Consider the following 53,501-nt stretch of genomic DNA (forward strand, 5'->3'; position numbering starts at 1 on the left):
AGTATTTGTTGCTAAAGCGTGGGCGCAGGTGCAGAGCTCTGTCGGAAGCCGCAGAACAAGGTGAACGCTCGAAGCCAGCCCGGGCGGCACCTCGTGTGCCATGCCAAAGGACTGCCCGCAACCTGCAGCGCGAAAACACCGCTTAGCCGGAATCTGCGCCTTAGCCGCACACAAACACCGCTTAGCCGGAATCTTCGCCTTAGCCGCACACAAACACCCCTAAGCCGGAATCTTCGCCTTAGCAACCACTGCTAACCGGAGTATTTGTTGCTAAAGCGTGGGCGCAGGTATGGAGGTCCTCCGGAAAGGGGTGGGCTTGGCACCAGATGCTGAGGTGCCTGAGGGCAGGGCACCGAAATAGGGCAGCGTGCCCGGGACAGTTCAATGACGAGGCGGAGGTTCAGGGGCAACGTGGGCGGCACCTCGTGCCTTCTCGGCGGGCTGAGGTTACCCTCGTTTAGTGGACACCCTATTAGTGCGGATCTTGTGTCCGTAGGAGAGGATGTTCATTGTGAGTCAACAGCGCAAGAAGTACACGCCGGAGTATCGGCGTGAAGCCGCGAACCTGGTAATAGAGTCGCGGCGTCCGATTGCTCATGTGGCTAAGGAGATTGGTGTGTCCGCCGGGCTTTTAGGCCGGTGGGTCAAACTCGAGCGTGAGCGCCGAGGAGCATCAGATGGGATGAGCGAGGCTGATCTTCGTGCTGAGAATGCTCGTCTTCGTCGGGAGCTGGCTGAAGCCAAGATGGATAACGAGTTTTTGTCAAAAGCGACAGCCTTCTTCGCTGCGAAGCAACGCGAGCAGAAAAGTTCGAATTGATGCAGCAGGAGAAGGCGAACTACAGCATCAAGCGCATGGCACGGCTTTTAAAAGTGTCTCGGTCTGGATACTACAAATGGGCCCATACGCAGCAGAAGCGACTATCGGGCGAAGATGATCGTGCAGCATTTTACGATGATGTTGACCGCAAGATTCACCGGATTTGGAAAGACTCCGATGAGGTTTATGGTGCGCCGCGGATCACCGCAGAACTTGCCGAGCGCTACCACATTGCGCTTAACCGTAAGACTGTGGCTAAACGGATGTGCATGATGGGGATTGAGGGGATTTCACCGCGGGCCTTTGTCCCGGTGACAACGATTCAAGCTAAGCGTAAGTCCACGCTTCCTACCTGGTCAAGCGCATGTTTGATACTGGTGAGCTCAACCGGGTGTGGATGTCAGATATTACCTACTTGCGCACCGGTGAAGGCTGGTTGTACTTGTGCGCGGTCCGCGATGGCCATTCCCGCCGGGTGCTGGGCTGGGCTATGGATAGCGTTCAAGATACTTCCCTGGTCGAGCGGGCCCTGCGGATGGCGCACACGTTGCGTGGTGACGTTCCTGATGGGCTGGTGTTTCACGCTGACCGCGGAGCTCAATTCACTAGCGAGCAGCTCTGGGAGGTTTGCCGCAGCCTGAGCATTGCTCAGTCCGTGGGGCGTACTGGTGTGTGCTTTGATAACGCGATGGCTGAGTCGTTCTGGTCGACGCTTAAAACCGAGTTCTACGACCGTAAGCGCTGGACGACCCGTGATGCTGCACGCAAGGCAGTTGCCTACTGGATTGAAGTCGTCTACAACCGTCGACGCCGACATTCCGCACTCGGTATGGTCAGCCCCGTCGACTTTGAGAACCAAATTGGTCTAATCACTAGTAGAAAAGAAATAGCTGCCTAACCACTAGGTAGCTCCACTACGTGTCCACGATTTGCGGGTAACCCCAGGGCGGAATGAGCGCCTCGGGTGGGAACTCGGTGGCGCGAAAACACCGCTTAGCCGGAATCCGCGCCTTAGCAACAACTGCTAACGGGAGTATTTATTGCTAAAGCGTGGGCGCAGGTATGGGGGCCGTCGCAAAGGGGTGGGCGGGGCATAACATGACGACGCGGCGAACGGCCGTTGGGCTCAGCGCAGCGTGATGATCAGCGGACCGTGATGGTCAGGGAGTCGACTCGGTCGACGATGATGGGGTGCTCGGCCAGGCGAGCCTGGAAAGCACTGAAATCAGGTTCGCCGTCGAGGGTGAGAACAATTGCCAGTTCGGGCCCGCCCGTGACAATCCTCTGGCTGCCGGGACCTGCGCCTACAGATGCGATCCACGAAAACTGCGCCGCGATGTCGCCGATGGCCTGCGCGACTTCTCTGTCGGCCCACGAAGGCGTCCATTCGTGTCCCTGCACAAAGGCCCACAGAGCGGGCCTGCGTAGCAGAAAGGCGTGTGCGCTGCCCGGGTCGATGATGACCAGCTGCGAGCCTTCATCTACCGCGCCCAAGCCCAGCCGCTCAGCTTCGATCGGCACAGGCCTTGCCTGAGTCCCCCACTGAGTCAGAAGGGGAATCGCAGTGAAGCAGGGCGTGGCCTCGCGGCCGTCTTCCGATGACAGGCGCACCATGGCCATGTCCGAGCTGTTGTCGACCATGAGCCCGTGTTCGCCCACAGATTTGCTGAGAGCCTCGGGAAGAATCGGCGCATAAACACGCGAGTTCTTCAGCGCCTCGACTACCCCGATGTGGGCGGCCGGGTCAAAAGGGTTGGCCGTTGCGGCTTCAAGCGCCGCCGTCACCCGCGGGTCAGCTTCACCGGTATCGCCAGAGAAGGGGTTGGGTTTGAGCTCGCGGCCCTTCCACGCGGTTCCCGCGGAGTCAGTCTGATTTCCGGCCCCGGCAGAGTCGGCCTGGATACCCTCTCCCCCAGAGCCAACCTGACCGTCAGGCGACGCAGAACCGTCTGGGCTCGCAGCGCTGCCGAACATGCCCTTGAGGTGTTCGGGCAGCTGGGGCTGGTCGGGCGTGCCGTTTGTCATGGGCGGCCAGCGACCTCGAGTGCTTCACTCATGGTGAATCGGCCGGCGTAGAGAGCCTTGCCGATGATGGCGGAGTCAACACCAGCGGGTACGAGCTTGCGCAGAGCAGCGAGGTCATCAAGCGACGAGATCCCACCGGAAGCGGTGACCGGTGTGCCGGTGGTGCTTGCAATCTTCTGCAGAAGCTCCGTGTTGGGACCGCTGAGAGTACCGTCGGTGTTGATGTCGGTGACAACGTAGCGCGAGCATCCGGCGGCCTGGAGCTCGTCGATGACATCCCACAGGCTGCGGCCTTCCTTCGTCCAGCCCCGGCCGGCAAGCATTTCGCCGCGAACGTCAAGCCCGACTGCAACGGCGTCACCGTGTTGACGGATGATGTCGGCCGTCCATTCGGGGTTTTCGATAGCTGCCGTACCGATGTTGACGCGAGCTGCACCGATTTCGAGGGCGGCTTCGAGTGCCGCAGTATCGCGAATACCACCGGAGAGTTCGACCTTGAGGTCGACAGAGGCGATGAGATCCTTGATGATGGCCCGGTTGTCACCGCGGCCGAAAGCAGCGTCAAGGTCGACGAGGTGGAGCCATTCCGCTCCGGCTTCTTGGAACTTCAGCGCGTTTTCCAGCGGCTGACCGTAGTCGGTTTCGGTTCCGGCTTCACCTTGGTGTAGGCGAACGGCTTTGCCGTCGACGATGTCGACTGCGGGAAAGAGCACAAGGCGGTCTGCTTCAGTCACTGGTTCTCCTATATGTGGGAAGCGTCGAGGCTGTCAATCCAATTGGCAAGGAGCTTCAGACCTGCCCGACCGGACTTTTCTGGGTGGAACTGCACCGCGCTGAGCGGCCCGTCCTCAACAGCGGCTATGAACTTTTCACCGTGTTCGGCATACGTCGCCTCCCCTGTGCTGGGTGCTGTGTGCGCCGCATAGGAGTGGACGAAGTAGAAGTGCTCGTCGGTGATTCCATTGAACAGCAGCGAACCTGCTGGCGGCTGCACCGTGGTCCACCCCATGTGGGGAACAACGGGGGCTGAAAGCTTGGTGACGGAGCCGTTCCACAGGCCAAGGCCTTCTGCGGTCACTCCGTGTTCGGTACCCTGCTCGAACATGACCTGCAGGCCCACGCAGATGCCCAATACCGGCATTCCGCGTTCGAGCCTGTCGGCAATGATGGCCGGAGCTCCGACTGCGCGCAGTTCGTCCATAACCGACGCAAAAGCGCCAACGCCCGGGACGACGAGGCCGTCTGCCGCCAGCAGGTACTGCGGCTGTGCGGTCAGATGAACCTGCGCGCCGGCGGCTTCAAGCGCCCGAACTGCGGAGCGCACATTGCCCGATCCGGCGTCGAGAACCGCAACGGTGGTCATTTTCTGCGCCCCAGCAGCTTGTTGATGCGGAACAGGCTCACGCCGAAGACACCGGCTGCCAGCGCGGTGGCGATCCACATGTACCAAGGGCCGCTGAGAGCAACAACAGCGCCGATGACCAGTGCGACGAATGCAACTGCGGCGACGATCATCCAGACGATTGCGGTGCGCGCAATTGCGGCACGAGCGCCCGTCATAGTCAGTGCGCTTGCCTGCATCTTGCTGATATCAGCCGTGTGCTGCGCGCCTTCGATGTCAGCGGGATCTGCCTGCCCCAGAAGCAGACGCTCGACGTCTTCGGGGAGGTTCTGCAGGGCCAGACCCGCCGGTACTTCTGACTGGCGCTTGCCCCCGCGGTAGTGGCCGGAGGCGATGGCGTCGTCTTCACGGACGAGCAGAAGAACTTCGTAGCGGCCAGCCATCTTCGACAGCTTCTGGGTGACTTCGGTGGCGTGTTCGCGGCTGGCGTCGTCAAGAACAATGGCCGAAAAGCCGCCGACGGGCACGACAGAACCGCGAATATCGCTCAACACGCAAGCGGCTGCAAGCTGTTTGGGGTCGCCGAAGGGTGTGACTACGAGTGCTGTGTTCACAGGGCCCCCTTGGTGGAGGGAATAGCTCCACCAGTGCGCGGGTCGGCTTCAAGCGCCATGCGCAGAGCGCGAGCAAAGGCCTTGAATTCAGCTTCTGCAATGTGGTGGGGGTCCCGACCGGCAACAAGTGTGAGGTGGACGGTCAGGCCCGCGTTGATGGAAAGAGATTCAAGAGCGTGGCTGACCATGGAGCCCGTGAAGTGTCCGCCGATCATGGCGTACTGGAAGCCTTCGGGTTCGCCGGTGTGAACGAAGTACGGGCGGCCGCTGATGTCGACGACAGCCTGCGCGAGTGCTTCATCCAAAGGAACTGCCGCATCGCCGTAGCGGCGGATGCCCGCTTTGTCTCCGACAGCGTCTTTCAGTGCCCAGCCGATGGTGATGGCGGTGTCTTCGACCGTGTGGTGAACATCGATTTCGATGTCGCCTTCGGCTTTGACCGTCAGATCGCACAGGGAGTGGCGAGCCAGCGCGTCAAGCATGTGGTCGTAGAAAGGGACTCCGGTTGAGATGTCGGATTTCCCTGTTCCGTCGAGATCAATTGTGACGTCGACCTTGGATTCACTGGTGTGACGTGACGCCGTCCCGATCCTCTGGGCCATCAATCCTCGTTTCCATTCGGCTAATGCTGACCGCGCGGCGCGGTCAGGCCAATCCTATCGGGAGGGAACGAGGATGCGCTGGCCAGGGTGAACCGTGGAAGAGTCCAGACCGTTCATGTCGACGATGGCGGTCAGAACGTCACGAACGTCTTCCCCACCAGCGGAGTCACGGGCGATTTCCCACAGTGACTGGCCTTCTTCGACGATGACCATCTGGGTGTCTTCCGCATAGAGCGGTTCCGCATTCGAGGCCGAAGCCTCTGACCGGATGAAGAGGACGGCGCACAGAGCTACCGCAGCGATGACAGCGAGAGCCGCCATGCGCCGCACCCAAAAGATCCGGCCTTCCCTTACCGAACGGTGCGGTGCGCGAGTGAGCGTGTGCATTCTTCCTCCTAACACAGCCAGAGCCTTCGGCCCCGACAATGCGATGTGGCGTACGGCCGCTTGCCCCACGGCCATTCGCATTATTCGAACTGATGTTCTAAGACACACATTAGAACACAATCCAATGTTTGTCGAACATCTATGTGAAAATGGATTCGAACACTGCATCCGATTTCCACTGTTCAGAGCTTCCCACGAGGCACTGACATAACCGGCTCCAAGCTTCTGACCTGCAGTAATGTCAGGGGTTCGGGGCGAGAGGACTGAGTCATGACACAGTCGCGTCGCACTCGCGGCCGCCCACGTGACACCGAAGTGGCCAAGGAGGTCAGCTCGTTCCGCAAGCGCCGTGACAGCGAGTCTCCCCTGCCGGTCGCTTCAGCTGCCGCGGACGACCGTTCGCTGTCGGCCCGCCAGCGTCAGGTGCTCGAGACGATCGAGGCGTCCGTGCACAGCAACGGATATCCCCCGAGCATGCGTGAGATCGGCAAGGCCGTCGGCCTTGCTTCCCTTTCGTCTGTTGCGCACCAGCTCAACCAGCTCGAAAAGCTCGGCTATCTGCGCCGCGACCCCAAACGTCCGCGTGCTATCGAAGTAGTCAATCCGGCTGAGATCGTTGAAACGCCGGCAGCGGACACATCGGCGAACGCTGCCGCCATCCCCGTGGTCGGTCGCATTGCCGCCGGTGGCCCCATCACAGCCGAACAGAATGTGGACGACGTTTTCGTCCTGCCTCGCCAGGTTGTCGGCGCCGGCGACAACCTGTTCCTGCTCAACGTGGTCGGCGATTCGATGATCGATGCGGCCATCTGCCACGGCGACTGGGTGGTTGTGCGCAGTCAGCCGACCGCCGAGAACGGCGAAATCGTCGCAGCCCTCCTGGACGACGAAGCAACGGTCAAAACGCTCAAGCGCAAGGACGGCAAGCAGTGGCTGCTGCCGCAGAACCCGGACTACGAACCCATTGACGGCACCTTTGCCACCATCATGGGCGTCGTAACGGCCGTCATCCGCCGCGTCTAGTCTTCCGGTTTGAGTCTTTCGAGAGCCCCGCGGACCACCGCGGGGCTTTCTGTTGTCCACATGGGCGGCAAGGTCGCCATGAGGAAGTTCGCGTAGCGGGCCGTGCGCAGTCGCGAATCGAGCACCGCAACAACTCCGCGGTCGGAAGTTGAGCGGATAAGCCTCCCGGCCCCCTGCGCCAACTTGAGAGCAGCGTGAGTCGCGGAGACGGCCATGAAGCCGTTGGCACCTCGGCGGGCGGCGGCTTCCGTCCGCGCAGTGGCCAGCGGATCGTCAGGACGGGGAAAGGGAATCCTGTCGATCAGCACAAGGCGGCAGGCGTCCCCGGGGACGTCCACTCCCTGCCACAGGGAGATGGTGCCGAACAGGCTCGACTCGGCGTCAGAGCTGAAAGACCGCACGAGGCTGCCAAGCCCATCTTCGCCCTGCAAGAGGATCGGCAAGTCGGTGTTCTCACGCATGTATTCGGCGGCCTGTTCGGCGGCGGCTTTCGATGAGAACAGCCCGAGCGCTCCCCCGCGAGAGGCTTCAATGAGTTCCCGCAGCTCTTCAAGCTGTTCGACGTTGAGGCCCCCGCGGCCGGGTTTGGGCAGATGGCCGGCAACGTAGAGGATGCCCTGTTTGGGGTAGTCGAAGGGTGAGCCCACGTCGAGGCTGTCATAGCGCGGACTGTCGGGGCCTTCCAAACCAAGAGAGGCGGCAACCGGTTCGAAACGACCGCCCAAGGCCAAAGTTGCTGAGGTTGCGACGACGGTCGCCTCTTCGAACAGGCCGCGGCGCATGGTGCCGGCAACGGACAGCGGAGCGATGACGAGGCTGACGGTTTCCGTGCCCCGGAACGAATTCCGGCTGACCCAGACGACGTCGTTGGCGCTGCCGTCGGTCATGCGCTCCGCGAGGTCGAAGACCTCCTGAATGCGAGCGCGCGCCACTGTCAGGCCGGAGTCTGCCTCTTTGCCGCGTTCTGCGTCACCGCATGCGCTCAGCAGCGTGCGAGCGCTGTCGCGCAGAGCCACGACCGCGTCCTGCAGAGGTTCTGGCCACATCCGCAGCAGACCGGCTTCGGCCTGGTCGAGCGCATCCGCAAACGAGGTGCGCGCGGTATCGAAATCACTCAGCGCCGCCGGTGTTGCACCGGTGTGTTTCCGTGCCGCCGAGTGCGCCGCTGACAGCATCGCGTCGGTCAGGCTGCCGGTAAGGGCAGACGTCACGCGGTCGCGCAGTTCGTGGGCTTCGTCGATGATGACAGCCGAATGGGACGGCAGCACCGAGTTTTCGCCGAAGGCGTCGATCGCCAGCAGGGCGTGGTTGGTGACGACGACGTCCGCACCCGAAGCCTTTGTCCGTGCCAGTTCCGCCCAGCACTCTTCGACCATGGGGCATTTTTGGCCCAGGCAGTCGTAGGCGTTGACGGACACGTGCGACCATGTGCGGTCGGAGACTCCCGGCACCAAGTCGTCGCGGTCGCCCGTGTCAGTGGACTGTTCCCACGATCGGATGCGGGCGATCTCGGATTCCAGGGCGCTCATGGATCCGCCCCGGTGTGCCGCGTCGTCAGCTCCCATGTCGAACAGGAGCCCCGCCTCGTCATCCGGGTATCCCCCGGCGAGTTTGTGTTTGCACAGGTAGTTCCGCCGCCCCTTGAGCACAGCCGCACTCGGCCGGCGGCCTAAGTCTTCACGCAGGGCTTTGGCCAACCGCGGGATGTCGCGGTCGACGATCTGCGCCTGCAGCGCCAGCGTTGCGGTGGAGATGATGACGCGCTCACCAGAGCCGACGGCGTAGCGCACCGCGGGCACGAGGTATCCCAGGGACTTTCCCGTCCCGGTTCCCGCCTGTACCAGCAGGTGCGTTTCGCTTTCCAAAGCCGAGTTCACAGCCTCGGCCATCTGCTGCTGTCCCTCGCGGGGACTGCCGTTCAGTGCGGCGACGGCCTTCTCCAGCAGTCCCGCGACGTCCTTCACTCGCGGTCCCCCGCCGGATCATCACCCGAGGTGGGATCAGGTGAGACACGGTCTGGCGAGGTGGTCTCAGCATCGGGGTCAGGCACCTCGTACGAGGTGGATTCAGGTGAGTCGGGCGCCTGCCCCGGGATGCTGTCCTCGGCTGATCCGGCACCGGCAAACATATCGGGCCTGCGAAAGGGTTCGAGCTGGGCGGCGAGGTCGCCGTTGACGAACGCGTGGACGACGGTGCCGTCGTCAATGTGTTCGATGCGCTCGATTTCGCCGTCTTCGTGCACTGCCGAGAGCAGGTCGCCGCGGTTGTAGGGAATGAGGACGGTGAGTTCGTATTCGGGGTGCGGGAGCGCTTCTGCGATGGCGATGCGCAGAATGTCGAGGCCCTCGCCGGTGTGTGCGGAGACCGCCACGGCGCCGGGGTGGCGGCGCATGAGGCGGGCGACGGCATCGGGTTCGGCGATGTCGGCCTTGTTGATGACGATGAGTTCGGGTACGGAAGGGTCGACGACATCGGCGAGGACGTCGTGGACGGCTGCGATCTGTCCTTCCGGGTCCGGGTGCGAACCGTCGACCACGTGGAGCAGAACATCGGCCTGCCCGGCCTCTTCCAGGCTGGAGCGGAACGCTTCGACCAGCTGGTGCGGCAGATTGCGCACGAAGCCGACCGTGTCGGTCAGGGTGTAGGTGCGGCCGTCTTCGGCCTCAGCGGCGCGGACGGTCGGGTCGAGAGTGGCGAACAGGACGTTCTGCACCATGACCCCGGCGTCCGTCAGCCGGTTGAGCAGGCTCGACTTGCCAGCGTTGGTGTAGCCGACGATCGCGACCGAGGGGATGCGGTTGCGTTTGCGGGAGGAGCGTTTGACCTCGCGGGCCGGCGTCATCTTGGCGATGTCGCGGCGCAGCTTCGCCATGCGCTTGCGGATGCGGCGACGGTCGAGTTCGATCTGGGTTTCACCGGGACCGCGCGAACCGATTCCGGCACCTCCTGCCACCTGACCACCGGCCTGACGCGACATGGATTCACCCCAGCCGCGCAGACGCGGCAGCAGGTACTCCAGCTGTGCGAGTTCGACCTGTGCCTTGCCTTCGCGACTTTTGGCGTGCTGGGCGAAGATGTCGAGGATGAGCGCCACCCGGTCGACGACCTTCACCTTGACGACGTCTTCCAGTGCACGGCGCTGGGACGGTGCGAGTTCGGAGTCGAAGATGACGGTGTCAGCGCCGACGGCATTTACGATTTCGGCGAGTTCGCGTGCCTTGCCGCGGCCTAAGTAGGTGGCCGGATCCGGGGTGTCGCGGCGTTGAATGACACCGTCGAGGACAGTCGAGCCTGCAGTTTCGGCGAGTGCTGCGAGTTCGCGCAGAGAGTCTTCGGCGACTTCGGCCGTGCCTTCCGTGTACACCCCGGCGAGCACCACATTCTCCAGGCGGACGTCGCGGTATTCGACTTCCGTGACGTCTTCGAGTTCCGTCGACAGACCGGCCACACGGCGCAGTGCGGCACGCTCCTGGACGTCGAAGTTGGTGTCGTCGTCAGCGGCGAGTTCCGCTGCTGTGAGCGATGAGTCAGCCCGCGACAGGACGCGGTTGAGGATGTCGTCTTCGCGGGTGGGCTGTGTTTTCGGGGAGCCGGGGGTCTTGCCCGAGGTGCCGGGGGTCGAAAGTTCGTCTTCTTCTCGCATTGCCGCCCATTGTCCCACAGGGCGCAGTTTTCGGTGCCGCGAGCGCGTAGGCTTGGATGCCGTGAGCGAACACTACTTTTCTTCCGCCCCAAACGCACAGTCACGTCCGCGCCCACTCGAGGTGCGCCTGGCCGGTCACGACCTGACGGTCACAACGGACGCCGGCGTGTTCTCCCCCGGCCGCGTGGACAAGGGCACCGCGGTCCTTCTGGACCGCCTGCCCGAGGTGCCCGCCGGCAACCTGCTGGACATGGGGTGCGGTTGGGGGCCGATCGCGCTGCACGCCGGTCTCGCCGCCCGTGACGCCGGGACGGACACCCGCATCTGGGCACTCGATGTCAACGAACGCTCACTCGAACTGACGAAGAAGAACGCCGCCGAGGCGGGGCTCAGCTCGATCCGCCCCGTCACCGCCGAACAGATCCCAGACGATGTCCGCTTCGACGCGATTTGGTCCAACCCGCCGATCCGCGTGGGCAAAGAGGTGCTGCACGAACTTCTTCTGACCTGGCTGCCCCGACTGACGCCCGGCGGGGAAGCACTCCTCGTCGTAGCCAAAAACCTCGGCTCGGACTCGCTGCAGAAGTGGATGCAGGAGAACCTACCCGAGGGCTTTACCATTTCCCGCGCCGCATCATCTAAGGGGTTCCGGATCCTTTCGGCTGTCGCGCCGGAGTGACGACTGCCCACGGCAGCAACTCAGACGCACGGACACCACGTCGGCCTCGCGCTGACAGCTCTCAGAGAAGCGAAGCCTCTGCCGTAAGAACAGCGGGTCCGGACAGGACCGCATAGTCGTCCTCCACCTCGACGAGCACTGTCCCGCCCGGCTGGGTGACAAGCCACTCCCGAGGTGCCGCCTTCCCCGCCCAGTGGCTGGCGGCCAGGGCCGCCGCACACGCCCCGGTGCCGCACGCGCGGGTCTCCCCGACACCTCGTTCGTAGACCCGCATACTCAGGTGCCCCGCCTTCTGCAGGCGAGGATCGGTGAGCTGGGGTTCGGGGCCCTGTTCGATGACGATGAATTCAACGTTCGTGCCGTCCGGCGGCACGGGCTGAACTTCGGGTGGCTTACGCAGGTCGAGTGCTTCGAGTTCGGCTGTTTGGGCCACAGCGACGACGGTGTGCGGGTTCACCATATCGACACTCGCCGCGGGCCTGGGCGGGCGGAGGTTGGCCACAGCAGCAAAGGCGTCATCGGCAATCGGTTTGGGCCCCCGGGGCAGACGAACGCGATACCACGTGGCTGCTTCGGCGTTATGAGCAGAGCCGGCAGCGCTGGCGAAAGGACTTGCGGTCGTTTCGACCGTTACGGGGCCGACAGCTGTTCCGATGGTGAACTTCTCCCCGGTCTGCAGCCCAGTTTCACGTAGGAAATGAGTGAAGACCCGCACCCCGTTGCCGCACATTTCCGCTGGTGAGCCATCCGCATTGCGGTAGTCCATGTACCACTGAGCGCCGGCCTCTTCAGCGACGCGAGCCGCGGGAGTGTCGATCGAGCCGATACTCGCAGCGCGAATGACACCGTCGGCGCCGATGCCGGTTCGGCGGTCGCAGACGGCGGCAATTGCGTGAGGTTCGAGCCTGACGGTGTCGTCGGCGTACAGGAGGAAGTCGTTTTCAGTTCCGTGCCCCTTGGTGAGTTTCATGCGGTCTCCTGCCTGTCGATGATGCTCACTGCCTGTTCAAAAAGCTCTGGACTGTCGGCGTCCAGCCAGTGGATGCGAGGATCGCGTTTGAACCAGGTTTCCTGCCGTTTAGCGAACTGACCAGTGCGGATGATGGTCTGCTGGGTGGCCTCGTCGAGTGTCATGGTGCCGCGCACATAGGCGATCAGCTGCCGGTAGCCGATCGCAGCTGCCGCGGTTGTTGATTCCTCGATTCCCGCGGTGATGAGCGCGCGCACCTCGTCAACCCAGCCGTCGTCGAGCATGCGGTGAACACGTGTGCTGATTCGTTCGCGCAGGTCGGCACGGTTCATACGCAGGCCGATCTGCACCGTCGGCATGGCGTAGGTGTATTCGGGCAGGTGCGATGTGAAGGTTTCGCCGGTCAGCGCTATGACTTCCAGGGCGCGCACGATGCGCCGGGAGTCTTCGATTTTGATCTTCGCCCCGGCTTCCGGGTCGAGTTCCGTCAGCAGTGCGTGCAGATCGCGTGTGCCGTCGAGTTCCGCGATCCGCTCCAAACGCGAGCGCAGGCTGGGATCTGTGCCTGGGAAGTTCATAACGTCGGTTGCCGCTCGCACGTAAAGACCAGACCCGCCCACCAGGATGGGCTGCACGCCGCGGGACCGCATATCTGCAATGAGTTCGCGAGCCTGCTGTTGGAATTCGCTGACGCTGGCATCTTGGGTCACGTCGAGAACATCGAGCAGGTGGTGAGGTACTCCCCTGGTTTCGGCCGGCGTGATTTTGGCGGTGCCGATGTCCATACCGCGGTAGAACTGCATGGCATCGGCGTTGATGATTTCGCCGCCGTAGTGTTCGGCAAGGCGCACCGCGAGGTCGGATTTGCCGGTTGCCGTTGCGCCGACGATGTTGATGACCGGACGGGCTGGCGCAGTCACGGAAACTCCATTCGCAGCACGGCCGTGCGAGTGCCGAGGGTTTCTGCGTCGAAGTCAACGTGGACGTCGGGTTGGCCGTGAGCGCTCAGCAGCCGCTGCAGCGACTCGGTGTTGGACGCGAAGGCGTGGGCTTCCTGTGCTGCTTGCGCCAGGGCCTGGGTTTGGCCGTCCTTAATGGCTTCCATGAGCGTTCGGTCGTGTTCTGCCGCGCCTTCGACGGGGGCCAGGGGCCCATCGGGGGTCGAGGCGGCAGAGAAGTCGAAGGTGATGAGTGCGGCTTGTGCGCGGTCCAGTGGGACAGGGGTTAGCCCCGCCTCGACCGCCAGCAGTGCTGCGGAACCGGCGCGGGCGCAGGCATCTTGGACAGCCTGCCGGGCGGCTTCGTCAGGCAGTTCAGCGACCGCGACCTGCCACGCGTTTCCGGTGAGGAGCTGTCCCGTGCTCATGTCGACACCTCGGTCGATGCCGTAGGGCCCGAGCCCCACAAGCGGGGTGTCAGCGTCAATGCCGATTTCTGTGCTTTCGCCCGCGGCCCATGCGATCGCAGTGAGCATGGCTTGGCGCAGCGTGTCTTCCGCTGGTGTCCGGGTGCGTGTCACGCCGGCCGTGTACACCGGCGCGGCAGGGACAACGGCGGCGCGGAAAGTCATCGTGTGCGGATGGTCGGCATGCCCAGGACAGTGGGACCGGCGGGACCTGCTGAGTTCGAGCCTGCACCGCAGCTGTCTGCCTGCGCGAGGTCCCACGCGTCACCGGCCGGGGATGTGCGCAGCGAGTATGGGGCATCCGCGATGAGGAAGTAGGGCTTGGCCTCCGTCAGGGTGGTGGTGACGAAGTCACCCGGGCGCACAGGAGTGTCCGGGTCGGCTTTGACGTGCACCAGCCGGTTGTCCCGGGCGCGGCCTGAGAACCTGCCGTGTTCCTCATCGGGCAGTCCCGTCACGAGGATTTCGGCTTCCGTGCCGACCAGCGCCTGGTTCTCTTCCAGGGAGATGCGGTCCTGCAGAGCGGTCAGACGTTCGAAGCGCTCCTGGACGACGTCCTTGGGGATCTGGTTGTCCATTTCAGCCGCCGGGGTGCCGGGGCGGATGGAGTACTGGAAGGTGAAGGCCTGGGCGAAGCGAGCCTGTTCGACGATGTCCATCGTGCCCTGGAAGTCCTCTTCGGTTTCGCCGGGGAAGCCGACGATGATGTCGGTGGTGATGGCGGCGTTCGGAATGCGTTCGCGCACTTTGTCGAGGATGCCCATGAACCGTTTGGTGCGGTAGGAGCGGCGCATGTCTTTGAGCACTTTGTCCGATCCGGACTGCAGTGGCATGTGCAGCTGCGGCATGACGGTGGGGGTTTCGGCCATGGCGTCGATGACATCGTCGGAGAATGCTGCCGGGTGCGGGCTGGTGAAGCGCACGCGTTCGATCCCGGGAACCTGGCCGACGGCGCGCAGCAGCTTGGCGAATGCGCCCTTGTCGCGGAATTCGGTGCCGTAGGAGTTGACGTTCTGACCCAGCAGGGTCACTTCGACAACGCCTTCGGCCGCGAGTGCTTCGACTTCGGCGAGGATGTCACCGGGACGGCGGTCTTTTTCTTTGCCGCGCAGCGCCGGGACGATGCAGAAGGTGCACGTGTTGTTGCAGCCGACCGAGATCGACACCCAGCCGGAGTGGGTGGATTCGCGGCGAGTGGGCAGGGTTGAGGGGAAGACGTCGAGGCTTTCTTTGATCTCGACTTGTGCTTCCTGGTTGTGGCGGGCCCGTTCCAGCAGCACCGGCAGGGAGCCCATGTTGTGGGTGCCGAAGACCACGTCGACCCAGGGGGCGCGTTTGATGATGGTGTCGCGGTCTTTCTGCGCCATGCAGCCGCCGACGGCGATCTGCATGCCGGGGCGCTGTTCTTTGACTTCGGCCAGACGGCCGAGGTTTCCGTAGAGCCGGTTGTCTGCGTTTTCGCGTACCGCGCATGTGTTGAAGACGACGATGTCTGCCTGTTCGCCGGCATCCGCTGGGGAGTATCCGGCGTCGTCAAGGAGCCCCGAGAGCCGTTCGGAGTCGTGCACGTTCATTTGGCACCCGTAGGTTTTGACCTCGTAGGTGCGCGGGTGTGCGGTTGCTGTGTCAGTCATCGTTGCCTCAGTCATCAGGCGTCATTCTAGCCGTTGGGCGTGTGGGTCCTGCAGTGTCGTGTGGCCTGTGGCGCTGCCGTCGCTGTGGGATACTGCGCACCATGAGCAGCGAGTGTCCTGACGTTGTTGTCATCGGTTCGGGCCCGAATGGTTTGGCGGCTGCTGTGACGGCGGCCCGCGCCGGCCTGCAGGTTGTGGTGTATGAAGCTCAGCCGACCATCGGCGGTGGGGCGCGCACTGCGGACCTGGGTTTGGCTGATGGTGTTGTGCACGATGTATGTTCGGCTGTTCATCCGCTCGCTGTTGCTTCGCCTTTCTTTGCTGCTTTTGATCTGCCTTCCCGAGGTGTTGATCTGCTTCTGCCGGAAGCCTCCTACGCGCATCCGCTTGAGGATGAGCCTGCCGCGGTTGCGTGGCACAGTCTGGATCGGACGGCTGCCGAACTGGGTGTTGACGGTTCTCGTTGGCGTGATCTGTTCTTGCCCTTGCTTGAAGCCCCCAATGCGGTGGTTGCACTGGGTCTGGGGTCGAAGCGCGGGGTGCCGAGTGAGGTTCTGAACGCCCGAGGTGCCGCTGCAGCCGCGAGCTTTGTTGGTTCGGTGGCCAAGGTCGCACGGACCGGAGGTTCGGGATTGTTTTCTGGTACTCGGGCTCGTGCGCTGTTGGGTGGGGTGGCCGCCCACTCCCCTGGGCGGCTTGGAACGCTTTCATCAGCGGGTGTGGGACTTATGCTCGCGATGACGGGTCACTTGGGCGGTTGGCCAATTCCACAAGGTGGTTCTCAGGCGATTGTGGATGCTCTTGTGGCGGATATTGAGGCCCATGGCGGTTCGTTTGTCACGGGTGCTCATATTTCCGATTCTTCCCAGTTACCGCCGGCGCGGGCCTATCTGTGCGATACGACTGCAGAGGCTGCTGCAGAAATCTTTGCCGAGCATCTGCCTGCTTCGGTGAAGAGGAGCTTGCGGTCTCTTGGGCATGACAGCGGTGTTGCCAAGGTTGACTTCGTGCTGTCGGGCCCTGTTCCGTGGCGTGATCAGAATGTCGGGAGGGCCGGTACGGTGCACCTGGGTGGCACGTGGTCGGAAATCGCTGCATCACAGCACGCGGTCTCCCGAGGTGTGATGCCGCCGTCGCCTCTGGTTCTTGCGAGTGATCCGACGGTTGCCGATCCTTCGCGTGAGGTGGGCAGCCTGCGCCCACTGTGGACCTATGCGCATGTGCCCTTGGGGTGTTCCATTGACGTTACGGAGCACGTGGTCCGACAGGTTGAGCGTTTTGCTCCTGGTTTCCGCGATGTTGTTGTTGCTTCGCGTTGTGTTCCTGCGTCAAGGATGAGTGAGCACAACGCGAATTATGTTGGCGGTGACATTGCGGCTGGCAGTGTTGACGCTTACCGCCTTGTGGCCCGGCCGCGGCTGGCCTGGGATCCCTATTCTTTTGGCATGGTTCGCACTGTCAATGGGATGACGGCACGGGTTGCCCTGTGTTCAGCGGCTGCCGTGCCCGGCCCCGGCGTGCATGGTGTTTGCGGTTATGAGGCAATGCGCACGGTGCTGCGCAAAACCTTCGGCATAAACGAGAGCATCAGCTTGAGTCCGCGGTCTGGCAGCTGACATTTGAGTGGTTAGCCCATGCGCACACCCAGCCGGTGACGTCAGACTTCGTCGAGTGCTCGGCGTGTGACGTCGAGGCAGATGCCCGTGGGGAATCCGCGACGAGCGAGCATGCCGAGGATTCTGCGTTCCCGAACTTCTCGAGGAAGCCCGCGGGTGCTGTGTGCCTTTTTCATGGCGACAGAGAACGCGAGTTCGTGTTCGTCTTCCGCTTGGACGTCATCAAGCGCTTCTGCCACGGCGCCGTCAGGCAGACCCTTTTTGCGCATCTGCAGCCGCAGAGCTTTTTTCGACAGGCTTCGACGCTGTCGTTGGGCGCGCACGTAGCCGTGGGCGTAGGCCCTGTCATCAAGCAGGTTTGCGTTGGTGAGTTTGTCGATCAGGGTGTCGACGACGTCTTCGGGGTGTTCTTTCTTCAGCAGTTTGTCGCGCAGTTCAGCTGAGGAATGGTCGCGGGCACTGAGGATGTTGAGTGCCCGTTTTTTGGCCCGCTTGTACTCAGGGTCGTCTGAGGGGATGCGGTAGTCGTCGCGATTCCCCGCGGCGTGTTCCGCGGAGATCGCGTCGATTTGGTCCTGCAGCTGGCGAACAGTGCCAACTGTGTCAGGCATTGGCCGGAGTCTCCTCCTGGTCTTCCGCAGCTTCTTCGGAACCGACGATGCCCAGCTTGGTCAGGATCTTCAGTTCGATTTCGTCACGCAGGTCTGGGTTGTCCGCAAGGAAGCGGCGCACGTTCTCCTTGCCCTGACCCAGCTGGTCACCGTCATAGGTGAACCAGGAACCGGATTTGCGGATGATTCCGTTGTCGACACCCATGTCGATGATGCTGCCTTCGCGGGAAATTCCCTTGCCGTAGATGATGTCGAATTCGGCCTGCTTGAAAGGCGGAGCAACCTTGTTCTTGACGACCTTCGCGCGGGTCTTGTTGCCGACTGCGTCCGCGCCTTCCTTGAGCGTTTCGATGCGGCGGACGTCAATGCGCACGGAAGCGTAGAACTTCAGGGCCTTACCTCCGGAGGTGACTTCGGGTGAACCGAAGAAGACGCCGACCTTTTCACGCAGCTGGTTGATGAAGATCGCGGTGGTCTTGGAGTTTGCGAGAGCACCGGTGATCTTGCGCAGCGCCTGCGACATGAGGCGGGCCTGCAGACCCACGTGGGAGTCACCCATTTCGCCTTCGATTTCAGCCTTGGGAACAAGAGCTGCAACGGAGTCGATGACGATGATGTCAAGGGCACCGGAGCGGATGAGCATGTCCGCAATTTCGAGTGCCTGTTCACCGGTGTCAGGCTGAGACACAAGAAGGTTGTCGGTGTCGACGCCAAGAGCCTTGGCGTATACCGGGTCGAGCGCGTGTTCAGCGTCGATGAACGCCGCGATGCCGCCGGCCTTCTGGGCGCTTGCCACAGCGTGGAGGGCGACCGTGGTCTTACCGGACGATTCCGGTCCGTAGATTTCGATGACACGGCCGCGCGGGAGACCGCCGACACCGAGCGCTACGTCGAGTGCGAGCGAACCGGTGGGAATCGCTTCGATGGGCGGACGCTGGTCGTCACCCAAACGCATAACTGCGCCCTTGCCGTACTGGCGGTCAATCTGCCCCAGAGCCGAGTCAAGAGCTTTGGCCTTCTGTTCCGCTGCCCGCTCTTCAGCGGTGCGGGATGCTGGCTTTTCTGCCATGGATCCTCCTCATTGGACGTTGTGCTCTGACTGTAGACCGAGGCACTGACATAGAAAATGCCGAACCGAAAGCTGTGGATAACTTTTTTCGACGGCATGACAACAATACATCGACCCGAACACGTGTTCTATATTGCTCTTCGGCGTGTCTGCCCGGCTGACGGCCACAATTATCTGGGGTGCGTCCCACGGAGCACGTCGGCTGCTGAATGAACGGCGCGTCACCGTCTGCACGCAGTGTTTGCGCTACCTGTTGGCTCGGTTTTCATCAAGACAGTTCTGCCGCTTGCAGTGCTCGCCGACCACGTACCTCTCGAAACCGCAGGGCCGTCGCATCACCCAGAATGAAAGCGCATCACTCTGTATCGCATGATGGGCTCTCTTTGTACAGTTCGGAGGCTTTCCAAACGCCGTCTGCCTTTATTAGGTAAAACCCCATCTCAGGATGGTCGTCCACGCCCTCCGGACGATATGGGCCATCGTTGGAAACACGTTCCCAGTTCTGATAGTCAAGGCATGCGGCTAGGAAGACTCCATCTTCGTCGAGACCGAAATCCAACACTCTCGGCGTTTGATATTTCAGATCGTTAATGGCTCTGAATCCAGATGCTTCGAGCTCATCACGGGCATTTTCATTTGCCTCTTTGAGATCGGCAGCGGACATGTCGATGTACTTGTCCCAATACTCACCGCCGTCTTTATAGGCCCGGTTGGCTGTGGCCATGTACTCGGTGAAGAAAATGACTGCTTCGTCAGCCAGCTGAATGTCATCAGCGGAAACCTCAAGCCCCTCGCCAAACGTGTACTCCGGAACCATCGGCGTTGGGCTTTCCGACTCAGCAGACGGTGAGCCAGAAACGAAATCCCTGGGAGGCCGGGCTTCACTGCTTCCACTCGAGCAACCGCTCAGAACTACAAAGCCGACAAGAGCCGCGGCCACAATGCGGCGGACCTTCCGTGCGCACGAATCCCCAACGAAATACCGCATAGGCAGAGAAAGCATCATTGATTCCTGTTCGCCACATCTTCGTGTTCTGCTTTCCAGGCTATTGATTCGACAACCGCCTGACCAGACCCATCACAGATCTGTGGACAACCCTGACTCACGAATCGGCAGTGAAAGCGTCAGCGGTTGGCTCGGTTTTCATCAAGACAGTTCTGCTTCTTGCAGTGCTCGCCGACCACGTACTTTTCGTACCGGTAGATCGTCACATCACGAGGCGGGCTCGTCTTTTCGGCCGTTCCTTCAATGTCGGTCCACGGGCCATTGCCCACGCGGAACCTGCCCTCATACTTCACAGTGACTGTCACTTTCACGTGCTCAGCTTCGCTGTACACGTGATAGAAACCAGCGCGCTCCAAACTCACCGGCTTTCGCCACGGTGAATGCGTCCACTTGACTGTTCCGTCACCAAAATCCCACCGCCACGAAACAGGGACTGCTTCGACTGTCACTTCCTGGCCCAACATGGTCAACGTCTTCGTCTGCGTGGTGTCATCCGTCCAAAACGCTGTGCGCTTGCCGGCAACACCCCAACCATCCGGCCATACATGAACCTCCGCGGCAGACAGAGGGACCGACTGGAAGTCTTTCTGCGTCACAACGGGAACAGCCGGTGCAGCCGGCTCACCCTGCACAGGCGCTCGCCCACCTGATGGCCGGCCAGGCTTAGCCGGCTGCCGCGGCTGCTCATACCGAACCCAACACTGACCACCATCGACACTGATCACACGCCCACCACACCGGTTATGCCACCGCACAGGAGGCGGAGAAGGCTTCCGCGGACCCGACTTCTTCGTGCTGCCCGTTGGCCGCCGGTCTTCAGCCTGAGGCTTTCCCTTAGGTGAACTTCGCGGAGCCTTCGGTTTGTGGCCCTTCGACGTCGATTTGTTGTTGCAATTAAGGCTGTCTGCGTCCAGAGTACAAGTTGCAGCCAATGCCGGGTGGACAGGGGTCAAAACGCTCAAAGCGATTGCGATAGTCATCGCGATCGCTAGTTTCAGTCGCATTGCTGATCCACATTCGTTATTTCAACCACACGCCATTCGTCGCCGGGCCGTTGAATGACGAAACCAGACACTGAATTAACGTCCTGCTTGGCAACACGTTCACCATTGGTACTCGTTGTTTCCCAGTCTTTGTAGTGCATACACGCCGTCAAGAAAACCTCAGGGCCTGAAGCCTCAAAGTTACCGATGGTGAGTTCGCTTGCTTTCAGATCGTTTTTAGCAATACGGCCTTCTTCACTGAATTTCTTTTCGCTTGCCTCCTGAGCCTCTTTCAACTCGCCAGCAGTCATACTGTTGAACCGATCCCAATACACCCCGCCGTCTTTATAGGCCCGGTTCGCGGCAGCCATGTACTCGGTGAAGAAGACAACGGCCTCGTCGGCCAGTTGCTTGTCGTCGTCGGAAAGCTCAAGCCCTTCTTCTACCGTGTACTCCGGAATCTTCGGAGTTGGGTCCTCAGGTTCAGCAAACGGCGAACCCGAAGTGGATTCACCAACGCCTTCAGCCTCGGCACTCCCACTGGAACAGCCAGAAAGGACCAAGCACCCGACACACACCGCGGCCGCCAAACGCCGCACCTTGCGCACATGCGAGTTGCCAACCAGAGACTGCAAAGGCAGAGAAAGCATCATTGATTCCTGTTCGCCACATCTTCGTGTTCTGCTTTCCAGGCTATTGATTCGACAACCGCAAGACCAGACCCATTACAAATCTGTGGACAAAATCCGTCCGGCGCGAAGAAACTGCAGGTCCGCGGCACACCTGACACACAAGGCCAGCGAGCTTGGCCTTCGCAGAAATGCAGAAGCGCCGGGCACACAGCCCGGCGCTCACGGCACATTCACAACGGCGAATAGGTTTCCTGAAGCAAAACCCGCCGATATCAGAACGGCGTCGACAGTGGTTTGTCTTTGCCCAAACGACGCTCAAAAGGGACCCCCGCACTTTCGCAGATGGCTTCCCAGATTTCGCGCGGCTCGTAACCAGCGTCAAAAGCTTCGGCCGGGGTGCGGGAACCAAGCGAACTCAATGCGAGATCAGTGTGCAGCGAACGAGCGCGCATTGAACCGAACTCATCTTCCATGAGCTCCCAGTAAACAGTGTGCTGCATCAGCTGATAATCAGCGCTGCGGCGCCAGGGCATCCCCGCCCAGGTAGCTTTCAGACATTTCAGCCGGCACGGTGTCCGGAATTTCGACGCCTTCGGCCAGAGCGATGCGATCGCTGACTTCGCGCAGAACAACGGACAGCGGAACATCAAGAGCAGAGCAAATGGATGCCAGAAGCTCCGACGATGCTTCTTTCTGACCGCGTTCGATTTCGCTGAGGTAGCCGAGTGAAACGCGCGCACCCGTCGAAACATCGCGCAGAGTGCGGTTCTGACGGCGGCGCGCCGAGCGCAGAGTGTCGCCGATTTCCGTACGGACGAGAGTCATAGGTGGCCTCCCTCTAGGCGACTCGTAAAAATCTGTTCGTTCATCATCTACCACCAACCACGGCCGGTGAAGATTTGTTCCCCAAGCCTACAGGCAGGCCCTGACTCAAGCACTGATGATCCATTCAGGTTTCAGCGCGCTCGTGCCCAAAAGCACCCACAGACCACGCACTGCTCATTTCACGGCCGCGGCCAGAAGTTCCAAACAGGCATCGACAACCTGACTGCGGATCTGCGCTCGGCTGCCCGAAAAGTCGAACCGCTCAACTCGTCCGCGCCCTTCGCCGTCGCCAGCACCAGCATCGCCGGCAGAACCACCGCCGGCTTCCCACAGCCCGATGTACACCCGGCCGACGGGCTTGCCGTCCTGCGGGTCAGGCCCGGCAACCCCAGTACAGGACACCCCGAAGTCAGCACCGCAGACTTCAGCGGCACCTCGTGCCATCTGCAGAGCGACATCCGGATCAACCGCACCCCGCTCGCTCAGGAGATCAGCATCGACCCCGGCCAAGCTGTGCTTAAGTCCGGTCGCGTAGGTCACCAGTCCCCCTCGCAGAACTGCCGAGGCACCCGGCACGTCTGCCAGCGAAGCGGCCAGAAGACCTGCCGTCAGGGATTCGCAGGTGGCAACCGTCAGGCCGCGCTTGGTCGCTGCGGCAATGACTTCGCGGGCAGCCGGCCGCGGCTCACCAGCGGCGCGAACACCACTAGGCCGCGGCTCACCAGCGGCACCAACCGTCTCAACGCCACCAGCCGCATTCACAGCGCTCAGCCTGCCTGTTTCAATGCCCGGCTAACATCAACCACGTACTGCATGCCCGACCACAGGGTCTGGACGATCGCGGCAACGAGGATCACCCATGCCACAACCAGCAGTCCCACGGTCAGTCCGGAAATGCCCAGGTGTCCAACCGGAACCACCAGGAGCAGCAGTCCCACGGCCACAGTCTGCAGAACAGTCTTGATCTTGCCACCCTTCGAAGCCGGCAGCACGATCTTCTTCACCACGATCAGACGCATCACGGTAATGCCGTATTCGCGCACAAGGATGATGACCGGCACCCACCACGGCAGACCGCCGGGCCCGCCGATGATCGCCAGACCGATGAACGCTGCGGACATGAGCGCTTTGTCGGCAATCGGGTCGGCAATTTTGCCGAAGTCGGTGATCAGCCCGTATTTGCGGGCCACCGTGCCGTCAATCCAGTCGGTGATCATCGCCAGGCAGAAGATCCCGAACGCCCACAGTCTCAGGACCGGGTCCTGCCCGCCCTGGGACAGGAGCAGCCACAGGAACAGCGGAACCATGAGGATCCGCAGGACCGTCAAAGCGTTGGGCACATTCCACGAACTGGGTGCCTGTTTCGAAGTTTCCATCATGCTCACTGTATCGCTCAGCGGCCGGTGAGATCCCAAGCGTCCTCGCCGCCGGCTTCCACGACCTCGAGCCCGGTTTCGGCGTCGTAAGTCCGCCCGCTGTCATCCGTGTAGTCGGAATGGCTGAGCGGGTCTGACGAGGCGGAGCTCACCTGGTCCCCTCCTACCCCACCGGGGTTGGTGTCGGCTGGGGCGGCAGGTGCGGTGTCTGCGGGTGCTGATTCTTCTGCAGGCGGAGTTTCGCCCTTGATGTAGGCGAGTGTGGCCGGGAGGTCTTCCGGTTTGACCAGCACGTCGCGAGCCTTTGAACCTTCGGACGGGCCGACGATTCCACGGGACTCCATGAGGTCCATGAGTCGTCCCGCACGGGCGAAGCCCACGCGCAGTTTGCGCTGCAGCATCGAGGTCGAACCGAACTGAGTTGTGACGACGAGTTCGACGGCCTGCAGCAGGTCGTCCATGTCGTCGCCGATCTCTTCGTCGATCTGCTTCTGCGGGGCAGCCTGCTGGACGTCTTCACGGTAGTTCGGCGACAGCTGGCCCTTGACGTGTTCAACGACCTTTTCGATTTCGGATTCGTTGATCCACGCACCCTGCACGCGCATGGGGCGGGAGGCGCCCATCGGCAGGAACAGAGCGTCACCCTGGCCGATGAGCTTTTCAGCACCCGGCTGATCGAGGACCACGCGGGAGTCTGCCAGCGACGAGGTTGCAAACGCCAGGCGGGAGGGCACGTTCGCCTTGATAAGACCGGTGACAACATCAACCGACGGACGCTGGGTGGCAAGCACCAGGTGAATGCCGGCGGCGCGCGCCAGCTGAGTGATGCGCTGAATCGATGCTTCAACATCGCGCGGGGCGACCATCATGAGGTCGGCGAGCTCATCCACAACCACCAGCAGGTACGGGTAGGGCTGAAGCGTGCGCTCCGAACCGGCAGGCGGCGAGATGCGTCCTTCGCGGACGGCCTTGTTGAATTCGCGCACGTGCTTGAAGCCGAAGTGTGCGAGGTCGTCGTAGCGGGCATCCATTTCCTTGACAACCCACTCGAGGGCTTCTGCAGCCTTCTTCGGGTTGGTGATGATGGGGGTGATGAGGTGCGGGATGCCGTCGTAGATCGTCAGCTCCACACGCTTGGGGTCCACAAGGATCATGCGCACGTCATCCGGGGTTGCGCGCATCATGATCGAGGTGATCATGGAGTTGATGAAGCTCGACTTACCGGAACCGGTGGCACCGGCCACGAGCATGTGCGGCATCTTCGACAGATCGGCAACAACGAAGCCGCCTTCGACGTCCTTGCCCACACCGACAACCATCGGGTGTTCCGTCTGGCGGGCCGCACCGGAGCGCAGAACATCGCCGAGCACGACCGTTTCGCGGTCGCTGTTGGGGATCTCGATGCCGATTGCGGACTTGCCTGGGATCGGCGACAGGATCCGCACTTCAGCACTGGCCACCGCGTAGGCGATGTTCTTCGACAGGTTGGTGATCTTCTCAACCTTGGTACCCGGTCCCAGCTCAACTTCGTAGCGGGTAACCGTCGGTCCGCGGCTGAAGCCGGTCACTTCGGCGTTGATCTTGAACTCTGCGAAGACATCGCGCAGTGCTGCGACAACACGGTCGTTGGCTTCCGAACGCTCCTTGGCCGGAGGACCAGCTGAGAGCAGATCAGTGCTCGGCAGCGTGTATGTGACGTCACCATCAAGGGACAGCTGGGTAACGCGTTCGGGGAGTTCGCCGGTCGGCTGCGGGGCCGGTGTGGACACCGCGGGAACAACGTCTGCCTTCTTGGCAGCACTGGCATCCGCTTCCTCTTCAGCGCCATCGTCCATGCCGAGGCTCTTCTTAAGCTCAGCGCGTTCCTTTTCGGCCTTTGTCTGGCGGCGCTGGCCGGGCTTGGGCGCATCGACGTCGAAGACTTCCGTTTCGGCGTCTTCAGCGACAGGTGCGGCATAAGCACTCGATGCGGGCATGACGGTGGTCTGCTGCTGCGAGGGCGGAGTTTCGGACTCTTCGATGACAGCCTTGTCATAGGCCCGCGACTTCTCAGCATCAGCGTCGTCCTGCTTCTTCCGGCCGCGGCGCTTTGCGCCCATCGGTTTCAGCGTGGACGTGCGACGGTCTTCGGCGACCAGGTCAACACTGCCTTCGTCACCATCCTCAGACCGCTGCGAACGTCCGCCGGTCAGACGGTCGTAGGCGCCCATGAGGCGCGAAGGGATCTCCTGCACCGGAGTTGCCGTGATGACGAGCACCGAGAACAGCCCCAGCAGGATCAGCAGCGGAACCGCAACGTATTCGGTGACAGCAGCCACAAGGGGCGTCGCCAAGAGGAAGCCGATGGCGCCTCCCCCGTTGGCCATCGCCTCGTGCGAATTGGCGAACGTGGGCACCCCGACATAGATGTGCGCAAGACCGGCAGCGGCGGCGACGAAGCCGATGAGGCCGAACAGAATGCGGTTGTTGCCGCGGGTGTCAGCACCGCGCATGAACAGGCGCACGGCGTAGCCCACGAAGATGATCGGCAGGGCGAGCGCAACACGACCCGCGGTGCCTTCGACGACAGCGCGCACTGCACCGCCGATGGCTCCGGGAATGTTCCACCATTCGAATGCGGCGACGACGAGGGCTAAGCCGATGAGGAAGAAGCCGGTGCCGTCACGGCGGGTTGGCGATGGGTCGTCGTGGGGTTCTTCTGAGAACACCTTGCGGGTTCGATCGCCTGCCATGCGGGAAACTCCCATCCATGCCCCGGTCACCGGGTTTGCTTTCTTGGGCCCCGCTTCGGGTTCGGCAGATGCACTGCTCGCGCGCCTCTTGCGCTTACCAGCAGCGGGGGAAGTCGTACTGGTCGCCATGGAACCATAGTAGGCCCGCAGGCGGCCCAGGCCGCGTATTCTGTGGTCTGCGGCGTGTAGCACGCCCACCTGTCAACACGAGGAGAACCATGAACCGCATCTGGTCGCTGCACGGCGATGGCAAGTCTGTTTCCCCGGGCGAGGTGGTGCTTCCTCGGGAGCGTCTGACCTGGGGGCGGACGTTCGGGATCGGGGCCCAGCACGTTGTCGCGATGTTCGGTGCGACGTTCCTTGTGCCGCTTCTCACAGGTTTTCCGCCGTCGACGACGCTGTTCTTCACTGCGATCGGCACACTGCTGTTCCTGCTGATCACCCTGGGCAAGATGCCGTCGTATCTCGGTTCGTCTTTTGCGCTGCTGGCACCGATCGGGGCGATCACCGGTTTTGATCCGGAGTCCGGGCTGGGTGTTGATCCCGAGCGGATGGCGCTTGCTCAGGGTGGAATCATCACGACGGGTGTTGCACTACTGGTGATCGGCGTGATCGTGCACTTTGCCGGTGTGCGCTGGATTGAGGTGACGATGCCGCCGGTTGTCACAGGTGCGATTGTGGCGCTCATCGGCTTCAATCTGGCTCCTGCCGCGTGGAACTGGGTGAAGCTCGCACCCGTTACGGCGATGGTGACGATCGGGGCGATTCTGTTCATCACGGTGTTTTTCCGCGGCATCATCGGCAGGCTTTCGATCCTGTTCGGGGTGGCCGCGGGCTACATCACCGCAGTTCTCCGAGGCGAAGTGGACTTCTCCGCCATCGGCGAGGCTTCATGGGTTGGCCTGCCCACATTCCACGCACCGGCTTTTGACGCCTCGCACCTGGGTTTGTTCATTCCTGTGGTGTTTGTTCTGGTGGCGGAGAACATCGGCCACGTGAAGTCCGTGTCGGCTATGACCGGCCAGAACCTCGACCCGATCACGGGACGCGCGCTCATCGCCGATGGCCTTTCAACTGCCCTGGCCGGTTCCGGCGGCGGTTCCGGTACGACGACGTACGCCGAAAACATCGGTGTTATGGCCGCAACCCGCGTGTATTCGACGGCGGCCTACATGTTTGCTGCCCTGTGTGCGCTGGCCCTGTCGATGACGCCGAAGTTCGGTGCGGCCATTGCCACCATCCCGCCGGGCGTTCTCGGCGGTGCCGCGACTGTTCTCTACGGCATGATCGGCATGCTCGGCATCCGCATTTGGGTGCAGAACCGCGTCGACTTTTCCGACCCTGTCAACCTCAACACGGCGGCAGTTGCCATGATCACCGCCATCGCCAACTACACGTGGGCTCCGGCTGGCATGCGCTTTGAGGGCATCGCCATCGGCACCGCGTGCGCTATCGGCATCTACCACCTCATGCGAACCATCGCGAAGATCCGGGGTACGAGCCATGAATCCGCAAGCCCCGCCTCGGCCCCGGCCGGCAAAGAGGCCGGGATCGACGTCCCGCGCACCAAGGGACACCAAGACTGGCCAGACTGACCCGCAGGCAAAACCAGCTAAGAGTCCGCGGCAGCAGGTCGAGGTCATGAGGCTGCTCCTACACTGAAGTACATGGCATTCACCAAACAGCGCGCAGGTACTCCCACTGGCTTCTTCCAAGCTGAAGCTGCCGGTCTGCGATGGCTGGCTGAACCCGGGGTCATTCCGGTGGTTCGGGTCCTCGGCGTGACCGATGACCGGCTCGAGCTTGAACGACTGGAGTCTGCTCCCTCGACTCCCGAGGCGGCGCGCACCTTTGGTGCGCAGCTGGCCTGCCTGCACAGCTCAGGTGCACCGGGGTTCGGTTGGGCACCCCACTCCCCCGCCTACTTCGGCCCCCTGAGCCAGCCGTTCGAGGTGCCGGCGGCACCTCGTGAATCTTTCGGTGAGTTCTGGGCTGAGGACCGTCTGCGCCCGCTTTTGGAGCGCGCTCGCGGGCAGTTGGGAGCCCGCGGTGCGGCTGCGGTTGAAGAAGCAGTCGACCTCATCGCAGAAGGCGCCTACGACGGCATTGCCGCAGGGCCGGCAGAAGAACCAGCACGCGTCCACGGCGACCTGTGGAGCGGAAACGTCATGTGGACGGCCGACGGTGCGGTGCTCATAGACCCGGCCGCCCACGGCGGACACCGCTTGGAGGATTTGGCGATGCTCGCCATGTTCGGCGCTGCCCACCTGAACGAAATCTTCGCCGGCTATGAGTCCGAACACCCCATGCCGAGCGGCTGGCGTGACGATATTCCCGCACACCAGCTGTTCGGCCTTCTGGCCCACGTTCACCTGTTCGGATCGATGTACACGCCAGACACTGTGTCAGCCGCTGAAGAGGTTCTGCGCACCAGGTGACTGCCTTTGGGCGGCTGCTCTGCGACAGCTGCCCACGGACCGCTGCCAAAACGCACTGAGGCCCCCGCGAAGACTTCGCGGGGGCCTCAGTGTTGAGCTTCGGGAGGAGGATCCTTCAGCTCAGGTTTCCATCAGCCCAGCAGCTCGTAAGCCGGCAGGGTGAGGAAGTCGTGGTATTCGTCATCCAGCGCCATTTCGGTGAAGAGCTTGGTTGCCTGCTCGAGGTTGTCACCGGAGAGCTTCGCGGTCTCTTCGTCAATGAGCTTCTGCACGAAGTCCTTCGTGATCTGCTCACCCGAGTCGTCCAGCTTCACGCCTTCCTTGACCCACTGCCACACCTGGCTGCGGGAGATTTCAGCGGTCGCGGCGTCCTCCATCAGACCGTTGATGGCAGCGGCACCGTTGCCGTTGAGCCACGACTGGACGTACTGGATGCCTACCGAAATGTTGGTGCGCAGGCCGCCTTCCGTGATCTGGCCGGGGGTGTCCTTCACACTGAGGATGTCGGCTGCGGTGACGTTGACGTCTTCGCGCTTCTTGTCGATCTGGTTGGGGCGATCACCCAGAACCTTGGTGAAAGCTTCCTTGCAGGTTTCGACCATGCCGGGGTGGGCAACCCACGAACCGTCAAAGCCGTCGCCGGCTTCACGCGACTTGTCGTTCGTGACCTGGTCGTATGCCTTCTTGTTGGCTTCTTCGTCCTTCGAGGGGATGAACGCCGACATACCGCCGATGGCGTGTGCACCGCGCTTGTGGCAAGTGCGCACCAGAAGTTCGGTGTAGGCGCGCATGAACGGAACGGTCATGGTCACCTGAGCGCGGTCCGGGGTGATCCAGTCTTCGCCCTTGTTCCGGTGGGTCTTGATGACCGAGAAGATGTAGTCCCAACGGCCTGCGTTGAGCCCCGAGGAGTGTTCGCGCAGTTCGTAGAGGATCTCTTCCATTTCGAACGCCGCCGGGTAGGTTTCGATGAGGCAGGTGGCGCGGATGGTGCCGCGCGGAACGCCGAGGGCTTCCTGAGCGTCAACGAAGATGTTGTTCCACAGGCGGGCTTCCAGGTGCGATTCCATCTTCGGCAGGTAGAAGTAGGGGCCGCGGCCCTTTTCAATCTGCTTGCGGCCGGCACTTGCGAAGTACAGCACGAAGTCGACGATCGAACCGGAGACAGGAGTGCCGTCAACGAGGATGTGCTTTTCGGTCATGTGCCAGCCGCGGGGGCGCACGATGATTGTGGGCAGCTCTTCGTCGGGACGCAGCTTGTATTCCTTGCCGGTTTCTTCGGCAACGAAGTCGATTTCGCGGTTGGTTGCGTCAAGCAGGTTGATCTGTCCGCCGATGACGGAGTCCCACGCGGGAGTGTTGGCGTCTTCCTGGTCTGCCAGCCACGCCTTGGCGCCGGAGTTAAGCGCGTTGATCGTCATCTTGCGGTACGTGGGGCCGGTGACCTCAACACGGCGGTCTTCCAGGCCGGGGGCAGGAGGCGCCACCTGCCAGGTCTCGTCTTCGCGGATGGCCTTGGTCTCTTCGAGGAAGTCGAGTTCGCCGCCTTCGTCGAGGAACTTCTGGCGTTCGACGCGCGCGGCCAGGCGGTCCTGGCGTTCGCCTTCGTACTTGCGGTGCAGGTCGGCGATGAGCTGCAGGGCCTCAGCGGTGAGGACCTTGGAGTATTCGGGCTTGAGCTCAGCGGTGATTTCCATGCCTTCGGGCAGCTGCAGGTCGGCAGTGGTCATTGTCTGTCTCCTATTCGTGTGATTTCACATTGTGAAATCTTTGATTCACACATTGAAAGATTAGGCGGAAAAGCCGGCTGGAGTCAATAGCTGCCCCAGCCGGCTTCCGCATTGTCATAGTCAGGCGCTGGGCTTAGCGTGCGGGCCCACGACAACCATCGTTCCGGGGTTGAGGATGCCCTGGGGGTCCAAGGCTTTCTTGATGCGCTCGTTGAGTTCGTAGACGTCCTCGCCCAGGTAGTCCTTCAGCCAGGGCTGCTTGAGCTTGCCAACACCGTGCTCGCCGGTGATGGTTCCGCCCAGGTTGATGGCGAGGCTCATGACCTCGCCGTAGGCCTTATTGGCCCGCTCTTCCTCGCCCTCAACGGTGGGGTCGAAGACGACGAGCGGGTGGGTGTTGCCGTCACCGGCGTGAGCCATAACGGGAATGCGCACGCCGTTGCGCTCTGCGATTTCCGCAATGCCCACCACGAGGTCACCCAGCTTGGGAATGGGAACACCGACGTCCTCCAGAAGGATGGAGCCGGTCTTCTCGATGGCGGGAATTGCGTGGCGACGGGCAAAAGCAAACTGCTCGCCCTCATCCGGGTCGGTTGTCGACAGGCATTCGGTAGCACCGGCCGCGTTGCAGATGTCTTCCATCCGCTGCATTTCGGATGCCGCAAACTCTGCCGGTTCGTCCGACTGGATGATGAGCATGGCCGCCGCAGCGCGATCCAGGCCCATGCGCAGGTCGTCTTCAACGGCGTTGATGGTCGGGTTGTCCATGAATTCGAGCATTGAGGGCTGCATGCTGCGAGTGATGTCGAGGACAGCCTTCGAGGAGCACTCGAGGCTCGGGAAGATGGCCACGAGGGTCGATGGGGTGCGCTGCTGCGGCACCAGACGCAGGGTGATCTCGACGACGATGCCGAGCGCACCTTCCGAACCGATGAACAGCTTGGTCAGCGAGAACCCTGCCACATCCTTGACGCGGGGGCCGCCCAGCGTGATGAGCTTGCCGTCAGCCAGCACCACCTTCAGCCCAAGCACGTAGTCCGTTGTGACGCCGTACTTCACGCAGCACAGACCACCGGCATTGGTCGAAATGTTGCCGCCGATCGAGCAGAATTCGCGTGAAGCAGGGTCCGGCGGATACCACAGACCCTCAGCCTGAGCTGCCGCGTTGACTTCACCGTTGTACGCACCGGGCTGCACGACAGCGGTGCGGGTTGCAACGTCGATCGTGATGTCGCGCATTTTGTCCAAAGAAATGACGATCGCGCCGTCCTGCGCAGTGGAGCCGCCCGACAGACCCGAACCGGCGCCCCGGGGAATGACGGGGACATCGTGCTTCGCCGCCCAGCGCACCGCAGTCTGCACGTGCTCAGCGCTGCGCGCACGCACAACGGCCAGCGGCATGCCGGCGTTGGGATCGTTCGCACGGTCGCGACGGTACGCCTCCATCTGGTCGGGATTGACGGTGACAACACCCTCGGGCAGGGAGGAGATCAGTTCTTCGAGCATTTGCCCACCTTTTGCGTATCAACGGCAAGGTACAGAAATGAATTTTCATTTCCATCTAGTGAAATTAGTATACTACGCTAGATGTGTTCTACGTCGCATTGTCACGTGTGTGCAGTCAGGAGGCGAATTGGCACCGACATCGCGAGTTCAATCAGTCGACCGCACCCTCGACGTCCTCGAGGCGCTCGGCTCCATGGGCGGGGCTGCCCGCTCCATCGACATCGCAGAGCAGCTGAGTCTTCCGGCCCCGACGGTCCACCGCATTCTGGCGACCCTGTCCGCCCGCGGCTACGTGGGACAGCTCCCCGACAAACGCTACTCCCTGGGAGCTGCCCTCATCCGCCTGGGCGCGCAGGCAGCCGCGCAGGTCGGCTATGATCTGCAGCCGATCCTCGACGAACTCGCGGGCAAACTCGGCGAAACCGTCAACCTCGCGTTTATGCAGGGCACAACCATGACGTACGTCGCCCAGGCGGCATCCCGCCGATCCATGCGCATGTTCACAGAAGTCGGCGCACGCGTGCCGATGCACAGCTCCGGCGTAGGCAAAGCAACGCTTGCCCACCTGCCCTCCGGTGAGGTCGAAGCGATACTCGCCTCCACCTCGTCAATTGATGCCCCGGCACTGCGAGCCGAACTGGAGCTCAGCCGGGAACGCGGTTTCGCCCTTGATGACGAAGAACAGGAAATCGGCGTGCGGTGCCTGGCAGTGCACGTGCCCGGCGCACCCGTGCCCGCGGCACTCTCAACGTCCTCCCCCACGTCCCGTCTGACGGAAGACGTCTACGACTCCTTCGCCAAAGAACTGCATGCCGCAGCGGCAAAGCTGACCGCGGTGTGGGAGGCGCGCCCCTAAGCCGCACGTCCGCACACGGCGCGCAAACAGACCGCAGACAAAGGCTGGGCGAGGGTTTCCCCTCGCCCAGCCTTTCAAGTTCTCAGAGTCAGCGCCTAAGCAGCTCCGACGCTCAGTCTTCGTCGCCGACAAGAACAACCATCGGCACGATCATCGGACCGCGCCGCAGCTTGGTCGACAGCCACCGGCCGATGGTGCGGCGAATGATCTGCTGCAGGCGGTGCTGATTCTTCACACCGTCATCGAGCGCGTCTTCAACAGCCTTCGTTATCTTCGGCTTAATGGTGTCGAAAACACGGTCGTGCTCAGCAACACCGCGCGTGTGGATTTCCGGCCCGGCAACGATCTCGCGGTTCTTCACATCGATCGTCATGAAGATCGACACGAAGCCCTCGCCGGCCAGCACGCGACGGTCGCGCAGATCGTCTTCCGTGACGTAGCCGACCGACTTGCCGTCGACGAAAACGTATTCGCACGGCACAGCTCCGACTATCGAAGCCTGCCCGTCCTTGAGGTCAACAACCCAGCCGTCGTCGGCGACGACAACCTTTTCCTTGGGCACGCCGGTTTCCATTGCCAGCTTCGCGTTGGCGAGCATGTGGCGCCACTCGCCGTGAACCGGCATAACACCCTTGGGCCCCACAATGTTGTAGGCGTACAGGAGCTCACCGGCCGATGCGTGGCCGGACACGTGCACCGCGGCATTGCCCTTGTGGATCACGGTTGCACCCAGGCGCATGAGACCGTTGATCACGCGGGACACCGAGTTTTCATTGCCCGGGATGAGCGAACTTGCCAGGATGACGGTGTCGCCCTCGGTCAGGTCGATCTGGTGGGTGCCGTTGGCCATACGCGACAGTGCCGCCATGGGCTCGCCCTGCGAACCGGTGCACATGAGCACCACCTGGTCTTCGGGGAGGTCTTCGACCTGTTTGATGTCGATGATCGAACCCGCTGGAGCCTGAAGGTAGCCCAGCTCCTGGGCGATCTTCATGTTCCGGACCATGGACCGGCCGACAAACGCCACCTTGCGTCCGTGGGCGACAGCAGCTTCTAGAACCTGCTGCACACGGTGGACGTGTGATGCGAAGGACGCGACGATCACACGGCGCGAGGCGTGGCTGAACTGCTGTTCAAGCACCCGCCCGATGTTGCGTTCGTGGGCTGTGAAGCCGGGAACTTCCGCGTTGGTGGAGTCCGTCAGGAAGAGGTCGACGCCTTCTTCTCCGACACGGGCGAAAGAGCGCAGGTCCGTAATCCGGCCGTCCAGGGGCAGCTGGTCCATTTTGAAGTCACCCGTGTGCAGGATGGTTCCCGCATTCGTGCGCAGGAAAATGGCCAGAGCATCCGGAATGGAGTGGTTGACGGCAATGAACTCGAGGTCGAACGGACCGAGCTTTTCGCGGTCGCCTTCCGACACGACTTTCGTCTTGGCCCGCACGCGGTGCTCTTTGAGCTTCGGTTCGACAAGAGCCAGGGTCAGGGTTGAACCGAGAACCGGGACGTCGCGGCCCAGTTTGCGCAGCAGGTAGGGCACAGCGCCGATGTGGTCTTCGTGGCCGTGGGTCAGCGCAATGCCGACAACGTCTTTTTCGCGCCCGTCAAGGTACGAAAAGTCCGGCAGGATGAGGTCGACTCCCGGCTGTTCTTCTTCGGGAAAGAGCACACCGGCATCGATGATGAGCAGTTTGCCTTCGGTCTCGAAGACCGTCATGTTGCGCCCGACTTCACCGAGACCGCCAAGAGCGACGATCCGCAGGGCGTTGGGGTCGACCTTCGGGGGTGTTCCGAGGTCGGTTGGCAGTTCAATCACTGAAGAAAACCGTGTCCTTCCAATGTTCGGCGCAGGAAGTCGACCTGGTCCGCCGTGGCCGGCAGAAGAGGCATGCGAACTGCGCGGGAGGGAATCACGCCCATGAGCTCAAGGCAGGCCTTGGCGGCAACCACTCCGGGCATGTGATTCATGATTGCATCGACCGCAGGAGCAAGGTCCAGGGCCAGGCGGCGAGCCGCGGCGATGTCATTCGCAGCGACCAAATCCACCATTTCAGACAGGGGGCGGGCAATGACGTGCGCCGCAACCGAAACCACGCCTACGGCACCGGAGGCCAGCAGCGGCAGGTTAAGGGCGTCTTCGCCCGAGTAGTACACAAGATCAGTGCTGCCCATGACCTCGATCGTCGATGCGAGGTCGCCCTTGGCATCTTTGACCGCGAGGATTGTGGGGCACTCGGCCAGTTCGATGAGCGTTTCTTTTTCAATCGGAACACCCGACCGGCCGGGAATGTCGTAGAGCATGACCGGCAGGTCCGAAGCATCGGCGATTGCCCGCATGTGCTCGGCAATGGCCGCCTGCGACGGTTTGGAGTAGTAGGGCGTGACGGCAAGAAGTCCATCGGCGCCGGCTTCGACGGCCTGTTCGACATTCGCAATCGAGGTGCGCGTGTCGTTTGTGCCGATGCCCGCAACGACGCGGACGTTTTCCGGCACGGCTTCTTTCACGGCGCGCAGAAGGTCGCCCTTTTCCTCAAACGACGTTGTCGGTGATTCACCGGTGGTGCCGGAGACGACGAGCATGTCGTTGCCCGTGGCCACCAGGTGCTTGGCAACAGCCTGCAGCGCATCGAAGTCGACGTCATCACCCTTGAAGGGCGTCACCATCGCCGTACCGACGCGACCGAAAGCTGCAATCGCTTCCGCTGCCTGTGAATCTCCCTGAATAGCCATGCCCCTACTGTACCGTCAGCAGGTGTCGAAGTGGCCCGTGACCACGGTCAAGCCGTGGCAGAATCGAGCCCATGAACTCTGCGAACAGGCTCTTCCCGCCCGGGCGTCTGCAGTGGCTGGATGCGGCGCGCGGCCTGGCCCTCTTCGGGATGATCGTCACCCACTTCTTCAGTCTCAGCACGGACGACCTCGAACCGACCTGGGCCGTTGTGTTCGCGGGCCGTTCCAGCGCCCTGTTCGCAGTTCTTGCTGGTTTTTCTCTGGTTCTGGCTTCACGTTCACGGGCTCTGTCCACCCCGGGCAAAGCCATTGCAGCCGCGGTCATCCGCGGAATCATCATCTTCGCAATCGGCCTCGTGCTCGGCACTGTCAGCACTCGCCTGGCCATCATCCTGACCGTCTACGGCTTCCTGTTCATTGCCGCGTCCGTCTTGCTTCCCCTGCGCGGTCGCACACTTGCAGCACTCGCAGCCGTGTGGCTCGCAGCCTCTCCCCTCGTGTCCCACGCAGTCCGCGCCCACTGGCAGCTGGAACAGGACTTCAACGTCCCGAGCCTCGATTCGCTTTATGATCCGGCGGGCTTGCTGCAGTCAGTTGTGCTCACCGGCTATTACCCCGCGCTGCAGTGGATGAGCTACATCCTCGTGGGCATGGCGCTCGCGCATGTCCCCTGGTCACGGCAGACTGCAATAACGGCGAGCGCTGTCGGTCTGGGAACAGCCATTATGGCCTCAGCCATCTCATCCCTGCTTCTGGTGAGCCGCGGCTGGGAGGTGCTTTCCGCCTCGGCGGCTGAAGAACCGGGCCTTCTTGAACAGGCGACGACCTACGGCAACTGGGGAACCGTCCCCACCGACACCGCGTGGTGGCTGGCAGTGAACGGCCCGCACACCGGCACTCCCCCGGACCTCGTGGGAACAGCGGGAGTCGCGGTGGCGGTCATCGGGGTGTTCTGTCTGCTGTTCACCAGCTTCCCCGCGCTCGCTCCGCGTCTTCTGCTGCCGCTGACCGCCCCCGGCTCAATGGCGCTGACCGCGTATTCCCTGCACGTGGTGCTGCTCGAAATGACTGCCGGCATGGCACCAACACAGGAGTATGTGACGCACGCGCTGGTGCTCATCGGCATCGCCGTGGTGTGGAAGCCCCTCATTTCGCGGCGAGGTCCGTTGGAGACCGCTATCGCCGCGATTGTGCGGCTGGCAGTGCGCGGAAAGCGGACGAGGCGGGGTCAAGTCGACCGAGTCGGTTGAGGAGCGCCGAGGTTCGGCTGGATCAGCTGGATTCGCGGCGAGCGGTTCGCTCCATTGTGATGGCCTTGCGCATGGTGCTGCGGGCGCGCCGGCGGTCGCCGGCTGCGTCGTAGGCCATTGACAGGCGGAACCACGACCGCCAGTCATCCGGCGCTTCCTCGGCTTCGCGAGCGTAGAGCTCAAACTGTTCGTCGGCGGCCTCGCGGACAATCCGCCCGCCCGGTGTGCGCGGGAGATCATCCGCTGGGAGCCCGCCTTCCTCGGCCAGCTGCTTGCCCAAACGCTCAATGCGAGCGCCGAACAGAAGCTCAACGATCAGCGCCCACGCCCCGATGATCGGCAGGACCAGCAGCGCGACCGCCAGCAGCTTCGCAACGATATTCGGTTCGCGCAGCATGATCATGCCGCGCTGCACCATAAAGATGAGGTACAGGAGCAGCAGCACCGAAATGACTGCCGCCCCGATCTTCGCTTTGGACATCAGAGGTACTTTTCCAGCCCCACCGTCAGGCCGGGCTGCTGGTCGACCTTGCCGACAGCGGTGATGATGCCCGACATAAAGGCTTCGGTCGAGTGTGAGTCCGTGCGGATGGTGAGTGCTTCGTGAGCTGAGCCGAAGTGAATTTCCTCGGAAGCATTCATGCCCAGCTGGCGGACGGCGTGCACGTGAATGCCGTCGATCACGGCTCCGCGAGCACCGTGCGGGTCGTCCTCTGTTGCGTCGGGAACATCCGGCAGGCCCGCATCGCGGCGCACTGCGGCAATCCGCTGGGCGGTCGACACGGCTGTGCCGGATGGAGCGTCGAGTTTGCGCGTGTGATGGATTTCGATGACTTCAGCAGAATCGAAATAGGGTGCAGCGAGCTCAGCGAACTGCATGGCGAGAACCGCCCCAATGGAAAAGTTCGGCGCGATGAGAACACCGACGTCCGGGTGCTGCTCGGTCAGCTGTTCCAGGCGCTGCAGACGTTCGTCACTCCACCCCGTTGTGCCCACGACACAGTGGATGCCGTGGCTGACCAGAAAGTGAACATTGTCTTCCGTTGATTTGGGCACAGTGAGCTCAACGGCGACGTCCGCTCCGGCTTCCACCACGGCGGAAAGATCGTCCCCACGGCCGATCGTCGCCACCAGCTCCATGCCGTCGGCTGCTTTCACCGCTTCGACGGCGTGCGAGCCCATGCGTCCTGATGCTCCGATGACTGCGACTTTGACTGCCACGTGATTCCCTTTCTGTCGGTCAGGTCCATTTTGTCATCCCACCGCGGTGTTAATATCAAAGACCATGCAGGCTCCCCTCGGATTCGACAGCGCAGAATACATCCGCCAACAGTCAGCACACATCGCCCAGCGGCGCCGCGACATCGGCGGCAAGCTCTACCTCGAAATGGGCGGCAAGCTCTTCGACGACAATCACGCCTCACGCGTTCTGCCGGGCTTCACCCCGGACAACAAACTGGCAATGCTTGCCGAACTGAAAAACGAACTCGAAATCCTCGTCTGCGTCAGCGCGCGCGATCTCGACCGGCACAAAATCCGGGCCGACCTGGGAATCAGCTATGAGGACGACGTCCTGCGGCTGATCGACGCGTTCCGCGACGAGGGCTTCACCGTCAACAACGTCGTCATGACCCAGCTGGACGACGGCAACCTCAAAGCCCGCGAATTCATCACCAAGCTCGAACGCCTGGGGCTCACGGTCGCCCGACACGTGACCATCCCCGGCTACCCCAGCAACACCTCGCTCATCATGAGCGAAGACGGCTTCGGCAGAAACGACTGGGTCGAAACCACCCGCGACCTCATCGTCGTCACCGGCCCCGGCCCGGGGTCAGGCAAACTCGCCACGTGCCTGTCGCAGCTCTACCTCGACAGCCAGCGCGGCATCACCTCCGGCTACGCAAAGTTTGAGACCTTTCCCATCTGGAACCTCCCCCTGGAACACCCGGTCAACCTGGCCTACGAAGCTGCAACGGCAGACCTTGACGACATCAACGTCATCGATGCCTACCACCTGCGCGCATACGGCCGGGAAGCCACGAGCTACAACCGAGACATCGAAGTGTTCCCGCTGCTGAAGGCCACCCTCGAAGAGCTCTACGGAGAATCGCCCTACCAGTCCCCAACCGACATGGGTGTGAACATGGTGGGCATGTGCATCAGCGACGACGGCGTCGTGCGGCACGCGGCCCAACAGGAAATCATCCGCCGCTACTTCACCGCGCTTGCTGACGAACGCCGAGAAAACGTCGACAACACGGTGTCAGAGCGGATCGCCGTCATCATGCGCAGAGCACAGATCACCCCGGCGGACAGGCCGATCATCGGCATTGCCCAGAACCTTGAAGCATCCACGGGGCAGCCGGCTTCGGCCATGCAGCTGCACGACGGCACCATCATCACCGGCAAAACCTCTGAACTGCTGGGCTGCTCAGCCGCCATGCTGCTCAACGCGCTCAAACACCTGGCGGGCATCGACCCGGACGTGCACCTGCTGCAGCCGGAGAACATCGAACCCATCCAGACACTCAAAACCCAGCACCTGGGAAGCCGCAATCCCCGCCTGCACATGGACGAAGTTCTCATCGCACTATCAGCCTCAGCTACGGCTGACCAGCACGCCGACGCCGCGCTGGCCAAGCTGAAGGACCTGCGCAGCTGCGATGTGCACACCACCACCCTCCTGGGTTCAGTGGACGAAGAGGTGTTCCGCAACCTGCAGATGCGCGTCACCTCGGACCCCAAGTACCAGCGCAAGTCGCTCTACCACAAACGCTGAGTTCAGGCAGGGCGGCCGGCAGCTTTGCCAGGAGCCGCGCTGCCCACAGAATCAGGGCACAGAAAAGGCGGGGAACACCATGTTCCCCGCCTTCTGCGTGTTGGAGCTATCAGCCCAGCAGGAGGCCTTCGCCCTGCTTGCGTGCGCGCTCGAAGCGAGCCTGGACGTCTTCCCAGTTCACAACGTTCCACCAGGCCTTGACGTAGTCAGCCTTGACGTTCTTGTAGTCGAGGTAGAAGGCGTGCTCCCACATGTCCAGCTGCAGCAGCGGGACGTAGCCCATCTGCACGTTGCCCTGCTGGTCGTAGAGCTGCTCGATGGTGAGCGCCTGACCCAGCAGGTCCCAGCCGAGAACAGCCCAGCCGGAGCCCTGGATGCTGGTTGCAACAGCTTCGAAGTGTCCGCGGAACTTGTCGAAGTCGCCGAAGGCGTCGTCGAGAGCGGCAGCGAGTTCGCCGGTCGGCTTGTCGCCGCCGTCCGGGGACATGTTGTTCCAGAAGATCGAGTGGTTGACGTGGCCGCCGAGGTTGAAGGAGAGATCCTTCGAAGCCTTGGCTGCGGCTGCGAAGTCACCCTTGTCGCGTGCTTCAGCCTGCTGTTCAAGAGCAGTGTTCACACCGTTGACGTAGGTCTGGTGGTGCTTGCTGTGGTGCAGTTCCATGATCTGGGCCGAGATGTGCGGCTCCAGAGCTGCGTAGCCGTAGGAAAGGTCGGGAAGATCGTACTTGACGGTCATGTCTTCCTCCTAAGAAGTCAATGAGCGACGTCTGTCGCTATCGCTTTCGAGCCTATCGAAGCTCGTCACCGGCTACAACGGGGGATGCCCAGCCGGTTATTCCAGATGGCAGGGCACCCCGACTGTGCTCATTTGCCGAACTGCGGGTTGTTGACCAGGTAGTCGGCTGTCGGTGAGTGTTCGTCCATGAGGAACAGACGCGGTGCCTGCGCCTTGCGCGCCTCGGCAAGACCGGCTGCCAGCTCGGCTGCATCCGTGACTTTCTGCGCCTCCATGCCAAGCGAGCGCGCCAGCGCGACGAAGTCCGGGCGTCCCAGTGCTACGGCTGTCGGTTCGTCGCCGCGTTCGAGCATTTCACGGGCGATCTCGCCATAGCCGCCGTTGTCCACAATGATGAACGACACGGCCAGCTGGTGCTCTACCGCGGCCATGAGCTCCTGGATGGTGAACATCGATCCACCGTCACCGGCAACCGCGATGACGTCTTCGTCGGGGCGGGCGAACTTCGCGCCGATGCCCGCCGGCAGGCTGTAGCCGAGTGTGCCGCCGCCGGCCGGGTACAGGTAGCGGTCACCCTCACGCAGCTGAACTCCCAGCTGCAGGCCGTAGTAGCAGGACATCGACGAATCACCCACGAGCGTCAGCGGGCCGTCAATCGTCTTCCGGTGTGTGTTGATGGCTTCGGTCAGGGCTTTAAACGGCTTGTGCCATTCAGCGCGTTCAGCTTCGATTTCCTCAGCCAGCGGAGCCGACCACAGTTCACCTTCGGCACGCTGCCCGCCGAGCTTCGCAACCAGTGCTTCAACCGCATCCTCAGCACGGGCCAACAGCGGATGCGACGGCGAGGCGTTTGTGATCATGGCGCGCTGGTCGATATCGATGCGAACAATTGTTTCGGGCAGCCGCATACCGGGGTCCCAGAACTCACTCGGGGCAAGCTCTGTGCCGATTGCGATGAGCGCGTCCGCCTGCCCCAGCAGGGTGTGGAATGCCGCCAGACCGCCGATGGCGCCAACCCGGTTGGGCGATTCGAGAACACCCATTCCAGCGGTCGTTTCGACAATAGGGGCGCCCAGAACCTCCGCGAGCTGCGCTGTGGCCCGACCGGCGCCTCGGGAGCCTCGCCCGGCAATGAGCAGCGGCTTCTTCGCAGAGCGAAGAGCCTGGGCCGCAGATTCCAGAACAGCCTCGTCCAGCGGCAGCCGGACATCTGTGGACACCGGCAGCACCGGTGTGTGCGGGCCCTCCTCTTCGATGACGTCCAGTGGGATTTCCAGGTAGACGGGCTTGTTGCGACCCGTCGTCATCGTCGCGAACGCGTGAGCGACCGCTTGCGGGATCTCGCTTGGCGCAGTCACCCGAACCGACGATTCGACAATGGAGTCAAAAACACCCGACTGTGAGCGGACCTCGTGCAGAAGGCCATTGCCCAGACCCGGGTGACGCACGGGAACACCCGGGCTGATCAGCAGCACCGGCACGGAGTCTGAATGCGCCTGCAGCATGGCTGCGGCCGCATTGAGTGCAGCCGGGCCGGTCGTGGTGACGAGCACGGACGGCTTGCCGGAGACACGCGCAGAACCATCGGCCGCATAGCCTCCGCCCTGTTCGTGCCGGGGTGTGATGACGCGAATCCCCTCGCTGTGCAGACCCGCGAAGATCTCAAGATTGTGCGTGCCGGGAATGCCGTACACCTGCTCGATGCCATGCGCTTTGAGTGCCGCGGCAAGCTGGCGTCCGCCGGTGGTGTTCATCGTGGTCCTTTCGCTCGGTGGCGTCGAGTACACAGAATGCAGTCGATGGGGTGGATCGTCACAAATCCAGGTCGTCACGCGGACCGACCGTGGCCATGGCCCATTCCTGTCCGAACAGGCGTGCGGCAAGCTCCCGCACATCTTCTGGGGTAACGGAGCGGGTCCGTTCGACGATTTCATCAGTCGTCAGAAGCGGCTGGCCGGTCAGTTCGCTGCGGCCCAAACGGTTCATCCGAACCGCGGAGCTCTCCATGGCGAGCACAGCGGAAGCCGCACTCGCAGAGGCAGTGTCTGCCACCTCGGCAGGACTCGGTCCGTTTTCGGCCAGTTCTGCGCACTCCGCACGGATGAGCCGCAGAACCTCCGGCGCATCTTCCGGTGCGCACCCGGCGTAGATTCCGAAGTCGCCGATGTCGCTGAACTGAGAGCCCGCGCAGTGCACCGAATAGGCCAGGCCGCGATCCTCACGGATGCTCTGGAACAGGCGCGAGGACATTCCGCCGCCCAGAAGCATCTGCAGGACTGCAAGCGTGAAGCGGTCCGGGTGCCCCAGGTGCAGGCCTTGGACACCCGTGAGCAGCACCTGCTGTTCGGTCGGTTTGACCAGTCCGCCGCGCGCAGCGTGGAACACGGGAGCCGGTTCGACTGCGGCACTCGAGGTGTCGCCAACCGGGGACGAGGTGCCACCCACCTCATCAGGCAGGTGCTCGGCTGCGCGCCGGCACGCCTGAACAACGGCTTCGTGTTCCGCTCCCCCGGCGGCCGCAATGACGATCCGCGGTCCCGTGTAGGCGTACGCGTAGTGGTCAACGAGTTCGCTGTGGTCCAGCTGCGCGATGCGCTGCTTTGTGGCGCCCACGGGACGGCCCAGGCCGGAACCGCGGTAGATGATCGAATCGTAGTGTTCGTAGAGAACATCAACCGGGTCATCAGCTGCCATCGCGAGTTCGTCGATGATGACTTTGCGTTCGCGTTCGAACTCCACCGGGTCCAGAAGCGAATTGAACACCATGTCGCACAGCACTTCGGCCGCGCGATCGAGGTCGTCGATGAGACAGCGGGCGTAGTAGGCGGTGTACTCCTTTGCGGTCACCGCGTTGGCTTCCCCGCCGAGCCTGTCGAATTCCCGCGCGATGTCCTTCGCGGTGCGCTGCCGGGTTCCCTTGAACAGCATGTGCTCAAGGAAGTGGGTGGAGCCGGCCGTGTCGTCGGTTTCGCTGCGTGAGCCCGAGCCGATCCAGATGCCGAAGGTCTCCGAGCCCAAGCCCGGCATTGTTTCGGTGATGATGCGAATACCAGACGGGAGGACAGTGCGGGCTACCGCACTGTCCTCCCGGTGAAGAGGTTCAGTCAAGGGTGAGGTCAGTCTTCGTCGGACGACTGCTCTTCGTCGACAACCGGAACCAGCGACAGCTTGCCGCGGTCGTCGATCTTCGAGATCTCAACCTGGATGGGCTGACCCACGCCGACAACGTCTTCGACGTCGTCAACGCGCTTGCCGCCGTTGAGCTTGCGCAGCTCGGAGATGTGCAGCAGCCCGTCCTTGCCGGGGCTGAGCGACACGAAGGCGCCGAAGCTCATGAGCTTCACGACGGTGCCCAGGTAGCGTTCGCCGACTTCCGGAACCTGCGGGTTGGCGATCGCGTTGATGGCGTCGCGAGCAGCTTCAGCAGACGGGCCGTCGGTTGAGCCGATCAGAACGGTGCCGTCGTCTTCGACCGAGATCTCCGCGCCGGTGTCTTCCTGGATCTGGTTGATCATCTTGCCCTTGGGGCCGATGACCTCGCCGATCTTGTCAACCGGGATGACAACCGACAGGATGCGCGGAGCGGTTGGAGCCATTTCAGCAGCCGGTCCGTCGATGGCTTCGCTCATGACATTGAGGATCGCGTGGCGGGCTTCCTTGGCCTGCTTCAGTGCGGCACCGAGCACGGAGGCCGGCAGGCCGTCAAGCTTGGTGTCCAGCTGGATAGCCGTGATGAAGTCTTCCGTTCCGGCGACCTTGAAGTCCATGTCGCCGAAGGCGTCTTCAGCGCCGAGGATGTCGGTCAGCGCGGCGTAGGCGCGCTGCGGGCCCGATTCGGTTTCGATGATGTCCGAAACCAGGCCCATGGCGATGCCTGCCACGGGTGCGCGCAGCGGCACACCGGCTGCCTGCAGCGACAGGGTCGAAGCACAGACCGAGCCCATCGAGGTCGAGCCGTTCGAGCCGAGAGCCTCCGACACCTGACGGATGGCGTACGGGAACTCCTCGCGGCTGGGCAGAACCGGAACGAGGGCGCGTTCAGCGAGGGCACCGTGGCCGATTTCGCGGCGCTTGGGGCTTCCGACGCGGCCGGTTTCACCGGTCGAGTACGGCGGGAAGTTGTAGTGGTGCATGTAGCGCTTGGAGGTTTCCGGCGCCAGCGAGTCGATCTGCTGTTCCATCTTGAGCATGTTGAGGGTCGAAACCCCGAGGATCTGGGTTTCGCCGCGCTCAAACAGTGCCGAACCGTGCACGCGAGGCAGAACATCAACATTGGCCGACAGCGGACGGATGTCCTTCAGACCACGACCGTCGATGCGCACCTGCTCGGTGAGGATGCGCTGGCGGATGATGTCCTTCGTAATCGCGTTGAGGGCGCCTGCGATTTCAGCTTCGCGGCCTTCGAACTTTTCGCCCAGCTGTTCGTAGAGGTCGTCCAGCAGAGCGTCAGCTGCGGCTTCGCGCTCCTGCTTGTCGGCGATCTGGAAGTTCTTGGCCTGCCTGTCGTAGGCGGCTTCCTTCACAGCGTCGTAGACGTCGTCTTCGTAGGCCTTGAAGATGGGGAACTCGGCAACCGGCTTGGCGGCCTTTTCGGCGAGTTCTTCCTGTGCGCGAACAAGTTCGCGGATGAAGGGCTTAGCGGCTTCCAGACCGGCTGCCACGACTTCTTCCGTGGGCTTCTGGCCACCGGCCTTGATAAGGTCCCAGGCCTGTTCGCCGGCTTCGGCTTCGACCATCATGATGGCCACGTCGCCGTCGACCACGCGACCGGCAACAGCCATGTTGAAAACAGCGTCCTTCAGCTGCGAGTGGTTGGGGAACGCAACCCACTGGTCTTCGATGAGCGCAATGCGCACACCGCCGATGGGGCCGGAGAACGGCAGTCCGCCCAGCTGGGTGGACATGGAGGCCGCGTTGATGGCCAGGGTGTCGTAGATGTGGTCGGGGTTGATCGACATGACCGTGACGACCACCTGGACTTCGTTGCGCAGGCCCTTGACGAAGGACGGGCGCAACGGGCGGTCAATCAGACGGCACGCGAGGATCGCGTCGGTGGTGGGACGACCTTCGCGGCGGAAGAACGAACCGGGGATCTTGCCGGCGGCGTACTGGCGCTCTTCGACGTCGACGGTCAGCGGGAAGAAGTCAAAGCCTTCGCGCGGGTTCTTGCTGGCGGTCGTGGTCGACAGCAGCATGGTGTCGTCGTCGAGGTAGGCAACGGCCGAACCGCTGGCCTGCTTGGCCAGACGGCCCGTTTCGAAGCGCACCGTGTGCGAACCGAAGCGCCCATTGTCAATGTGGGCAACTGAGGAATAAGGGTGAATACCCAAAAGAGTCTCCGTTCATAGGGGATGACTGAAAGCGTCCCCGCACCCGGTGCTCGATCGAAGCCCACGCACACTCTCTGTTGCGGAGGCCACTGTCGATCACCGGCAGAATGCGGGCTTGGACACCGCTCAGTGTATCAAGCACAGCGGCCCGCCTGCGGGATGCAGGCGGGCCGTTGAGTGAAGATCAGATGATCAGCGGCGAAGACCGAGCTTCGCGATGAGCGCACGGTAGCGCTCAATGTCGGTTTCAGCGAGGTACTTGAGCATACGACGACGCTGACCGACCAGCAGGAGCAGACCGCGACGCGAGTGGTGGTCGTGCTTGTGCTCCTTGAAGTGTTCGGTGAGGTCCTTGATACGGCGGCTCATGACGGCGATCTGAACTTCCGGGGAACCGGTGTCGCCTTCGTGGGTCGCGTATTCCTTGATGATTTCCTGCTTAACGGACTTGTCAAGTGCCATGCGGTTCTCCTTCAGAAATCGCTGCGCGGCGCACTCGCCTGGTGCGAATGCCCTATCAGACCGCGGCCGGCAAAACGGCAGAGACCACCTTAACACGCCCGCACCCCTCTGCGATAATCGAGCCATGGACACCACAAACGTAGAATCCTTCAGCCTCGATCACACAGCTGTCGCCGCACCCTATGTGCGCGTTGCCGACCGCACGGAGTTCCCCGGCGGAGTCGAACTCATCAAGTACGACGTCCGATTCTGCCAGCCCAACAAAGAACACCTCGACATGGCCGCCATCCACTCCATTGAGCACATGACGGCACACCACATGCGCAACCACACCGACGGCCTCGTCGACTTCTCCCCCATGGGCTGCCAGACCGGCTTCTACGCTCTGACAAACGGCATCGAACCGGCAGAGTTCCTGCCGATCCTGGAAAAGGCCTTCAACGACCTCCTGAAAGCCGAAGCTGTTCCCGCCGCAAATGAAACGCAGTGCGGCTGGGCGGCAAGCCACTCCCTTGAAGGCGCTAAGACCGCTGTGCGCGACTTCCTCGCCAAGCGCGGCGAATGGGATCAGGTGTTCGCCTGATGGCCCCCGGCCAGCTGCCCAGCGACCCCGTTGCCATCCAGGTGGCGATGGACCAGGAGGCCGCACCCTTCTTGGCCGCAGCCGAAAGCCGTGAGCACCTGCGGACACTCGGCCCGGCAGATTTTCACCGACTGGAGTTCGACTTCGGACCCGCTGTTCTCATTCGCAGCGGAATCGGCCTAGCGAACGCAACCACCGCAACAACACAGGCAGCCATGCTGTACGAACCGCGCGCCGTCATTTCCGCAGGGTCAGCCGGCGGCGTCGGAGAGGACATCGCAATTGCCGATGTGGTGATTGCCGACAGCGTGCGCTTCCACGACTCCGACGCCACCGCATTCGGCTACGAACCCGGCCAGGTGCCGGACATGCCCGCCGCCTACCCTGCAGACGCCCGACTGCTTGCCGCTGGGCGGCAGTGGGCCGCAGAGAATACCCGGGTGAAGTTCGGCGAGGCCCTGTCAGGCGCATCGTTCATCACGGAGGCCAACATCGGCCACATGCGGCAGACGTTCCCCGCGGCACTGAGCACGGACATGGAAACCGCCGCCATCGCACAGACGGCCCACACCTTCGGCGTTCCGTTCGGTGCAGTGCGCGCGATCTCAGACCTGTGCGGCCCGAAGGCCGGCGATGACTTTTCACTCAGCCTCGACGAGGCTGCCGAAATGTCAGCCGAGGCGACCCTCGGACTGCTGCGGGCATTCAATGCCCAGGGCGGCGCAGATGTCGCGGACGTCTAGGGCGATCTGCTCAATCAGCTGGTCGAGGCCGTTGAAGACGACCTGGCCGCGAATGCGGTGGGTGAATTCGACTTCGGCCTCGTCCCCGTAGACGTCGAGGTCTGCGAAGTCGACACCGATGATGTGTGCTTCCACGCGCCGGTCATCACCGTAGAACGTGGGGTTAGAGCCCACGGATATTGCCGTGGGCAGGCGCTCTCCGCCGTTGAAGCGAGTCCAGCCGGCATACACGCCGTCGGCCGGAATCATGCCGTCGACCAATCCGAGGTTGGCAGTCGGGAAGCCGAGTTCGCGACCTCGGGCGTTGCCGTGGACGACGGTTCCCGTCACCGAATGGGGTTCCCCCAGGATGTGGGCTGCCGCCGTGACATCACCAGCGTCGATGAGCGAGCGGACTTCTGTCGATGAGTAGCGTCCGCCGTCGTCGCCGAGGTCGTCAAGGCCGATGACGGTGTCGATTCCGCATTCCCTGCCATAGGTGCGCAGAGTATTGAGGTCTCCGGAGTTTCCGCGGCCGAAGCGGACATCGCTGCCGACGACAACCGCACTGGCGCGCATGTGGCCCACGAGGTAATCGCGGATGAACTCCTCTGGGCTCGCCTGCGCGAAGTCGAGGGTGTAGTGCTGAACGAGAACGGCATCGACGCCGGTTTCGGCGATCTTGTCGAGCTTCTCGTCAAGTCCCATGATGAGCTTCGGGGCGTGCTCGGGACTGTGCACGGCCGCCGGGTGAGGGTCGAAAGTCAGAACGACGGCGGGAACTGCGAGTCGTTTCGCCGTGGCAACGAGTTCACCCAGCACCAGCCGGTGGCCGCGGTGAACACCGTCGAAATTGCCGATCGTCACGGCGTTGGCCGTCTGCAGACGCTTAGGCCCGGCAGCGAACTCTGCTGTCGACCGGAAAATCTCCACGACGCTCCTTATGTTTGGGACGGGCTAAGCGTAGCGCACAAGAAACCGGGCTGCTTCACCCAGCACACCGGCCACTGCCAGCGACGCAAGGCTGCCGATGATGAACCTCTCCCCCGCCGCGCGGGACGCACGCAGCTCAGGAAAGCGTCCGAGCCCTTTGAGCGCGACGATGACGGCGAGAACTTCGGGCTGTCCCAGCGCAATGGCAACCGCCGCAGTGAACCTTTCGAGCAGACCGATCCACAGTCCCCCGCGGAGCAGACCAGGAGAGTCGATGGCGGGGGCGTCCTGCACTGCAGGCTCCTGTTTTATGTCCAACGCCGGCTTTTCCCGCCTGCTCGCGGCGGCTCGCAGAATGAGGGACGTCACGGGCCAGCCGATCAGTGAGGCCGCGAGTCCAGCGGCCAAAGCAGCCACCAGTTCAAGCATCGTGGCGTCCGTTCTCCTCGTTGAGCAGCAGCTCCAGCTGCGTGACTCCCTCTTCAACGGCCGCGGCCTTGGATGCCCGCAGCGAGTCAGACACCGCCTGCTGCGAGATCTGCAGCTGTTCGGCCACCTGGCGCTGAGTGTGCTTGCGGGCCAAGGAAAGAACTTCCCACTGCCTGTCGCTTGCCTTCTCGATCCAGTGCGCTGTGAAGCCGGCAAGCGTTTGGGCCGGCTCTACGGGCCCGGCAGGTGAGCAAACAGCGATTTCCTGCCATCGGTTTTTCGCGGTCTCAACGGCGCAGCGGGCGGCAAGAAACGCATCACCCCTAGAGGCCGCAGGTGTTTCTGCGAGCTCGGCGGAACCGATGCCGATTCCGACAGACCAACGCCCGCTGCGGAGAATAACCTCGAGTGCAGCAAGCACATCCGCCCCGGTGGCGAACACGCCCTGCACTTCATCCCCCACTGTCCGTTCAAAAGGCAGGACAGCTGAACACTCCGACGCAGCGGCCAACAAGGCCGGCACTCGGTCGGGTTCACTGCGCGAATCACGCTGATCGGCGTTGATGACGAACATAGAGACAGTATTTCAGCAAAGCAGCGTGCGAACAAGCAAAATAACTTGTTTTTTGTTTTACAAGTGATTACTGCTTGTAATCTTCGAGCGACGCGGTGCCCACCGCAATCTTCCACGCACCCTGCCGCGGCTCGACAACACCCACGAGCCTTCCGTCGGCAATTGCCGCACACCTGTCGGCGCTCGGATCGGCTGCGGGAATAGGCAGAAACCGCCCCTGCAGAAGACCACGCGCAACCTGCGCATCGACCGTCACTGCAGGCATGAGACCAGCCGCACCCGAACCGAGGTCGATCAGCTCAGGAGGCGGCACCTCGTCAACCTGACCCCGCTCTGGAAGCTCGTGGGCGTCATCAACGGAAAAAGGACCGATACGGGTCCGGCACAGAGCGGTCAGGTGCCCGTACACACCGAGGTCCTCGCCGATGTCACGAGCCAGGGCGCGGATGTAGGTGCCGGTGGAGCAGTCGACAGAGACATCAACGTCGATATGCGATTCAGCACGGCGAATATCGTGAATGTCGAAGCGAGAAACAGTCACCGAACGGGCTTTGAGCTGGACGTCTTCACCGGCGCGCACAAGCTCATAGGCCTTTTTGCCTTCGATCTTCACGGCAGAAACAGCCGACGGCACCTGCTCGATACTGCCTGTCTGCTTTGCCACGGCTTCCCGAATCTCAGCTTCGGTCAGCCCCGCCAAAACGGCCGGGTCGGCGAAACGATCGGGCGATGAGTCCGCATCGTCACTGGGCGTTGACGAGCCCAAGCGCATGGTGGCGGTGTAGGTTTTATCAGCCCCGACCACATAGGTCAGAAGCTTGGTCCCCTGCCCCAGACCAAGCACAAGAAGGCCCGTTGCCATGGGGTCAAGGGTGCCGGCGTGCCCCACCTTGCGGGTGCCGTACCAACGACGGGTGCGCGAAACGGCGTCGTGACTGGTGATCCCACCGGGCTTGTCTATCAGCAGAAGCCCGGTGGGACCAGAAGAAGATTTCGTCACTTCACAGAAATGTGGACGTGGTCAAAGTGGTTCGCGGTCGCGCTTCCGCGGTTTTCCATCTGCTTCCAACCGCGTCCGGGCATCCAGATTCGCTGCTCCCAGATGATGTACTTGATGTTGAGCTGCGAGGAGTTCTTGATCAGGTAGTTCGAAATGGCGTCGCCGGTCGAACCGGTGATCATAACGTCCACGGCGTTGCCCGTGTGGTGATCCGAACCGGGGTCATTGCGGCGGCCGCCATAGGACTTCACCTGCGGGAACTGGGCGCAGACCGCACGGTAAGCGGAAATCGCGTTGGGGGTGAGTCCGCTTTCAATAGACGAGGACACCGAGCACTTTGCGCCGGACACATTGCCCGAAGCCGCTGCGGCACCAGCAGAAGAGGACTTGCTGTCAGACGAGGAGCCGCTGCCGGAAGCACCGGATGCGGAGCCGTTCGAGGACGCTGCACCGGAACCGGCCGAACCGTCGGTGTTTTCCTCAACAGGTTCGGCAAGAGAGACCGCGCCGGCCTTGACCGACTTTTCGGCGTCCTTGGGAGCCTTGGGCGAAACGACGTCGGCTTCCGGGGCGAGCTTCGACGCGAAAGCTGCGGTGTCATCTTCGCCTGCGCCGTTGTTGGTCATAACGGCGGCCGATGTTGCAATTGCAGCACTTGCCGCAACGGGGACGGCAATAGCCGAAAGAACCGGGCGGCGGTTGACCTTCGCGAGGATCCCCGTGGAGGTCAGGGTTTCTGCTTCGCGGCGGGCGGAACGGCGGCCGGGCTGCGACGGGCGAAGCGCTCCAAGAAGATCAGCGACGTCAGCGAAAGCGCTCTTCTTAGGTGCTGAGTGTCTACCCACTGATGTTTCCAATCCTTAATGAACGTTACCGAAGCTTTATAAAGCATAGGGGGCGGCTGTGCACAATGCAAAGCCGCCCCCTACGAGTTTCGTCACATCCGGTCAGGCGTCGAAGTCGAAGTCCTCGTTCGGCTTTCGTTCCCTGGGCTTCCGGTAGGGGTCTTCGTCCCCTGCCGGAACCGCTCCCTTGGATGCGGCCGCGATTTCAGCATCGCGCGCCTGGGCCTTCGCCAGGAGGTTTTCGATGTCCTCAGCTGCCTGCGGTACAGCGTCCGCCGTGAACTCAAGAGTCGGGGTCAGTCGGATGCCCAGGCCCTTGCCCACTTCGGAGCGGATGAGACCGCGTGCCGATTCCAGCGCCGCCTGAGTTGAGGCCAGCTGTTCGTCGTCACCGAAGACCGTGTAGAACACAGTTGCGTTCTGCAGGTCGCCGGTCACCCGAACATCGGTGATCGTGATGAAGCCCAGCCGCGGGTCCTTGACTCGCTTTTCGAGGGTTTCGGCCACGATGACCTTGATCCTGTCGGCAATCTTGCGTGCGCGTGTGGGATCGCTCATGTCAGAGTCTCCTTACTCGAGCCTCAGTCGCGGGGCTTTTCCTGCATCTCGAAGGCTTCGAGGATGTCGCCTTCGCGAATGTCATTGAACTTGCCCAGGCCGATACCGCATTCGTAGCCGTCGCGGACTTCCGTGACGTCGTCCTTGAAGCGGCGCAGCGATTCGACAGCGAGGTTGTCGCCGATGACGACACCGTCGCGGGTCAGGCGAACCTTGGCATTGCGCTTGATCACACCGTCGCGAACGATCGAACCGGCGATGTTGCCGAACTTCGACGAGCGGAACACTTCGCGGATCTCGGCCGATCCGATGTGCACCTCTTCGTATTCCGGCTTGAGCATGCCCTTCAGCGCTGCTTCGATGTCGTCGATCGCGTCGTAGATCACCGAGTAGTAGCGAACGTCGACGCCTTCGGCATCCGCGAGGTCGCGAGCGTTGGCCTCGGGACGGACGTTGAAGCCGATGACGATTGCGTTGTCAACAGTTGCGAGGTTGATGTCGTTCTCGGTGATCGCACCAACACCACGGTGAATGATTCGCAGGCCGACTTCGTCGCCGTCGCCGACTTCGATGTTGAGCAGCGAGTCTTCGAGGGCTTCGACCGCACCCGACACATCACCCTTGAGGATGAGGTTGAGCATGTCGATCTTGCCCTCTTCGATTGCCTTCGTGAAGTCTTCGAGGCTGATGCGCTTGCGGCTGCGCGCGGCTGCCGCGTTGCGTTCAAGGGCATCGCGCTTCTCGGCGATCTGACGGGCGGTGCGGTCGTCGCTGACGACCATGAAGGAATCGCCAGCGCGCGGCACGCTCGACAGGCCGAGCACCTGCACGGGGCGCGACGGGCCGGCTTCTTCGACCGTGTTGCCGTTTTCGTCGAACATGGCGCGAACGCGTCCGTGGCTGGAGCCGCAGACAATCGCGTCGCCCTGTCGCAGCGTTCCAGAGTCGACCAGCACGGTCGCAACTGCACCGCGACCGCGGTCGAGCTTCGCTTCGATTGCGACACCGCGGGCTTCGCGGTCAGGGTTGGCCTGCAGGTCAAGTGCCGCATCGGTGGTCAGCAGAACGGATTCGAGCAGTTCGTCAATGCCCGTGCCCTGCTTAGCCGAGATCTTCACGAACATCGTGTCACCGCCATACTCTTCGGCGATGAGGTTGTACTCGGTCAGCTGCTGCATGACCTTGTCCGGGTTGGCTTCGGGCTTGTCGACCTTGTTGACCGCCACGACGATCGGCACGCCGGCAGACTGCGCGTGGTTGAGCGCTTCAATCGTCTGCGGCATGACGCCGTCATCGGCTGCCACGACGAGGACTGCGACGTCGGTGGCCTTCGCACCGCGAGCACGCATAGCCGTGAAGGCTTCGTGACCCGGGGTGTCGAGGAAGGTCATCTTGCGCTCTTCGCCTTCGTGGTCGACCGTCACTTGGTAAGCACCGATGTGCTGGGTGATGCCGCCGGATTCGCGGTCGATGACGTTGGTCTTGCGGATAGCGTCCAGCGTGCGGGTCTTACCGTGGTCGACGTGACCCATGACGGTGACGACCGGCGGGCGCGGCTGCAGGAGGTCGTCGTCTTCGTCTTCGAGCTCTTCGGCTTCGAGGTCGTAGCCGAAGCTTTCGAGCAGTTCGCGGTCTTCGTCTTCGGGCGACACGATTTCGATCTTGTAGCCGAGCTCTTCGCCCAGCACCTTGAACGTGTCTTCGTCCAGCGACTGCGTAATCGTCGCCATTTCGCCCAGGTGGAACAGGATTGTCACCAGGTTTGTGGGGTCGGTTTCGATCCGCTCGGCGAAGTCCGCCAGCGAAGCACCGCGGCGCAGGCGCAGCGGCGTCGAACCGTCACCGTGAGGAACCTTGACACCGCCGACCGACGGTGCCTGCATTTCCTCCATTTCCTGACGCTTTGCCCTCTTGGACTTGCGTCGGCGACCGGAAGGTCCGCCGCGTCCGAAAGCACCCTGTGTGCCGCCGCGACCGGGACCGCGACGACCTCCGCCGGGACGACCGCCGCCGCGCGGAGGTCCGCCGGGACGACCGCCGCCGGGCGCA

General features: G+C 62.5%; 50 protein-coding genes and 1 pseudogene. 11 read left to right on the top strand and 40 right to left on the bottom strand.

Annotated elements, in window-relative coordinates; all coding sequences use genetic code 11:
* Window positions 1–502: 502 nt before the first annotated feature.
* A pseudogene (locus HMPREF3087_RS10325) lies at window positions 503–1,718 on the top strand (IS3 family transposase).
* A gap of 245 nt (window positions 1,719–1,963) precedes the next feature.
* Here HMPREF3087_RS10325 and HMPREF3087_RS01660 read toward each other — a convergent pair.
* Genes HMPREF3087_RS01660 through HMPREF3087_RS01685 form a run of 6 tightly spaced genes read right to left on the bottom strand, consistent with a single transcriptional unit; the run spans window position 1,964 to window position 5,790 of the window.
* Window positions 1,964–2,845, bottom strand: coding sequence for an SseB family protein (locus tag HMPREF3087_RS01660; protein WP_070427823.1), 882 nt, complete (start codon window positions 2,843–2,845; stop codon window positions 1,964–1,966).
* A complete protein-coding gene (gene priA, locus HMPREF3087_RS01665) occupies window positions 2,842–3,579 on the bottom strand; it encodes a bifunctional 1-(5-phosphoribosyl)-5-((5-phosphoribosylamino)methylideneamino)imidazole-4-carboxamide isomerase/phosphoribosylanthranilate isomerase PriA (protein WP_070427824.1) in 738 nt (245 codons plus the stop codon). Before priA ends, HMPREF3087_RS01660 begins: the two co-directional genes overlap by 4 nt.
* 8 nt (window positions 3,580–3,587) lie before the next feature.
* On the bottom strand, window positions 3,588–4,208 hold the full coding sequence (hisH, locus tag HMPREF3087_RS01670; protein WP_062019590.1) for an imidazole glycerol phosphate synthase subunit HisH: 621 nt from the start codon (window positions 4,206–4,208) through the stop codon (window positions 3,588–3,590).
* Entirely contained in the window at window positions 4,205–4,801 is a 597-nt protein-coding gene (locus tag HMPREF3087_RS01675) for a hypothetical protein (protein WP_061943596.1), read from the bottom strand. Before HMPREF3087_RS01675 ends, hisH begins: the two co-directional genes overlap by 4 nt.
* Window positions 4,798–5,403, bottom strand: a complete 606-nt coding sequence (hisB, locus tag HMPREF3087_RS01680; protein WP_019174909.1) for an imidazoleglycerol-phosphate dehydratase HisB — start codon at window positions 5,401–5,403, stop codon at window positions 4,798–4,800. Before hisB ends, HMPREF3087_RS01675 begins: the two co-directional genes overlap by 4 nt.
* 54 nt (window positions 5,404–5,457) lie before the next feature.
* Window positions 5,458–5,790 carry a LysM peptidoglycan-binding domain-containing protein gene (locus HMPREF3087_RS01685; RefSeq protein ID WP_019174908.1) on the bottom strand — a complete coding sequence of 111 codons (333 nt, stop codon included), beginning with the start codon at window positions 5,788–5,790 and terminating at the stop codon, window positions 5,458–5,460.
* A 270-nt stretch (window positions 5,791–6,060) separates the two neighbouring features.
* On the opposite strand from HMPREF3087_RS01685, the gene lexA reads away from it, so the two are divergent.
* Window positions 6,061–6,813, top strand: coding sequence for a transcriptional repressor LexA (gene lexA, locus HMPREF3087_RS01690; RefSeq protein ID WP_062019586.1), 753 nt, complete (start codon window positions 6,061–6,063; stop codon window positions 6,811–6,813).
* Here the strand turns inward: lexA and HMPREF3087_RS01695 are convergent.
* Together HMPREF3087_RS01695 and hflX are read right to left on the bottom strand one after the other, a co-directional pair.
* The gene (locus HMPREF3087_RS01695) at window positions 6,810–8,777 is read right to left on the bottom strand and encodes an ATP-dependent DNA helicase (protein ID WP_070427825.1); all 1,968 of its coding nucleotides are present in this window, start codon (window positions 8,775–8,777) and stop codon (window positions 6,810–6,812) included. The two genes, lexA and HMPREF3087_RS01695, sit on opposite strands and share 4 nt — an antisense overlap.
* Window positions 8,774–10,456, bottom strand: a complete 1,683-nt coding sequence (hflX, locus tag HMPREF3087_RS01700; RefSeq protein ID WP_083271968.1) for a GTPase HflX — start codon at window positions 10,454–10,456, stop codon at window positions 8,774–8,776. The genes HMPREF3087_RS01695 and hflX overlap by 4 nt, the downstream gene beginning before the upstream one ends.
* Before the next feature lie 61 nt (window positions 10,457–10,517).
* Between hflX and HMPREF3087_RS01705 the strand changes: the two genes are divergently transcribed.
* On the top strand, window positions 10,518–11,135 hold the full coding sequence (locus HMPREF3087_RS01705) for a class I SAM-dependent methyltransferase (RefSeq protein ID WP_070427827.1): 618 nt from the start codon (window positions 10,518–10,520) through the stop codon (window positions 11,133–11,135).
* Between the two features lie 61 nt (window positions 11,136–11,196).
* Here HMPREF3087_RS01705 and dapF read toward each other — a convergent pair whose 3' ends face one another.
* The 4 genes from dapF to miaB are packed head-to-tail and all read right to left on the bottom strand — an operon-like array spanning window position 11,197 to window position 15,144.
* Window positions 11,197–12,105, bottom strand: a complete 909-nt coding sequence (gene dapF / locus HMPREF3087_RS01710; RefSeq protein ID WP_070427828.1) for a diaminopimelate epimerase — start codon at window positions 12,103–12,105, stop codon at window positions 11,197–11,199.
* Window positions 12,102–13,025 carry a tRNA (adenosine(37)-N6)-dimethylallyltransferase MiaA gene (gene miaA, locus HMPREF3087_RS01715; RefSeq protein WP_070427829.1) on the bottom strand — a complete coding sequence of 308 codons (924 nt, stop codon included), beginning with the start codon at window positions 13,023–13,025 and terminating at the stop codon, window positions 12,102–12,104. Before miaA ends, dapF begins: the two co-directional genes overlap by 4 nt.
* A complete protein-coding gene (locus tag HMPREF3087_RS01720; RefSeq protein WP_141738843.1) occupies window positions 13,022–13,624 on the bottom strand; it encodes a hypothetical protein in 603 nt (200 codons plus the stop codon). The genes miaA and HMPREF3087_RS01720 overlap by 4 nt, the downstream gene beginning before the upstream one ends.
* A 47-nt stretch (window positions 13,625–13,671) precedes the next feature.
* Window positions 13,672–15,144, bottom strand: a complete 1,473-nt coding sequence (gene miaB, locus HMPREF3087_RS01725; protein WP_231864038.1) for a tRNA (N6-isopentenyl adenosine(37)-C2)-methylthiotransferase MiaB — start codon at window positions 15,142–15,144, stop codon at window positions 13,672–13,674.
* 101 nt (window positions 15,145–15,245) lie between these two features.
* Between miaB and HMPREF3087_RS01730 the strand changes: the two genes are divergently transcribed.
* A complete protein-coding gene (locus HMPREF3087_RS01730; protein ID WP_070427831.1) occupies window positions 15,246–16,760 on the top strand; it encodes a phytoene desaturase family protein in 1,515 nt (504 codons plus the stop codon).
* Between the two features lie 41 nt (window positions 16,761–16,801).
* Here the strand turns inward: HMPREF3087_RS01730 and HMPREF3087_RS01735 are convergent, their stop codons facing one another.
* The 10 genes from HMPREF3087_RS01735 to HMPREF3087_RS01780 form a co-directional block, all read right to left on the bottom strand.
* A complete protein-coding gene (locus tag HMPREF3087_RS01735) occupies window positions 16,802–17,371 on the bottom strand; it encodes a regulatory protein RecX (protein WP_019174898.1) in 570 nt (189 codons plus the stop codon).
* A complete protein-coding gene (recA, locus tag HMPREF3087_RS01740; RefSeq protein ID WP_061943569.1) occupies window positions 17,364–18,440 on the bottom strand; it encodes a recombinase RecA in 1,077 nt (358 codons plus the stop codon). The genes HMPREF3087_RS01735 and recA overlap by 8 nt, the downstream gene beginning before the upstream one ends.
* A gap of 355 nt (window positions 18,441–18,795) precedes the next feature.
* On the bottom strand, window positions 18,796–19,446 hold the full coding sequence (locus HMPREF3087_RS01745; RefSeq protein ID WP_141738844.1) for a hypothetical protein: 651 nt from the start codon (window positions 19,444–19,446) through the stop codon (window positions 18,796–18,798).
* Between the two features lie 119 nt (window positions 19,447–19,565).
* Complete coding sequence (locus HMPREF3087_RS01750) at window positions 19,566–20,078, bottom strand: PKD domain-containing protein (RefSeq protein WP_070424571.1); 513 nt, start codon at window positions 20,076–20,078, stop codon at window positions 19,566–19,568.
* 362 nt (window positions 20,079–20,440) lie between these two features.
* Entirely contained in the window at window positions 20,441–21,082 is a 642-nt protein-coding gene (locus tag HMPREF3087_RS01755) for a hypothetical protein (RefSeq protein ID WP_141738845.1), read from the bottom strand.
* A gap of 251 nt (window positions 21,083–21,333) precedes the next feature.
* Window positions 21,334–21,561 (bottom strand): DUF3046 domain-containing protein, encoded by a 228-nt coding sequence (locus HMPREF3087_RS01760; protein ID WP_019174892.1) that lies wholly within the window; start codon window positions 21,559–21,561, stop codon window positions 21,334–21,336.
* A gap of 10 nt (window positions 21,562–21,571) precedes the next feature.
* Entirely contained in the window at window positions 21,572–21,886 is a 315-nt protein-coding gene (locus tag HMPREF3087_RS01765; protein WP_019174891.1) for a helix-turn-helix domain-containing protein, read from the bottom strand.
* A gap of 174 nt (window positions 21,887–22,060) precedes the next feature.
* Window positions 22,061–22,648, bottom strand: a complete 588-nt coding sequence (locus HMPREF3087_RS01770) for a CinA family protein (RefSeq protein WP_070427833.1) — start codon at window positions 22,646–22,648, stop codon at window positions 22,061–22,063.
* 5 nt (window positions 22,649–22,653) lie between these two features.
* Window positions 22,654–23,262 (bottom strand): CDP-diacylglycerol--glycerol-3-phosphate 3-phosphatidyltransferase, encoded by a 609-nt coding sequence (gene pgsA / locus HMPREF3087_RS01775; RefSeq protein WP_061943557.1) that lies wholly within the window; start codon window positions 23,260–23,262, stop codon window positions 22,654–22,656.
* 17 nt (window positions 23,263–23,279) lie between these two features.
* Window positions 23,280–26,123: an FtsK/SpoIIIE family DNA translocase gene (locus tag HMPREF3087_RS01780; RefSeq protein ID WP_370919311.1), complete on the bottom strand. Its 2,844-nt coding sequence runs from the start codon at window positions 26,121–26,123 to the stop codon at window positions 23,280–23,282.
* Between the two features lie 89 nt (window positions 26,124–26,212).
* On the opposite strand from HMPREF3087_RS01780, the gene HMPREF3087_RS01785 reads away from it, so the two are divergent.
* Entirely contained in the window at window positions 26,213–27,589 is a 1,377-nt protein-coding gene (locus tag HMPREF3087_RS01785; protein ID WP_070427834.1) for a uracil-xanthine permease family protein, read from the top strand.
* Between the two features lie 72 nt (window positions 27,590–27,661).
* Complete coding sequence (locus HMPREF3087_RS01790) at window positions 27,662–28,432, top strand: fructosamine kinase family protein (RefSeq protein ID WP_070427835.1); 771 nt, start codon at window positions 27,662–27,664, stop codon at window positions 28,430–28,432.
* Window positions 28,433–28,563: 131 nt separating this feature from the next.
* Here the strand turns inward: HMPREF3087_RS01790 and aceB are convergent, their stop codons facing one another.
* Together aceB and HMPREF3087_RS01800 are read right to left on the bottom strand one after the other, a co-directional pair.
* The gene (gene aceB, locus HMPREF3087_RS01795; protein WP_070427836.1) at window positions 28,564–30,162 is read right to left on the bottom strand and encodes a malate synthase A; all 1,599 of its coding nucleotides are present in this window, start codon (window positions 30,160–30,162) and stop codon (window positions 28,564–28,566) included.
* 120 nt (window positions 30,163–30,282) lie between these two features.
* Complete coding sequence (locus HMPREF3087_RS01800) at window positions 30,283–31,668, bottom strand: FAD-binding oxidoreductase (RefSeq protein ID WP_070427837.1); 1,386 nt, start codon at window positions 31,666–31,668, stop codon at window positions 30,283–30,285.
* A gap of 127 nt (window positions 31,669–31,795) precedes the next feature.
* Here HMPREF3087_RS01800 and HMPREF3087_RS01805 point away from each other — a divergent pair, with 127 nt between their 5' ends.
* Window positions 31,796–32,524 carry an IclR family transcriptional regulator gene (locus HMPREF3087_RS01805; RefSeq protein ID WP_070427838.1) on the top strand — a complete coding sequence of 243 codons (729 nt, stop codon included), beginning with the start codon at window positions 31,796–31,798 and terminating at the stop codon, window positions 32,522–32,524.
* Window positions 32,525–32,636: 112 nt separating this feature from the next.
* Here HMPREF3087_RS01805 and HMPREF3087_RS01810 read toward each other — a convergent pair whose 3' ends face one another.
* Together HMPREF3087_RS01810 and dapA are read right to left on the bottom strand one after the other, a co-directional pair.
* Window positions 32,637–34,337: a ribonuclease J gene (locus HMPREF3087_RS01810; protein WP_070424563.1), complete on the bottom strand. Its 1,701-nt coding sequence runs from the start codon at window positions 34,335–34,337 to the stop codon at window positions 32,637–32,639.
* A complete protein-coding gene (dapA, locus tag HMPREF3087_RS01815) occupies window positions 34,334–35,251 on the bottom strand; it encodes a 4-hydroxy-tetrahydrodipicolinate synthase (RefSeq protein WP_070427839.1) in 918 nt (305 codons plus the stop codon). The genes HMPREF3087_RS01810 and dapA overlap by 4 nt, the downstream gene beginning before the upstream one ends.
* A 71-nt stretch (window positions 35,252–35,322) precedes the next feature.
* On the opposite strand from dapA, the gene HMPREF3087_RS01820 reads away from it, so the two are divergent.
* The gene (locus HMPREF3087_RS01820) at window positions 35,323–36,501 is read left to right on the top strand and encodes a heparan-alpha-glucosaminide N-acetyltransferase domain-containing protein (RefSeq protein WP_070427840.1); all 1,179 of its coding nucleotides are present in this window, start codon (window positions 35,323–35,325) and stop codon (window positions 36,499–36,501) included.
* Window positions 36,502–36,523: 22 nt separating this feature from the next.
* On the opposite strand, the gene HMPREF3087_RS01825 is transcribed toward HMPREF3087_RS01820, so the two are convergent.
* Together HMPREF3087_RS01825 and dapB are read right to left on the bottom strand one after the other, a co-directional pair.
* Complete coding sequence (locus HMPREF3087_RS01825) at window positions 36,524–36,982, bottom strand: hypothetical protein (protein ID WP_062019539.1); 459 nt, start codon at window positions 36,980–36,982, stop codon at window positions 36,524–36,526.
* Complete coding sequence (gene dapB, locus HMPREF3087_RS01830; RefSeq protein WP_083271970.1) at window positions 36,982–37,722, bottom strand: 4-hydroxy-tetrahydrodipicolinate reductase; 741 nt, start codon at window positions 37,720–37,722, stop codon at window positions 36,982–36,984. Before dapB ends, HMPREF3087_RS01825 begins: the two co-directional genes overlap by 1 nt.
* Before the next feature lie 64 nt (window positions 37,723–37,786).
* Between dapB and HMPREF3087_RS01835 the strand changes: the two genes are divergently transcribed.
* Window positions 37,787–39,280: a DUF1846 domain-containing protein gene (locus HMPREF3087_RS01835; protein ID WP_070427841.1), complete on the top strand. Its 1,494-nt coding sequence runs from the start codon at window positions 37,787–37,789 to the stop codon at window positions 39,278–39,280.
* Window positions 39,281–39,389: 109 nt separating this feature from the next.
* On the opposite strand, the gene HMPREF3087_RS01840 is transcribed toward HMPREF3087_RS01835, so the two are convergent.
* The 5 genes from HMPREF3087_RS01840 to rpsO form a co-directional block, all read right to left on the bottom strand.
* Window positions 39,390–40,016, bottom strand: a complete 627-nt coding sequence (locus HMPREF3087_RS01840; protein WP_070427842.1) for a superoxide dismutase — start codon at window positions 40,014–40,016, stop codon at window positions 39,390–39,392.
* Window positions 40,017–40,144: 128 nt separating this feature from the next.
* Entirely contained in the window at window positions 40,145–41,770 is a 1,626-nt protein-coding gene (locus HMPREF3087_RS01845) for a thiamine pyrophosphate-binding protein (RefSeq protein ID WP_070427843.1), read from the bottom strand.
* A 58-nt stretch (window positions 41,771–41,828) separates the two neighbouring features.
* Window positions 41,829–43,124, bottom strand: coding sequence for a M16 family metallopeptidase (locus HMPREF3087_RS01850; RefSeq protein WP_070427844.1), 1,296 nt, complete (start codon window positions 43,122–43,124; stop codon window positions 41,829–41,831).
* Between the two features lie 8 nt (window positions 43,125–43,132).
* The gene (locus HMPREF3087_RS01855; protein ID WP_062019533.1) at window positions 43,133–45,346 is read right to left on the bottom strand and encodes a polyribonucleotide nucleotidyltransferase; all 2,214 of its coding nucleotides are present in this window, start codon (window positions 45,344–45,346) and stop codon (window positions 43,133–43,135) included.
* Between the two features lie 192 nt (window positions 45,347–45,538).
* Complete coding sequence (gene rpsO / locus HMPREF3087_RS01860; protein WP_019174870.1) at window positions 45,539–45,808, bottom strand: 30S ribosomal protein S15; 270 nt, start codon at window positions 45,806–45,808, stop codon at window positions 45,539–45,541.
* A gap of 124 nt (window positions 45,809–45,932) precedes the next feature.
* Between rpsO and HMPREF3087_RS01865 the strand changes: the two genes are divergently transcribed.
* Together HMPREF3087_RS01865 and mtnN are read left to right on the top strand one after the other, a co-directional pair.
* On the top strand, window positions 45,933–46,391 hold the full coding sequence (locus HMPREF3087_RS01865) for an S-ribosylhomocysteine lyase (protein WP_070427845.1): 459 nt from the start codon (window positions 45,933–45,935) through the stop codon (window positions 46,389–46,391).
* Window positions 46,391–47,134 (top strand): 5'-methylthioadenosine/S-adenosylhomocysteine nucleosidase, encoded by a 744-nt coding sequence (gene mtnN / locus HMPREF3087_RS01870; RefSeq protein ID WP_070427846.1) that lies wholly within the window; start codon window positions 46,391–46,393, stop codon window positions 47,132–47,134. The genes HMPREF3087_RS01865 and mtnN overlap by 1 nt, the downstream gene beginning before the upstream one ends.
* On the opposite strand, the gene HMPREF3087_RS01875 is transcribed toward mtnN, so the two are convergent.
* From HMPREF3087_RS01875 to infB, 7 genes are all read right to left on the bottom strand, one after another.
* Window positions 47,063–48,046: a bifunctional riboflavin kinase/FAD synthetase gene (locus HMPREF3087_RS01875; RefSeq protein ID WP_083271972.1), complete on the bottom strand. Its 984-nt coding sequence runs from the start codon at window positions 48,044–48,046 to the stop codon at window positions 47,063–47,065. The two genes, mtnN and HMPREF3087_RS01875, sit on opposite strands and share 72 nt — an antisense overlap.
* 24 nt (window positions 48,047–48,070) lie before the next feature.
* Window positions 48,071–48,475, bottom strand: a complete 405-nt coding sequence (locus tag HMPREF3087_RS01880) for a hypothetical protein (protein WP_062019530.1) — start codon at window positions 48,473–48,475, stop codon at window positions 48,071–48,073.
* Window positions 48,468–49,049, bottom strand: a complete 582-nt coding sequence (locus HMPREF3087_RS01885; protein WP_070427847.1) for a hypothetical protein — start codon at window positions 49,047–49,049, stop codon at window positions 48,468–48,470. The genes HMPREF3087_RS01880 and HMPREF3087_RS01885 overlap by 8 nt, the downstream gene beginning before the upstream one ends.
* 67 nt (window positions 49,050–49,116) lie before the next feature.
* A complete protein-coding gene (gene truB, locus HMPREF3087_RS01890) occupies window positions 49,117–50,049 on the bottom strand; it encodes a tRNA pseudouridine(55) synthase TruB (protein ID WP_070427848.1) in 933 nt (310 codons plus the stop codon).
* Window positions 50,046–50,894, bottom strand: coding sequence for a VldE C-terminal domain-containing protein (locus HMPREF3087_RS01895; RefSeq protein WP_070427849.1), 849 nt, complete (start codon window positions 50,892–50,894; stop codon window positions 50,046–50,048). The genes truB and HMPREF3087_RS01895 overlap by 4 nt, the downstream gene beginning before the upstream one ends.
* 102 nt (window positions 50,895–50,996) lie before the next feature.
* A complete protein-coding gene (gene rbfA, locus HMPREF3087_RS01900) occupies window positions 50,997–51,452 on the bottom strand; it encodes a 30S ribosome-binding factor RbfA (RefSeq protein WP_019174862.1) in 456 nt (151 codons plus the stop codon).
* 23 nt (window positions 51,453–51,475) lie between these two features.
* A partial coding sequence (infB, locus tag HMPREF3087_RS01905; protein ID WP_083271973.1) for a translation initiation factor IF-2 occupies window positions 51,476–53,501 on the bottom strand: 2,026 nt, incomplete at its 5' end.

The sequence above is a fragment of the Brevibacterium sp. HMSC22B09 genome (assembly GCF_001806795.1).
GTDB lineage: Bacteria > Actinomycetota > Actinomycetes > Actinomycetales > Brevibacteriaceae > Brevibacterium > Brevibacterium ravenspurgense.

Bases quoted from the DNA above. Each gene is read 5' to 3' on its own strand.
- HMPREF3087_RS01660 (WP_070427823.1), bottom strand. From the start codon at position 2,845: ATGACAAACGGCACGCCCGACCAGCCCCAGCTGCCCGAACACCTCAAG.
- hisH (WP_062019590.1), bottom strand. From the start codon at position 4,208: ATGACCACCGTTGCGGTTCTCGACGCCGGATCGGGCAATGTGCGCTCC.
- hisB (WP_019174909.1), bottom strand. From the start codon at position 5,403: ATGGCCCAGAGGATCGGGACGGCGTCACGTCACACCAGTGAATCCAAG.
- HMPREF3087_RS01685 (WP_019174908.1), bottom strand. From the start codon at position 5,790: ATGCACACGCTCACTCGCGCACCGCACCGTTCGGTAAGGGAAGGCCGG.
- lexA (WP_062019586.1), top strand. From the start codon at position 6,061: ATGACACAGTCGCGTCGCACTCGCGGCCGCCCACGTGACACCGAAGTG.
- hflX (WP_083271968.1), bottom strand. From the start codon at position 10,456: ATGCGAGAAGAAGACGAACTTTCGACCCCCGGCACCTCGGGCAAGACC.
- dapF (WP_070427828.1), bottom strand. From the start codon at position 12,105: ATGAAACTCACCAAGGGGCACGGAACTGAAAACGACTTCCTCCTGTAC.
- miaB (WP_231864038.1), bottom strand. From the start codon at position 15,144: ATGACTGACACAGCAACCGCACACCCGCGCACCTACGAGGTCAAAACC.
- HMPREF3087_RS01730 (WP_070427831.1), top strand. From the start codon at position 15,246: ATGAGCAGCGAGTGTCCTGACGTTGTTGTCATCGGTTCGGGCCCGAAT.
- HMPREF3087_RS01735 (WP_019174898.1), bottom strand. From the start codon at position 17,371: ATGCCTGACACAGTTGGCACTGTTCGCCAGCTGCAGGACCAAATCGAC.
- recA (WP_061943569.1), bottom strand. From the start codon at position 18,440: ATGGCAGAAAAGCCAGCATCCCGCACCGCTGAAGAGCGGGCAGCGGAA.
- HMPREF3087_RS01745 (WP_141738844.1), bottom strand. From the start codon at position 19,446: ATGATGCTTTCTCTGCCTATGCGGTATTTCGTTGGGGATTCGTGCGCA.
- HMPREF3087_RS01755 (WP_141738845.1), bottom strand. From the start codon at position 21,082: ATGATGCTTTCTCTGCCTTTGCAGTCTCTGGTTGGCAACTCGCATGTG.
- HMPREF3087_RS01760 (WP_019174892.1), bottom strand. From the start codon at position 21,561: ATGCAGCACACTGTTTACTGGGAGCTCATGGAAGATGAGTTCGGTTCA.
- HMPREF3087_RS01765 (WP_019174891.1), bottom strand. From the start codon at position 21,886: ATGACTCTCGTCCGTACGGAAATCGGCGACACTCTGCGCTCGGCGCGC.
- pgsA (WP_061943557.1), bottom strand. From the start codon at position 23,262: ATGGAAACTTCGAAACAGGCACCCAGTTCGTGGAATGTGCCCAACGCT.
- HMPREF3087_RS01780 (WP_370919311.1), bottom strand. From the start codon at position 26,123: ATGGCGACCAGTACGACTTCCCCCGCTGCTGGTAAGCGCAAGAGGCGC.
- HMPREF3087_RS01785 (WP_070427834.1), top strand. From the start codon at position 26,213: ATGAACCGCATCTGGTCGCTGCACGGCGATGGCAAGTCTGTTTCCCCG.
- HMPREF3087_RS01790 (WP_070427835.1), top strand. From the start codon at position 27,662: ATGGCATTCACCAAACAGCGCGCAGGTACTCCCACTGGCTTCTTCCAA.
- aceB (WP_070427836.1), bottom strand. From the start codon at position 30,162: ATGACCACTGCCGACCTGCAGCTGCCCGAAGGCATGGAAATCACCGCT.
- HMPREF3087_RS01800 (WP_070427837.1), bottom strand. From the start codon at position 31,668: ATGCTCGAAGAACTGATCTCCTCCCTGCCCGAGGGTGTTGTCACCGTC.
- dapA (WP_070427839.1), bottom strand. From the start codon at position 35,251: ATGGCTATTCAGGGAGATTCACAGGCAGCGGAAGCGATTGCAGCTTTC.
- HMPREF3087_RS01820 (WP_070427840.1), top strand. From the start codon at position 35,323: ATGAACTCTGCGAACAGGCTCTTCCCGCCCGGGCGTCTGCAGTGGCTG.
- HMPREF3087_RS01825 (WP_062019539.1), bottom strand. From the start codon at position 36,982: ATGTCCAAAGCGAAGATCGGGGCGGCAGTCATTTCGGTGCTGCTGCTC.
- HMPREF3087_RS01835 (WP_070427841.1), top strand. From the start codon at position 37,787: ATGCAGGCTCCCCTCGGATTCGACAGCGCAGAATACATCCGCCAACAG.
- HMPREF3087_RS01840 (WP_070427842.1), bottom strand. From the start codon at position 40,016: ATGACCGTCAAGTACGATCTTCCCGACCTTTCCTACGGCTACGCAGCT.
- HMPREF3087_RS01845 (WP_070427843.1), bottom strand. From the start codon at position 41,770: ATGAACACCACCGGCGGACGCCAGCTTGCCGCGGCACTCAAAGCGCAT.
- rpsO (WP_019174870.1), bottom strand. From the start codon at position 45,808: ATGGCACTTGACAAGTCCGTTAAGCAGGAAATCATCAAGGAATACGCG.
- HMPREF3087_RS01865 (WP_070427845.1), top strand. From the start codon at position 45,933: ATGGACACCACAAACGTAGAATCCTTCAGCCTCGATCACACAGCTGTC.
- mtnN (WP_070427846.1), top strand. From the start codon at position 46,391: ATGGCCCCCGGCCAGCTGCCCAGCGACCCCGTTGCCATCCAGGTGGCG.
- HMPREF3087_RS01880 (WP_062019530.1), bottom strand. From the start codon at position 48,475: ATGCTTGAACTGGTGGCTGCTTTGGCCGCTGGACTCGCGGCCTCACTG.
- HMPREF3087_RS01885 (WP_070427847.1), bottom strand. From the start codon at position 49,049: ATGTTCGTCATCAACGCCGATCAGCGTGATTCGCGCAGTGAACCCGAC.
- rbfA (WP_019174862.1), bottom strand. From the start codon at position 51,452: ATGAGCGATCCCACACGCGCACGCAAGATTGCCGACAGGATCAAGGTC.